This window comes from Caballeronia sp. LZ029, assembly GCF_031451275.1.
GTDB classification, from domain to species: Bacteria; Pseudomonadota; Gammaproteobacteria; order Burkholderiales; family Burkholderiaceae; genus Caballeronia; species Caballeronia jiangsuensis.
In genome coordinates this window covers 239377-294795 of record NZ_JARUXO010000001.1, presented here as the reverse complement: position 1 = coordinate 294795, position 55419 = coordinate 239377, and the positions used below count along the sequence as shown (strand labels likewise).

Here is a 55419-nt window from a genome sequence, read left to right as displayed (position 1 = left end):
CCTTGCCGAGATTTCGGAATGCGATGTCGATACCTTCGGCCTCCTGCTCGTTCAGGCACGCGGCACCGAGCGTTTCAGGCTGACGGATCATCGTGTGGAGCCGAGCAATCTGCTCGTCGGCACGGCGGAGTTGCTGGGCGACGATCAGCCGCTGCGCGGCGTGGAAGCGCTCGCAAAGTTCGGCGCGTGCGCGGAGGTGCTGGAGCGCATCATCGATACGATCAGGGAGCGCGAGCCGCAGAACCTGCCGTTCGTCGAGCCGTTTCTATTCGACGATCCCACCTGGGTATCCAACCGCCTCGCCGAAATCCTGCCGATTCCGATGCGCGCCCGCCAGAAGCTCATGGAACTGACGGACGCCGGCGCGCGTATCGACGTGGTGCATCACTACATGCAGCACCATCAATTGCTTTAGATGAGCGAGCCGCTCAGCGCATCGATCAGCTTGCGCACGGGCGCGGGCACGCCGTAGGCGTCGATCTTCGCGAGCGGCGCCCAGACGCTTTCCGCGCTCATCAACTCGCGCGGCGCCTTGCGCGCCTCGCCGAGACGCGGCTCGATATCCAGCTTGAAGTGCGTGAAGGCATGAGAGAGCGGCGCGAGACGCTGAAGATGTTCGTCGGCGCCGAGATCGCGCGCGACTTCCGCCAGCGCGGCTTCGTCGGCGGCCTCGGGCAGACTCCACAGCCCGCCCCAGATGCCCATCGACGGACGCTTTTGCAGAAGAATCGAATCGCCGTCCTGCAGGATCAGCATCCATGTCTTGCGCGTCGGCACGGCTTTCTTCGGGCGCGCGGCGGGCAGCTCGCGCTGGCGTCCCTCGACTTTCGCCACACAATCCGATGCGAACGGACAGCGCGCGCAATCCGGCTTGCCGCGCACGCACAGCGTTGCGCCGAGGTCCATCAGGCCCTGGGTGTAGGCGGTCACGTCGTCCTTGTTCGCCGCGTCCGGCAGCAGCGATTCTGCGAGCGCCCACATCGCATTCTCCACGCGCTTTTCGCCTGGAAATCCCTCGACGCCGAACACGCGCGCGAGTACGCGCTTCACGTTGCCGTCGAGAATCGTCGCGCGCGCGCCGAACGCGAACGACGCGATCGCCGCCGCCGTCGAGCGTCCGATGCCCGGCAGCATCGCGAGCGCATCGACCGTCTGCGGAAACGCGCTGCCGTGCTCGTGCGCGACGACCTGGGCGCAGCGATGGAGATTGCGCGCGCGCGAGTAGTAGCCGAGCCCGGCCCAGAGCGCCATGACGTCGTCGATGGGCGCGTCGGCGAGCGCCGTCACCGTCGGAAAGCGTTCGAGAAACCGCGCGTAATACGGGATGACCGTCGAAACCTGCGTCTGCTGCAGCATGATCTCCGACAGCCAGATGCGATACGCATCGCGCGTGTTCTGCCACGGCAGTTCGTGACGGCCGTGAATGCGTTGCCACGCGATGAGGCGCGACGAAAAATCGGTGAGAGCGAGCATCGGAAATTAGCGTTGGCAGCGCGGGCAGAAGTAGGTCGAGCGCTGTCCCTGGACAATTTGTTTGATCGCCGTTCCACAGACGTGGCACGGCAAGCCCGCGCGATCATAGACGAAATAGTCGAGCTGAAAGTAGCCAGACTCCCCGTTGCTGCCGACGAAATCGCGCAGCGTACTGCCGCCCTTCTCGATCGCGGCCGCGAGCGTCACGCGCACTGCATCCGCCAGCAGATCGTAGCGCACGAGCGAGATTCGGCCCGCCGCGGTCGTCGGCCGGATGCCCGCGCGAAAGAGGCTCTCCGACGCATAGATGTTCCCCACGCCCACGACGATCCCGCCCGCGAGCAGCGCCTGCTTCACCGACACCTTGCGCCCGCGCGTCGCGCGAAACAGCAGCGCGCCGGAGAATTCCGGCGAAAACGGCTCGACGCCGAGCGTCGCGAGCAGCGGATGATCGAGCACGTCGCCGTCCGCGCGCGGATTCCAGAGGATCGCGCCGAAGCGGCGCGGATCGCGAAAACGGAGGATGAAATCGTCGAACACGATATCGACGTGATCGTGCTTCGCCGCCTCCGGCGGCTTCGGCACGTGACGCAACACGCGCAATGTGCCCGTCATGCCGAGATGAACGATCAGCCATCCTTCGGCGGTTTCGAACAGCAGATACTTGCCGCGCCGCTCGACCTTCTCGATCTTCAGATGATCGAGCGTCTTCGGAAGATGCTGCGGGATCGGCCAGCGCAGCGCGGGCGTGCGTACATCGACGTGCTCGACGCGCCGTCCGGCGACATAGGGTTCGATTCCCCGGCGGGTGACTTCGACTTCCGGCAGTTCGGGCATTTTTCTGGAGAGAGACTTGCTGGGGCGAGTGTGCCGGTATTTTAGCCACCGCGTTACAATCGACTGAAACATCGTCTGGAATTCCATGAACTCGTTCGTCATGAAGCTGTTTGCGAAGCGTCAGGCCAGCTCGACGCACTCGCTCGCCGTGCCAATGTCACGAATCGCGGGCGCCATTGCGCTCGCGATGGCCGCGCTCGCGTGCGTCCCCGCGCACGCGCAGGATCCGAACGCGACGCCCGTTCCAAGCGCCGACGATCAATCCGACGCGCAAAACGCCGCGGATCTGCTGACCGCGCCGGTCAGCGGCGCGGAGACACAGGATTTGCCGAATGTGGCAATGTCCAGCCAGATCGTGTTCCAGGTGCTGGCGGCCGAGGTCGCGTTGCAGCGCGGCCAGCCGGCGCCTGCATTCCAGACCTATCTCTCGCTTGCCCGCGACACGCACGATCCGCGTTTCGCGCAGCGCGCGACCGAAATCGCGATCGCGGCGCAGAGCCCGAACGATGCGCTGACGTCGGCGCAACTCTGGCAGCAGTTCGCGCCGCATTCGGATCGCGCGGCGCAGTTGAGCGCATCGCTTCTGATCGTGAGCGGCAAGCCGGAAGACGCGAAGCCCACGCTCGAACGCGAGCTCGCGAAGGTTTCGCCCGATCAGCGCGGCGAAGCCATCATTTCGTTGCAGAGCCTGCTTGCGCGTGGACCGAATCGCATCGGCGGGCTTAACGTGCTGAAGGATCTGACGCAAAACGATCAGAACCGGCCGGAGGCGCAACTCGCGCTCGCGCGCCAGCAACTGATCGCGGACGATCAGCCCGGCGCGAAGGCATCGCTCGAAAAAGCCCTGCAACTCAAGCCGGACTATCTGCCCGCCGCGCTGACGCTCGCGCGCATGGGTCCGGAAGAACGCAAGGAAGGCATCGCTTCGTTCGAGAAATATCTCGACAAGAATCCGAAATCGCATGATGCACGGCTCGCGCTCGCGCAGTTATACCTGTCTTCCGACAGGCTCGACGACGCGCAAAAGCAGTTCGAGATCATGCGCAAGAACGATCCGAAGGACCTGACGCCGCTGATGGCGCTCGCGCTCATCAACATTCAGAAGAAACAGTTCGACAAGGCGCAGGACTTTCTGAATCTCTACGCGAAGACGGCGGAAAGCACGCCGGGCGCGGACCCCGGCCAGGCGTACATCTATCTCGCGCAACTGGCGCTCGAGCAGAAAGACGAAGCGGCGGCAAGCCAGTGGCTCGACAAGATTCCGCGTACGAGCCAGCAATATCTGCCCGCGCAGATCACGCGCGCACAACTGCTCGCGAAGCAGGGCAAGGTGGACGACGCGCGTGCGCTGCTCGGCAGCCTGCAAAGCTCCGATCCGCGTGATCTCGCGCTGCTCGCGCGCACCGATTCGGCGATTCTCTTCGAGGCGCATCGCTACAAGGAAGCGGAGGAAAATCTCGCGAAGGCGGTGGCCGCATTCCCCGACGATCCCGATCTCGTCTACGACTACGCAATGGCCGCCGAAAAGAACGGCCATTACGACGTGATGGAGACGCAGTTGCGCACGCTGATGCGCACGCAGCCGACCAATCCGCAGGCCTACAACGCGCTCGGCTATTCGCTCGTCGATCGCAATCAGCGGCTCGACGAAGCGGTGAAGCTGATCGAGAAGGCCGTTTCGCTCGCGCCGAACGACGCGTTCATCATGGACAGCCTCGGCTGGGCGCGTTTCCGTCAGGGCAACGCGGCCGAAGCGGAGAAGATTCTCAAGAACGCGTACAACCTGCAGCCGAATGCCGAAATCGGCGCGCATCTCGGCGAAGTCCAATGGAAATCCGGGCAGCAGGACCAGGCGCGCGCGACTTGGCGGCAGGCGCAAAAGCTCGAACCTGACAACGATACGCTCGTCAAAACGCTGAAACGACTCCAGGTAAACGACCTTTGATGGCATTCGATTTTCTCGCCGGCGCATCGCTTCGACGCGGCGCGCTCGGCATCGCGGCAGCCGCCGCGCTGGTGATGTCGGGTTGCGCGCTCCAGCCGCGCCTCCCCACGACAACAAACGCATCCACTTCGCTCGCGACGCAGACGAGCCGTGAATACCACGGACGCTTCGCCGTGCAGTACAACGATCAGAACGGCACGCAGCGCAACGCGTACGGAAATTTCGACTGGCAGGAAACGGGCGATACGGTCACGCTGCAATTGCGCAATCCGCTCGGCCAGACGATGGCCATCGTCACGTCTTCGCCCTCGCTCGCCACGCTCGAATTGCCCAACCGGCAGCCGGTGAGCGCTGACAACGTCTCCCTGCTGATGCAGAACACGCTCGGTTTCGCGCTGCCGGTCGAAGGCCTGCGCTACTGGCTGCAGCCGTCGGCCGCGCCGAGTTCGCGCGCGCAGACAACGCTCGATCCGGAATCGAACAACGGCCGTCCGAAGGAAATCAGGCAGGACGGATGGACGATCGACTATCTGGCCTACGCCGATGCGCCCGCGACGGGCGTGAAGCGCGTGAATCTCTCGCGCAACGAACCGCCGCTCGACATCAAGCTCGTGCTCGATCAATAACTTCGCAGTCGCATCACGCATGTCCTCATCCAACGATTCGCTCCGTGACTGCCTCGCGCCCGCGAAGCTGAACCTTTTCCTACACATCACGGGCCGCCGTCCGGATGGATATCACTCGCTGCAGACCGTCTTCCAGTTGCTCGACTGGGGCGACCGTCTGCATTTCAAGCGTCGCGACGACGGCGTGATCACGCGCAAGACCGACATATCGGGCGTGCCCGAAGCCGACGATCTCGTCGTGCGGGCGGCGCGGCTGCTGCAACAACACACGGGCACGAAGCTCGGCGTGGAGATCGAGATCGACAAGCGTCTGCCGATGGGCGCAGGTCTCGGCGGAGGCAGTTCCGACGCGGCCACAACTCTTTTGGCGTTAAATCGACTCTGGGGTGTTGATCTTTCGCGTGAGATTCTGCAGAATCTCGGCCTGCAACTCGGCGCGGACGTGCCGTTTTTTGTCTTCGGGCAAAATGCATTCGCAGAGGGTGTAGGTGAGGCGCTTCAGGCAGTCGATTTGCCCAAACGCTTCTTCCTGGTAGTCACACCCAATGTTCACGTCCCGACCGCGGCGATTTTTTCGGAAAAAGCCTTGACAAGGGATACGAAAGTCGCCAAAATGATGGACTTTCTTGCAGCGCAAAGGTCAGACGCAAACTGGCCAGACAGCTTCGGTCGAAATGACATGCAGGCTGTAGTTGCAGAAAAGTACGCGGAAGTTGCACAGGTGCTCGAGTGGTTTTCCAATCTCGCACCGGCGCGAATGACCGGATCTGGAGCAAGCGTGTTTGCCGCTTTCCCCAGCCGAGCCGAAGCAGAAATGGCGCAAGTCAAACTGCCGGCAAGCTGGAAGAGCGTGGTAACGGCAAGTCTGGATTCTCATCCTCTCTTCGCTTTCGCGTCATAGGTTTTGTTTTGTCGGGCATGTCCTACACTTCCCGGCAAGACTCAAAGTTAGTGTAGGGGAGTCGCCAAGTTGGTCAAGGCACCGGATTTTGATTCCGGCATGCGAGGGTTCGAGTCCTTCCTCCCCTGCCATTCTTTTTCTCGCGTTTTTCCTCTCGCCTCCAGCCGCAGACAGGTGCACGATGAGCAGTGACGGCCTGATGGTTTTTACTGGCAACGCAAATCCCGCGCTTGCTCAGGAAGTCGTCAAAATCCTTGGAATTCCTCTCGGTAAAGCGATGGTCAGCCGTTTCTCGGACGGCGAGATCATGGTCGAGATTCAGGAAAACGTTCGGGGCAAAGACGTATTCGTTCTGCAGTCCACCTGCGCTCCCACGAACGACAACCTGATGGAACTGATGATCATGGTCGATGCGCTCAAGCGCGCATCCGCTGGCCGGATCACCGCAGCCATCCCCTACTTCGGCTATGCGCGCCAGGACCGCCGTCCGCGTTCCGCGCGAGTGGCCATCTCGGCGAAGGTCGTCGCGAACATGCTGGAAATTGCCGGCGTCGATCGCGTGATCACCATGGACCTTCACGCCGACCAGATTCAAGGCTTCTTCGACATCCCCGTCGACAACATCTACGCTACGCCCGTCCTGCTTGGCGATCTGCGCAAGCAGAATCATGATCATCTGCTGGTCGTGTCGCCGGACGTCGGCGGCGTGGTGCGCGCGCGTGCGCTCGCCAAGCAGTTGAACACCGACCTCGCGATCATCGACAAGCGTCGTCCGAAAGCAAACGTCGCCGAAGTGATGAACATCATCGGTGAAGTGGAAGGACGCACCTGCGTGATCATGGACGACATGGTCGATACCGCCGGCACGCTGTGCAAGGCCGCGCAAGTGCTGAAAGACCGCGGCGCGAAGCAGGTGTTCGCGTATGCCACGCACCCGGTGCTGTCGGGCGGCGCGGGCGAACGCATCGCGGCGTCGCAGCTGGACGAGCTGGTCGTCACGGACACCATTCCGCTGTCGTCCGAATCGCTCGCGTGCCCGAAGATCCGTCTGCTGTCGAGCGCGGGTCTGCTCGCCGAGACATTCTCCAGAATCCGGCGCGGCGACTCGGTGATGTCGCTCTTCGCCGAAGGCTAAACAGAATTGAGCAAGGAACGCGAGGCGCATGCTTCGCGTTTTTGCATGATCGGCGCGAACGAACGAAGGTTCGCGTCGCTTGTTTTGGGATCACACATTTTCGATGATCCCGGTTTCCCTGCCTGGTCGCGGGCAGATATAGGAGTGAAACATGAAAGTCGTCGCTTTCGAGCGTAGCAAGCAAGGTACGGGTGCGAGCCGCCGCCTGCGTAACTCGGGCAAGACCCCGGGTATCGTGTACGGTGGTGAAACGGACGTTCAACTGGTCGAACTCGACCACAACGCCCTGTGGCACGCCCTGAAGAAAGAAGTTTTCCACTCGTCGATTCTCGATCTGGAAGTGGCCGGCAAGTCGCAACAGGTTCTGCTGCGCGACGTGCAATACCACCCGTTCAAGCAGCTCGTGCTGCACGTGGACTTCCAGCGCGTCGACGCGAAGAAGAAGCTGCACACCAAGGTGCCGCTGCACTTCATGAACCAGGAAACCAACCCGGCCGTGAAGCTGGCGGGCGCGGTGATCTCGCACGTCGTGACGGAATTGGAAGTGGAATGCCTGCCGGCAGACCTGCCTGAGTTCCTGGAAATCGATCTGGCGAAGATCGAAGCCGGTCAGACGATGCACGCGAAGGACATCCCGTTGCCGAAGGGCGTGAGCCTGACGGTTTCCGTCGAAGCGGAAAACCCGGTGGTGGCCTCGGCTACCGTTCCGGCCGCTGTCGTGTCGGAAGGGGCTGGCGAAGCTGCTGAAGGCGAAAAGCCGGCGGCCGAGTAAGCACGCGGAATACCGCTATCCTCTCGATCCGTTCGCAAGAACGGTCGACGTGACCCGCCGGCGCGCAAGCCCCGGCGGGTTTTTTTTCGTTCTACAAGATTCGACATGATCAAGCTGATCGTCGGCCTGGGCAATCCGGGCGCCGAATACACCGCGACGCGGCATAACGCGGGCTTCTGGTTCGTCGACCAGTTCGCACGCGATGCCGGCGCGACGCTGCGCGACGAGCGCCGCTTTCACGGTTTCTACGGCAAGGGGCGTCTGCACGGCCACGAAGTGCATCTGCTCGAACCGCAGACCTTCATGAACCGCTCGGGACAATCGGTGGTCGCGCTCGCGCAGTTCTTCAAGATTCTCCCGGACGAGATTCTCGTCGCGCACGATGAACTCGATCTGCCGCCCGGCACCGTCAAGATGAAACTCGGCGGCGGCAGCGGCGGACATAACGGACTGAAGGATATTTCCGCGCACCTTTCGTCGCAGCAATACTGGCGATTGCGCATCGGGATCGGGCATCCGCGCGATCTCATTCCCGAAGGCGCGCGCGCAGGCGCGAAGCCCGATGTCGCGAACTTCGTGCTCAAGCCGCCGCGCCGCGAGGAACAGGATGTGATCGATCAGTCGATCGAGCGCGCGCTCGCCGTGATGCCCTTCGTCGTCGCGGGCGAAACCGAGCGTGCGATGATGAACCTGCACCGCAACTCTTGATTTGGAGCCGACCTTGAGCCGTTTCTGGAGCGATATCGTCCATCGTCTGACGCCTTATGTGCCGGGCGAGCAACCCGCGCTGGCACATCCCGTCAAGCTCAACACGAACGAGAACCCGTATCCGCCGTCGCCGCGTGTCGTCGAAGCGATTCGGCGCGAGCTCGGCGAAGATGGCGCGTCGCTGCGCAAATATCCCGATCCGACCGCCCGTGCGTTGCGCGAAACGGTCGCGAAGCATCACGGTGTGCGTATCGAGCAGGTGTTCGCCGGCAACGGTTCCGACGAAGTGCTCGCGCATGCGTTCCAGGCGCTGCTGAAGCACGACAAGCCGATTTCTTTCCCCGACATCACCTACAGCTTCTATCCGGTCTACGCGCAGCTTTACGGCGTCGCCTACGAGACCGTGCCTTTGAATGCGGATTTCGCAATCGATGTCGATGATTACCGTGCGCCGAGCGGCGGCGTGCTGCTACCGAATCCGAATGCGCCGACAGGCCGCGCGCTGCCGCTTTCGGAAATCGAAATCCTGCTGAAAGCGAATCCGGACGCGCCTGTGATCATCGATGAAGCGTATGTCGATTTCGGCGCGGAATCGGCCGTGAATCTGATCGACGCGTATCCGAACCTGCTCGTCGTGCAGACGACTTCGAAAGCGCGTTCGCTGGCGGGTATGCGCGTAGGTTTCGCGTTCGGCGATCCGGCGCTCATCGAAGCGCTCACGCGCGTGAAGGACAGCTTCAACTCGTATCCGCTCGATCGCCTCGCGCAGGTCGCGGCGATTGCATCGTACGAGGATCAGGCGTGGTTCGAAGAAGGCTGCGCGAAGGTCGTCGCAAGCCGCGAGAAACTGACCGCGCAACTGCAGGCGCTCGGCTTCGACGTGGTGCCGTCCGCCGCCAACTTCGTGTTCGCGAAGCATCCCGCGCACGATGCCGCGGCACTCGCCGCCGCGCTCAAATCGAAAGAGATTTTCGTGCGCCACTTCAAGCTGCCGCGCATCGATCAGCATCTGCGCATCTCGATCGGCACGCCCGCCGAATGCGATGCGCTCGTCGCCGCCCTGACCGGGCTGATCGGATAAGACGCGAAGGGCTTACTGGCCCTTCGCCGCCATCAGCGCGTGGTACTTGGTCATCAACTGCTCAGGCGTCTCGACGTGCGCGGGGTCGCGCGGAATGCATTCCACGGGACACACTTGCTGGCACTGCGGTTCGTCGAAATGGCCGACGCATTCCGTGCATTTGTTCGGGTCGATCACGTAAATGTCGGGACCCATCGAAATGGCGTCGTTCGGGCACTCGGGCTCGCAAACGTCGCAGTTGATGCACTCGTCGGTAATGATCAAAGACATGCTTCACTCTCTTGCGCCGGTTTCGAGTCCGGCATGACGCCCGCGCGCGACGTTCAATGACGACGAAGCGCACGGGCCCGGCGCTCAGGGCGCCGCGGGGTCCTTCTGCGACAGAATACCGACTTTGTCGATCAGCCGCTTTTCCACCGACGGGAACACGAACTTGCTCACGTCGCCGCCGAGCTGCGCGATCTCGCGCACGATGGTGCCGGAGATGAATTGATACTGATCCGATGGCGTCATGAACATCGTCTCGACGTCGGGCAGCAGATAGCGGTTCATCCCGGCCATCTGGAACTCGTATTCGAAATCGGACACGGCGCGCAGTCCGCGCACGATCACGCGCGCGTTGTTCTTGCGGACGAAATCCTTCAGTAGCCCGGTGAAACTGCTCACCTGCACGTTCGGATAATGCCCGAGCACGTCGTGCGCGATATCCAGCCGCTCCTGCAGCGAGAAAAACGGCTTCTTTGCCTGGCTGTGCGCGACGCCCACGACGAGCTGATCAAAAATGCTCGATGCGCGCCGGACGATGTCTTCATGCCCACGAGTGAGCGGGTCGAACGTACCCGGATACACGGCGACAACCATGAGCTTCTCCTCTTCTATTTACATTGGGCCGCGTGGCTGCGACGACCAACTCTCCCTCATTCCCCGCGAGATTGGCTGTACCAAAATCGGGAACGCGCATTATTCCTCATTTTCGCGACGCAGCAAATGATAGCGGACCGCGCCCGCCTTGCCTTCACGCACGACGCTCCAGCCGGCGAGTGCATCGATGCCTGTCAGGTCGAGCGCATCGCCGCATTCGACGTAAATCGCCCCGTCGGGCGCGACGAGCGGCGCCGCCAGTTCCAGCGCGCGCAGGAGCAACGCCTGATCGCCGAACGGCGGGTCGAGAAAGATCACGTCGAACGAGCCACGCGCGAGGCTCGCGACGAGCCGCAGCGCATCCGCTTCCGCAACCTCGATGTTGCGCGCGCCGAGCTTCGCCTGATTCGCCCTGATCTGCGCGGCTGCCTTCCCGCTCCTTTCGACCATCACCACACGCGCCGCGCCGCGCGACGCCGCCTCGAAACCGAGCGCGCCGCTGCCCGCGAACATGTCGAGACAACGCTGGCCGCTCAGATCCTGTCCCAGCCAGTTGAAGAGCGTCTCGCGCACGCGATCCGGCGTGGGCCTAAGGCCATCGAGATCGAGCACGGGCAGCGGCGTGCGTTTCCACTCTCCGCCGATGATGCGGATCGTGTGCGGTTTGCCTCCGCGCGACGGCGTATGGCTCGGCAAGGTGGATCGGGTAGCGGACGTGCGGGGCATAAACAGATTGTTGGAGTGAAGCGCGCCGGGCATTTTTGCCTGAAGATCAGCCGGCCCGGGCGATGAAGGCAACGTTACCACACGCGCACGCCATGCCGGGAGCCGCACGGGCGCGGACGGCGGCGCCTGATAAAATATGCGGCTACTATCCCATCGCGCGGGCCTCGCGCGGAGCGACTCGAACGCGCGCAAGAGGCCATCGGTTCACGCGCGCATCATCGTCAAAATCCATGTTCAGCTTCTTCAAGAAATTCAAAAAGCCGGCTGACGCGCCGCCCGACGCTCCTCAGGACGATTTCGTCGAGGCGGCCGAGGACGAAGAAATCTCCGACGCCGAACTCGAACGGCAGGCGCTTGGCGTCGTCGATACGCCGTCGGAAGAAGCGCAACCGGAAGCGCCCCCGAAACCCGCTGCGCCTGTCGCGCCCACACCGCCCGTCGAGCCTCGGACGGAAGAATCGAAGGAATACTGGCAAGGCCGCACCCAGTCGCAATGGGCGCGCGGGCCGGAAACGGATCAGGCGAACGAGGAAATCGTGCCGCCGCCCGAGGCCGATCCGGCCGCGAAAAAATCGTGGATCTCGCGTCTGCGTCACGGTCTCTCCAAGACGAGCTCCAATCTGACCGGGATTTTCGTCAGCGCGAAGATCGACGAAGACCTGTACGAAGAACTCGAAACCGCGCTGCTGATGTCCGATGCCGGCGTCGATGCAACCGAGTTTCTGCTCGAATCGCTGCGTGAGAAGGTGCGCGCGGAGCGTCTGACCGACGCGTCGCAAGTGAAGGCCGCGCTGCGCGAATTGCTGGTCGACCTGCTGCGTCCGCTCGAAAAATCGTTGATGCTCGGACGTGCGCAGCCACTCGTGATGATGATCGCGGGCGTGAACGGCGTCGGCAAGACGACCAGCATCGGGAAGCTCGCGAAGCATCTGCAGCGCTTCAATCAGTCGGTGCTGCTCGCCGCTGGCGATACGTTCCGCGCCGCCGCGCGCGAACAACTGACGGTCTGGGGCGAGCGCAACAACGTGACGGTGATCGCGCAGGAAAGCGGCGACGCCGCCGCCGTGATCTACGACGCCGTCGGCGCGGCGCGTGCACGCAAGATCGACGTGATGATGGCCGACACCGCCGGCCGTCTGCCGACGCAACTTCATCTGATGGAGGAACTGCGCAAGGTGCGCCGCGTGATCGCCAAAGCAATGCCCGATGCGCCGCACGAAGTGCTGCTCGTGATCGACGCGAACACGGGCCAAAACGCGCTCGCGCAGGTCAAGGCATTCGACGATGCTTTGGGTCTGACCGGCCTCGTCGTGACCAAGCTCGATGGCACCGCGAAAGGCGGCATTCTCGCCGCGATCGCGCGTCAGCGGCCCGTTCCGGTGTATTTCATCGGCGTGGGCGAGAAAGTCGAGGATTTGCAGCCGTTCAGTGCGGAGGAGTTCGCGGACGCGTTGCTCGGTTGAACCTGAAAAGGGCGTCCAGTCGGACGCCTTTTTTTATCGCGCGAGTATCAGCGAGGCCGCGATCCACCACATCACGCAGCCGACGATCACATCGAGCACGCGCCACGACACGTCCTTCTCGAACCACGGCTCCAAAAGACGCGCCCCGTAACCGAGCGCCGTGAACCAGATGACCGACGCGCACATCGCGCCCGCCGCGAACCACGCATTGCCCGGCCAGCCGCGCTGCGCGCCGATGCCGCCGAGCAACACCACGGTATCGAGATAGACGTGCGGATTGAGCAGCGACAGCGCGAGCACGGTGGACGCCGCGCCGATCGCCGTCTGCGAATCGCTGTCCGATGCGTTCAGATGCCCCGGCCCGCGCCACGCCGCGAGAAACGCGCGCACGCCATACAGAAACACGAAGATCGCGCCTGCCCAGCGAATCACGTCGAGCAGAACAGGCGCACGCGCGATGAGCGCGCCCATTCCGCCGACGCCGAGCGCGATCAACAGCACGTCGATGAACGCGCAGATCGACACGACGATGCCCACGTGGCGGCGCTTCAATCCCTGCCGCAACACGAACGCGTTCTGCGCCCCGATCGCGACGATCAGGCTCGCTCCCAGACCCGCACCCGACAGATAACCCGACAGCGCTCCGGCAGAATCCGCCGCCGTCATTCGGCGTCCGGCTGCTGCGCCGGAGCGGCCCGTGCGAAGGCGTCGAGCGTGCAGGCGTGATCGGCGATGCGCGCGATCGTCGGATACGGACTCACGTCGATGCCGAAGCGCCGCGCGTTGAATACCTGCGGCACGATGCACAAATCGGCGACGGTCGGCGTGTCGCCGAAAGTCAGCGCGCCCACGCGCTTGTCGGCGGCGAGCCGCTTTTCGAGCGACTCGAAGCCGATCTCGACCCAATGCCGATACCACGCGTCCTTCGCCTCGTCCGGCACCTTGACCTGATGCTTCAGATACTTCAGCACGCGCAGATTGTCGAGCGGATGGATTTCACATGCGACCTGCATCGCGACGGAGCGCACGAACGCGCGATCGGACGGGCTCTTCGGCAGAAGCGCGGGCTCGGGATGCGTCTCTTCGAGATACTCGATGATCGCGAGGGACTGCGTGAGCACGTCGTCGCCATCGACGAGAGCGGGCACGATGCCGTCCGGATTCACCGCGCGATACTCGGGCTTGAGCTGCTGCCCGCCGTCGCGCAGCAAATGCACGCCGACGTAGTCGTAGTCGAGCCCTTTCAGATTCAGCGCGATGCGCACGCGATACGCCGCCGAGCTGCGGAAATAGCTGTAAAGCTTCATACGACGCGCACCGAAAATTCACCGATGCCGTCGACGCCGCCCTTCAGCAGATCGCCCTTCACGACCGCGCCGACGCCTTCGGGCGTGCCGGTGAAAATGAGATCGCCGGGAAAGAGCTCGAAGAGCGTCGACAGATACGCGACGGTTTCACCCACCGACCAGATCAGTTGCGAGATGTCCGAACGCTGCTTTTCCTCGCCGTTGACGGTCAGCCAGATCGCGCTCTTTTCCAGATGCCCGACCTTCGACACCGGATGAATCGGGCCGATCGGCGCCGAGCGGTCGAAGCCTTTCGCCGTGTCCCACGGACGGCCGAGCTTCTTCGCTTCGGCTTGCAGATCGCGGCGCGTCATGTCGAGGCCGAGCGCGTAGCCGTAGATGTAGTCGAGCCCGTTATCGGCGGGAATGTCCTTGCCCTGCTTGCCGATCGCGGCCACGAGCTCCATTTCGAAGTGCAGATTCTTCGTCTGCGACGGATACGGGAATTCGCCCGTCGAACCCGGCGCGACGTACAGCACGGCATCCGCGGGCTTGCTGAAGAAAAACGGCGGCTCGCGGTCCGGATCGTGGCCCATTTCGCGCGCGTGGGCTTCGTAGTTGCGGCCGACGCAGTAGATGCGGCGCACCGGAAACTGCTCATTCGAACCATCGACGGGCACCGCTGCGGCCGGTGCCGGAGGAAACACGTAACTCATCCCGCTCTCCTGTTGCTGTTTTGATGTGCAGATTCATGGACGAATGCGCCAGCGCGGACGGCCGGCGAGAAAAGGGAGTGTAACGTGCGCGCGCAAATCGTGGCGAAGCTTGTCGGGCGCGGCTTTGCGAGCTTTCGGCAAGCCATCGCCGGGTCGGCGGGCGCGGCGTTATTCGTAAGCATCGGAGGAAATACGGGCGAAACGCTCGCTCGGTGCAGCTTGCCAGCGCTCGTCAAATACGGTACTCAATAAGCTTCCTGCACCTTAAAACGCGCGACGGCATCGCTCACAGTACGGAATTGAGCACCCGATCCGCCACAACTATCCGATGACCGACTCCGCTCCCCCCGCTTTCAACTGCGCGCGCTATATCAAGGAAATCGGCCGCGGGCCGAACGGCGCGCGCGCGCTCTCGCACGAGGACACCTACGCGCTCTACGAAGCGATCCTCGAAGATCGCGTCTCCGAACTCGAACTGGGCGCGGTGCTGCTCGCCTATCGCGTCAAGGGCGAAACCGCCGCCGAGCTCGCTGCCATGCTTTCCGCCGCGCATCGCTCTTTCGAGCCGCTGCATGTTCAGGATGGCCGCGAGCACGCGCGGCCCGTGTCGATTCCGAGCTACAACGGCGCGCGCAAGACGCCGAATCTCGTGCCGCTGCTGTCGCTCTTGCTCGCGCGCGAAGGCGTGCCGGTGCTGGTGCACGGCGTCACCGACGATCCAGGCCGCGTGACGAGCGCCGAGATTTTCGCCGAGCTGGGTATCGCGCACGCGGCTTCGCACGATGAAATCGAGGACAGCCTCGCGTCGCGCCGACTCGCGTTCGCGCCGATCGCCGTGCTCGCGCCGAAGCTCGCCCGGCTGCTGGCGCTAAGACGCCGCATGGGCGTGCGCAATTCGACGCACACGCTTGTGAAGATCCTTCAGCCGTTCGCCGATCCGGGCCTGAGGCTCGTCAACTACACGCATCCGGAGTATCGCGAGAGTCTCACGGGACTCTTCACCGAGCATCCCGATGCGGCGGCGGGCGGCGCACTGCTCGCGCGCGGCACCGAAGGCGAAGCCGTCGCGGACACGCGCCGCCAGGTGCAGGTCGACTGGTTCCACGACGGCCACGTCGAAACGCTGATCTCGCCGGAGCACTCGCAGCCGCACGCGCCCCATATCGAACTGCCCGAAACGCTCGACGCCGCGACCACTGCGCGATGGATCGAATGCGTGCTGCGCGGCGACGTGCCGGTGCCCCCCGCGGTCGTGCGGCAGGTCGAAGTGATCGTCGAAGTGGTGCGCAAACCTGTCGTCGATCAGTCAAATCCCATTTGACACGGTATTCAACGCTGGTTTAAAGTCGTCGCATGAGCTTTACCCAGCCTTCCTCCCTCCGAATTATCCCGGGCCGCCTAGCGCGGCCCCTATCGCTACGTCTAGCGTAAGTCGCCAGACGTAGCGCCGTGCGTCGCAAGGCGCCCGGTCCTGCCAGCAGTCTCTGTAGTTCCCTTTCTTACCACCTGTAGTCGTCAGCTTTTCGTTCGCGCATCCCGCGAAACGGAAACGCGAGGGTCAAATGCACGTTGCTCCGCGCACGTTCACGTTGGTCACAGGCGTCACCATCGCTGGTGATTCCACGACACGCGCGCGCCGCACCGCCTCACGTGCATCCCGCCACGCCCGGCCAGCCGCCGGACACGGCCTCTCTCGCAGACGCTACGCAAACCGTCCGAAGAGAGATCGACGATCATGATGCCGAACCCCGCCGAGAAATACCGCCCGTTTCCGCAAGTCCGTCTGAATGGCCGCCGCTGGCCGAACCGCACGATCGAGAAGGCGCCGATTTGGATGAGCACCGATCTGCGCGACGGCAACCAGTCGCTCATCGAGCCGATGAGCATCGCCGCGAAGCTCGAGTTCTTCGAGATGCTGGTGAAAATCGGGTTCAAGGAAATCGAGGTGGGATTCCCGTCGGCATCGCAGACCGATTTCGACTTCGTGCGCAAGTTGATCGACGAAAAGCGCATCCCGGACGACGTGACCATCGAAGTGCTCGTGCAGTCGCGCCGCGAACTGATCGAGCGCACGTTCGAAGCGGTCGCGGGCGCGAGCAAGGTGATCGTGCACCTCTATAACGCGATCGCGCCGTCGTTCCGCAAGATCGTTTTCAATCAGTCGAAGGAAGAAGTGAAGGCGCTCGCCGTCGAAGGCACGCGCCTCATCAAGGAATGCGCGGCGGCACGGCCTGAAACGCACTGGACCTATCAGTACTCGCCCGAGACTTTCAGCATGACGGAGCTCTCGTTCGCGCGGGAAGTCTGCGACGCCGTCGCGCAAATGTGGCGTCCGACGCCCGATCACAAGATGATCGTGAATCTGCCCGCGACGGTCGAAGCCGCGATGCCCAACGTGTTCGCCGATCAGGTCGAGTGGATGGACCGCAACATGGGCTATCGCGACAGCATCGTGCTGTCGGTGCATCCGCATAACGATCGCGGAACGGCGGTAGCCGCGGCGGAAATGGCGGTGCTCGCGGGCGCGGACCGCATCGAAGGATGTCTCTTCGGCAACGGCGAGCGCACCGGCAATGTCGATCTCGTCACGCTCGCGATGAATCTCTATACGCAAGGCATCGATCCGGGGCTCGATTTCTCCGACATCGACGCCGTGCGCCGCGTCGTCGAGCGCTGCAACCAGATTCCGGTGCATCCGCGTCATCCGTATGCGGGCGACCTCGTGTTCACGGCGTTTTCGGGTTCGCATCAGGACGCGATCCGCAAAGGCTTCGCGCAGCGCGTGCCGGGCACGGCGTGGGAAGTGCCCTATTTGCCGATCGATCCCGCCGATCTCGGCCGCAGCTACGATGCCGTGATCCGCGTGAACAGCCAGTCCGGCAAGGGCGGCTCCACGTTCCTGCTGGAACGCGGCTTAGGCTTCACGCCGCCGCGCCGCGTGCAGATCGAGTTTAGCCACGCCGTGCAACGGATCACCGATGCATCCGGCGCGGAAATCGGCGGCGACGCCATTTGCGAACTCTTCAAGCGCGAGTATTTCGACGCGGGCGGGCCGGTTTCGCGCGTGGACGTATCGACGCTGTCGGTATTCGGGAAGCGCGTCGCGGTGGCGCCGCCAGCCGGCACGACGAGCGGCGACGCTTACGCGCAGACGGTCGCCGCGGCGCTCGGCGTGGACGCAATCGTGAACTGGTTCGAAACAGCGGTGACGGCGGGCGGCGATACGGCGGCGTTCGTCGGCTGCCGCGTCGGCGACGGGCAGACGCGCTTCGGCGTCGCTGTCCATGCGAATCCGGCGCTCGCTGTCGCCGATGCGGTCGTGAGCGCGGTGAACCGCTCCGGGCGCGTCGTGGACGACGTGCGGCAGGACGAAGCGGTCGAAGCCTGACGAACCGCGCGCGCGGCTATTCGAGCGCCACGCGCGTCGCCTGCAGCGCGAGGAGCTGCCATTGGCCCTCGGTCTGCACGTGAACGGCGGTGTAGGCGATCGGAAACAGCAGTGCGCCGTTCTTCGATTCCATCTCGATCAGCGCGCGGCCCGACACGAGGCACGTATCGCGGCCGGCGGGCAGCACATCCTGCGACTGGATCTCGATCTGACGATAGCGGCGGCGGCCTGCGGTAATCGCGTCGATGAACTGGCGCTTCGTCTCCCGCTTGCCGTTCGTGTGGACGTAGCTGACGTTTTCGGCCAGCAGCGCGTCCAGCGCCGGGCCGTCGCCCTCGACCATCGCACGGAAACGGTCACGCTCGAGGCCGCGGATCGCCTCAATGGTTTTTGCCGGCATCTGTCGCGTCCTCTTGCGTCGAGGAACCGATGCGCCGGCGCCTCGTCAGAAGTTGTATTGCAGATATAGCTGGCTGAAATTTATACCAGGATTGGGCTCTTTGATACCGCCGTTCGACAGATGCTGGAAACGAAAGCCCGCCTGATAGTTCTGCTGCGCGCCGAAGATCATGCCGACGCCCACCATGTCCGCGAACTGGAACGCCGACCCCACCGAGAAATTCTCCGTGATGCGCGTATGCGAAAGCAGCCGCACGCCGACGCCCGCCTCGATGAACGGCCGGAAGTAGCCGGAGCTCTTCACGAAGCGCACCACCGGCGTAATGCCGACCTCCCAGATGCTCGGGTGGACGGCGTTATCCTCGGTCGTGTGCCAGTAGGACACGTGCCCTTCGCCGATGAGCGTGAAGTGGAATCCGCCGATCTCCCACCAGTTGAGGCCCGGATCCCATGCGACGCCGAGGTCGGCTTTCTTGATGTCGCGATCGGCGACGCCGCCGGCGATCTGAAGGCCGAAACGATCGGCGTGAGCTGCCGCCGATGCAAGGCCGAATGCGGCAAGAACCGCCACGCGCGAGAGCGGACGTTGCCACGAACTCTTGTTTTTATGCATGAGCACCCCAATTACTCCGATGACGGGCGTGTTTCATTAAGAGCGTTGTCTCGCGATTCTAGAGACGTTTTTCAGAATTTGCAGGAATCGCAACCACCTTCTCCGTTTGTTGAATTTTCTTTCTCCGCAGCGCACAAAAGCGGTAACGGATTCGAAAGCAGCTTCATCACCGGTACTTTCTTCCGCTTATCATGCAACGGTCTGTCCTATTGACCTTGCTAATTCGATAGTTTTTGTGGGAACTCCCACACTCCCCTCCGCTCTAACACTTAGCACTCGATGAACCGGAGTGCTAATATCGTGTCTGACTGCCGCTGGTGTTAAGCGGCGAGTGAATTGTTGATAAGGAGCTTATGAGCGTGACCAATGCGATGACCCTTCCGAATGTCGTGAACTCGGCACCTGCCAAGGCATCTTCGGCAGGCGCGCTGACGTACGCACAGTCGTCGATGCTGACCGGCCAGATCGGCAACATCGATTCCTACATACAAGCAGTGAACCGTATTCCGATGCTTTCGCAGGCGGAGGAACGTCAGTACGCCACCGAGTTCCGCGAGCAGGGCAACCTGAACGCCGCGCGCCAGCTCGTGCTTTCGCACCTGCGGCTCGTCGTGTCGATCGCCCGTAACTATCTCGGTTACGGCCTGCCGCACGCGGACCTGATCCAGGAAGGCAACATCGGTCTGATGAAGGCCGTGAAGCGCTTCGACCCCGAGCAAAACGTGCGCCTGGTTTCGTACGCCATGCACTGGATCAAGGCCGAGATCCACGAGTACATCCTGCGCAACTGGCGCATGGTGAAGGTCGCGACGACCAAGGCGCAGCGCAAGCTGTTCTTCAACCTGCGCAGCCACAAGACCAGCCACTCGGCGTTTACGCCGGACGAGATCGACGGTCTCGCGAGCGAGCTGAATGTGAAGCGCGAGGAAGTCGCGGAAATGGAAACCCGCTTGTCGGGCGGCGATATCGCGCTCGAAGGCCAGGTTGATGACGGCGAGGAAGCGTTCGCGCCCATCGCCTATCTGGCGGACTCGCACAACGAGCCGACGAACGTGATTGCCGCGCGCCAGTTCGACAAGCTGCAGAGCGACGGCCTTGCCGAAGCGCTCGAATCGCTGGATGAACGCAGCCGCCGCATCATCAAGGCGCGCTGGCTCGACGTGCAGGACGACGGCTCGGGCGGCAAGACGCTGCATGAACTGGCCGACGAGTTCGGTGTATCGGCGGAACGCATTCGCCAGATCGAGGCGAGCGCAATGAAGAAGATGCGCTCGGCGCTGCACGAGTTCGCGTAACGCCTGACTGTGTCGTAGCAAAAATTGAAAAGCCCGCCGTCGATGAGACAGCGGGCTTTTTCTTTTGCCTGCGCTGGAAACACAAACGGCACCCGAAGGTGCCGTCTGCTTTCAACCATCGATCACCGCATCAGGCCGGCATCGGCGCTGCGCCGCCGCCACTGCCCGACAGGCGCGCGGACAGTTGCGTCGCATAACGTTGCGCCGCCGCGCCCACGACGATGTGGAACGTATCGGCCGACACCCACGCGACATCCAGCGTCGACAGACGCTGACGATCCACCGACGACGGATCGCGCACGACCACGCGCAGGCGCGTCTGGGCAACCGCGTCGAGCGATGCGACATTGGTCGCGCCGCCGAACACCGCGAGCCAGCGGAACGGGTCCGGATCGAGCGGGCCGGGCGTCTGATCGACGCTCGCCACCGCTGCCGCCGGTTGCGCCGGCGTCGATGAAGCGGGCGTTGCGCCGCGCGTCGACGAATGCTCCAGTTCGCTGCGGATTTCATCGGCGATCAGGTCCGCTTCCGGCCCGATGATCACCTGCACGTTGGTCGCGCCGCGCTTGAGCACGCCACGCGCGCCGACGGTCTTCAACTGCGGTTCCGACACCTTCTCCGTATCCACCACCGACAGACGCAGACGCGTCGTGCAGGCATCGACGAGCGTCAGGTTGGACGCGCCGCCCAGCGCCGCGATGTACTTCGCTGCGCGCGTGTTCGATGCCGCCACCGCCGCGCCCGGAACCGGCGGAATCAGGCCGCCCGCGACCGTGGTATCGACATCGGTTTGCGCATCGGTCGTGGCCGGCTCGCGACCCGGCGTCGCCATGTTGAACTTGCGGATGAAGAAGCGGAACAGACCGTAGTAGATGACGAAGTAGACGACACCGATCACGAGCGCCATCCAGCCGCGCTGCGACAGGCCGTAGTTCAGCACATAGTCGATCGCGCCCGCCGAGAACGTGAAGCCCAGATGGATGCCGAGCGCCGAGCAGATCGCGAGCGACAGACCCGTCAGCACCGCGTGGATCGCGTAGAGAACCGGTGCGAGGAACATGAAGCTGTACTCGATCGGCTCGGTCACGCCCGTCAGGAATGCGGTCAGCGCCATCGAGAACAGCAGGCCGCCGACGACCGCGCGGCGATCCTTCGGCGCTTCATGGAACATCGCGAGACACGCGGCCGGAAGGCCGAACATCATGATCGGGAAGAAGCCGGTCATGAAGCCGCCCGCGGTCGGATCGCCCGCGAAGAAGCGATGCAGGTCGCCGTGCACCACCGCGCCGCCGCCGGGCGGCGTGAACGAGCCGAACACGAACCACGCGAGCGAGTTGATGATGTGGTGAAGGCCCGTCACGAGCAGGATCCGGTTCAGCACGCCGAACACGAAGGTGCCGAGCGCGCCGGCCGTCGTCAGCCAGTTGCCCGCCGTGTCGATGGCCGCCTGCACCGGCTGCCAGATATAGCCCAGCGCGATGCCGAGTATCAGACACGCGACGCCTGTGACGATCGGCACGAAGCGCTTGCCGCCGAAGAACGCCAGATACTCGGGCAGCTTGATGTCCTTGTACCGGTTGTACATGTAGCCCGCCACCATACCGGCGATGATCCCCGACAGCACGCCCATGTTGAGCTTGTCGTTGATGTCCTTCATCACGGCCACTTCGATGAGATAGCCGATCGCGCCGGCGAGACCCGCCGTGCCGTTGTTGTCCTTCGCGAAGCCCACCGCCACGCCGATCGCGAACAGCAGCGGCAGATTGGTGAAGATCGCATCGCCGGCGTCGGCGATCATCTTGATGTTGAAGACGTCGGGCTGGCCGAGACGCAGAAGCAGGCCGGCCACCGGTAATACGGCGATTGGCAGCATCAGCGCGCGACCTAGTCGCTGCATCTTTGCAAACGGGTTGGCGTCCATCGGGTTCTCCAAAAATATAGGTCTTGTCGTTACTGCTTCGGGGATTGCTGAAAAGACATCCGCGAACTAGTCCTGCGGCCAGATTTCGCGGCTTGCCGCTCTTACTGCCTGCGCCGATTCGAGCGCGAGGCAGTCCTCGGCGCGCTGACGGCACAGTTGGTAATCGAGATTGCGCACGCGCGCCTTGATGCCGGGCACGGAACCCGGATCGACCGACAATTCGGTCACGCCCAGTCCGACGAGCAAAGGCGCAGCGACCGGATCGCCGCCGAGCGCGCCGCACACGCCGACCCATTTGCCGTGCTTTTCCGCGCCCTGCACCGCCGCCTTGATGAGGCGCAGCACGGCGGGATGCAGGCCGTCGGACTGCGCGGCGAGATCGGGCTGGCAACGGTCCATCGCGAGCGTGTACTGCGTGAGATCGTTGGTGCCGATCGAGAGGAAATCCGCGTACTTCGCGAGTTGATCCGCGAGCAGCGCCGCCGACGGCACTTCGATCATCACGCCCACTTCCACCGGCTCGGTGCGGCCGGCTTCGCGCGCCAGTTCGTCGATGCGCGCACGCAGGCGCTGCAGCTCGCCGGCATCCGTCACCATCGGCAGAAGGATGCGCACCGTGCCGAACGGCTTGACCGCCAGCAGGCCGCGCAACTGATCGTCGAGCAGATCCGGGCGCACCTGCGCGAGGCGGATGCCGCGCAGACCGAGCGCCGGGTTTTCTTCGGGCGGCAGCGTCAGATAGTCGACTTCCTTGTCCGCGCCGACATCGAGCGTGCGGATGATCGCGGTGCGGCCCTGCAGCGCATCGACGATGCCCTGATAGCTTTGTGCGTGCTCCGCGGCCGTCGGCGCCGACTGGCGATGGATGAACAGCAGTTCGGTGCGCAACAGGCCGACTGCATCCGCGCCGTTTTCGACTGCGGCCTTCGCGTCGTCGAGCGTCGCGATATTCGCGGCGACTTCGATGTGCCGGCCATCCTTCGTCGATGCGGTTTGCTGCGAGAGCTTGCGATTCGCCTCGCGCACGCCCGCGAGCCGTTCGCGTTCGTTGCGCGCACGCTCGACGTCGAGCGCGGTCGGCGCATGCTCGACGCGTCCCGCCGATGCATCGACGACCACTTGCGTGCCTTCGGGAATCGCGTGCAGCGCATCGCCGATGGCGACGAGCGCCGGAATGCCGATCTGCCGCGCGATGATCGCCGCGTGCGAGGTTGCACCGCCGCGCGCCATCACGAGCGCGGTGACGCGCGTGCGGTCGATGGAGGACAAATCGGACGGCGTGAATTCCGTGGCCGCGAGCACGGTTTCTTCGGGCAGCTCGCGCGCCGCCGTGTTGCTCAGGCCGAGCGCGCGCAGCACGCGCTTTTCGATATCCCGCAGATCGGCGGCGCGCTCGGCGAGCAAGTCGTCCTGCACGTTCGAGAGCAGCGCGATCTGCGCGCGGATCGCCTCGCGCCATGCGAAGCCCGCGCTCTTGCCGAGGCTGATCAGATCGCGCGCGGCATCGAGGAGTGTCGGATCTTCGAGCAGCACGCGATGCACCGCGAAAATGCCCGCTTCGCCGACGGCCCCACGCTGCGACGCCGTGCGCACGGTTTCGCCGAGTTCGGCATCGACCTGAGCGATGGCTTTGTCGAGCGCACGGCTTTCCGTCGCCGATGAACCGCTCGGCTGTTCGGGCGGCACGATTTCCTGATCGTCCCAGCGCACGAGCTTGCCGACCGCGATGCCCGGCGCCGCGCATACGCCGGCGAGCGTGTTGGGCGGCAGCGGCTCGCCCGATCCGGCCGGCTTGGCAACCGGCGCGGGCGACTTCGCGCGCGCGGGCGTCTCTTCGACTTCGCCCAGCGCCGCGCGCAGCAATTCGGCGGCGACGGCTTCGATCGCCTGTTGCGCCTGCCCGCCGATGGCCACCAGTTCGATCGTCGCGCCCTCGCCCGCACCGAGACCGAGCAGCCCGACCACGCTTTCCACGGGCGCCTTTCTGCCTTCGTAGCGCACTTCGACCTTCGCGTCGAAACCGCGCGCCGCTTCGCGCGCCCGCGCCGCCGGACGCGCATGCAGACCGCCCGCGTGCGCCAGCGTCAGGCTGCGGCGTGCTTCTTCCAGCACGTTGACGCCCGTGCGCGCCGTCTCGGCTTTCTCGCCTTGCTTCGCGCGCAGCACCAGCATGCGCGAGCCGGCCTTGAGCACGCCGCGGCCGGCGCGATCGATGACGTCGAAGGCATCGCCGTTCGCGACCGCGATCACCGAGACGAGGCTCGGCGCGTGTTGCGCGACGAAGTCCGCATCGAACTCAATGAGCGGATCGCCCGCGCGCACCGTCGCGCCCTGCCCGACTTTCGGCGTGAAGCCCTTGCCGCTCAGCTCGACCGTGTCGATGCCGATATGCACGAGAATCTCCGCGCCCTCCTTGGTGCGCAGCGTCACCGCGTGATGCGTGCGCGCGAGATGCGTGATCGTGCCGTCGCAGGGCGAGACGAGCACGTTATCGAGCGGATCGATGCCGATGCCGTCGCCGAACATGCCTTCGGCGAACACGGGGTCCGGCACATCGGCGAGCGGCACGACGGGACCGGTGAACGGCGAGAGCAGCACGACGTCGTTCGGGTTATCGATGGAATGGTTCAACAGTGACTCCTCGGCACGGCGCATCGGCTATCTCACTCAATGGGTTTCGGTGACCTTGTTCAGGTGGCGCGGCGCGTCGGGATTGCGCCCGCGCGCGGCGGCCAGTCCCGCGGCCATTACATAGAACGAAAGGATCGCGGCGATCGGATCGAGCGCCGGGTGATCGGTCGCGACGAGCGGCAGCTCCGCTTCCGCGACATCCTCCGGCGCGGCGAGCAGCACGCGCGCGCCGCGAGCGCGCATATCGGCGGCAAGCTGGATGAGACCCGCCTGCTCCGGCCCGCGCGGCGCGAACACGAGCAGCGGATAGTCGCGGTCGATGATTTCCATCGGACCGTGGCGCACTTCCGCGCTGGAGAACGCCTCGGCCTGGATGCCCGAGGTCTCCTTCAGCTTGAGCGCGGCTTCCTGCGCGATCGCGAGGCCGAGGCCACGGCCGATCACGATCATGCGATCGACGTTCGCAAGCTCGCTGACGGCGCGCGTCCAGTCGAGCTTGCCCGCGGCGCGCAGCGCGTCCGGCAGCGATTTCAGCGCGTTGAGCAATTCGACGTCGCGCTGAACGTGCGCGATGACGATGGCCGACAGCGACAGCATCGCGATATAGCTCTTGGTCGCGGCGACCGAAAGCTCGGGACCGGCGAGCAGCGGCAGGAAGTATTCGCACGCGCTTTCGAGCGGCGAACCGGTGACGTTGACCGCCGCGACGGTGAACGCGCCCGCGTCGCGCAGCGCCTGCATCGTCCCGACGAGATCGGGGCTCTTGCCCGACTGCGAGAACGCGACGGCAAGTTGTCCGGAGACACGCAACGGCGCCTGCTGGAGCGTGGCGACCGACATCGGCAGCGACGCGACCGGCACGCCGATGCGGCTCATCGTCAGGCTTGCGAAATAACTGGCGGCGTGGTCGGAACTGCCGCGCGCGACCGTCAGCGCGACATGGCGCGGCTGTTCGGCGAGCTTGACCGCGAGCTCTTCGATGCGCGAGGTATCGGCGAGCTGGGCCGCGACGACGTCGGCGGACTCCAGCGCCTCATTAAGCATATTCGACAATTGACTCTCCTTCGACATACGTGGCGGTCAGCGCGTGTTCCCGGTCGAGCACGACGAGATCGGCCCAGGCGCCGCGCGCGATGCGGCCGCGGTCTTCGAGTCCGAGATAGTCGGCGGGGAAACGCGACAGGCGATTCGAGACGTCCGCGAGCGGAATGCCCAGCGAGACGAGATTGCGCAGCGCCTGATCCATCGTCAGGGTGCTGCCGGCGAGCGTGCCGTCCGCGAGACGCACGCCGCCCATGCACTTGGTGACGTGCTGGCTGCCGAGACGATATTCGCCGTCGGGCATGCCGGCCGCCGACGTGCTGTCGGTCACGACATAGAGACGCGGGATCGCGCGCATCGCGGCGCGGATGGCGCCCGGATGCACGTGCAGCAAATCGGGGATGAGCTCGGCGTATTCGGCATGCGCGAGCGCCGCGCCGACCATGCCGGGATCGCGGTGATGCAGCGGCGACATCGCGTTGAACAGGTGCGTGAAGCCGCGCGCGCCGTGCTTGAGCGCGTTGACGGCGTCGTCGTACGTGCCGAGCGAATGGCCGAGCTGCACGCGCACGCCGCGCGCAGCCAGTTCGGAAATGATGTCGAGATGGCCCGCGATTTCCGGCGCGATCGTGACGACGCGGATCGGCGCGAGTTCGAGATATTTGAGCACTTCGTCGCGCACCGCGACGGCGGCGGCGTCCGGCTGCGCGCCGAGTTTGCCCGGATTGATATACGGGCCTTCCAGATGCACGCCCAACATGCGCGCGCCGCCCGCCGCGCGATGTTTCGCCTGTTCGCCTAGCCCCGCGACGACTTCCATCAGTTCGTCGCGCGGCGCCGTCATCGTGGTGGCGAGCAGGCTCGTCGTGCCGTGCTGCGCGTGCTGGCGCGCGACGGTGTCCGCCGCATCGCCGCCTTCCATGATGTCGCGCCCGCCGCCGCCATGCACGTGCAGATCGATGAAGCCGGGCAGGATGTACGGCGCGTCGTTGGCGAGCGGATCAGCGATATGGCCTTCGAGCGCCGTCACGCGGCCATTCTCGAAGCGGACCGAGCCGTGGATCCAGCCGTCGGTGGTGAGTATGTTTCCTTTCAGCATGAAGTTCTCTGGAAGTACGCGATGCATGAATGAGGTTCAGTGCCGTCCGCGCCATGCTGCGAGCAGGCTTTCGTCGCGAAAGAAGCGAACGGCTTCCTTGGGTCCTCTCGTTCTCTTGTTTGCTCTCTCGAAGCGTTTCGGGTCATGCGCGTCTGTGCCGACGCTTATCGATGCAGTTCCGCGACGAAGTCGTAGTAGTCGTCGCGACAGTAGGTGTCCGTCAATTCGATCGCGCGCTGATCCGCGCAATAGCCGATGCGCGTAATCACGAGCAACGCGGCGCGCGGTGCGACGCCCATCAGCCGCGCGATGTCCGCGCCCGCGTTCACCGCGCGGAAATGCTGCAATGCGCGCACCACCGACAAATTGCGCCCTTCCAGATACCGATACAGCGATGCGCCGATCGCGAGCGGGTCCGGCACCACGGCGACGGGCAAGGTCGAATGCTCGACCGCCATCACGATGCCGTCCGCGCGCCGCAGACGCCTGAGGCTCGCAACGGCCGCGCCTGGCGACAGACCCAGCCGCACGGTTTCGTCACGATTCGCTGCGCGCAGTCCGCGATCGAGCCAGACCGAGTCGGGCGTGAAGCCGCGCTGCTCCATCTTTCTGGTGAAACCGGTGAGCCGGGAAAGCGGGTCTTCGACGCGCGGCGTGATGAAACTGCCCGCCCCGCGCACGCGCCGGATCAAGCCTTGCTCGACGAGCAGCGCGATGGCTTTTCTCGCCGTGATGCGCGATACACCGACGCCTTCGGACAACGTGCGCTCCGAAGGCAGCGCCTCGCCGGCCGCCCAGTTACCCGCGTGGATTGCCTTGGCGAGACGAGAAGCCAACTGTAGATAAAGCGGCGTATCGATCTGCGCGTCCGGCGTCAGATCCTGCCAGCGGTGCTCCATCGAACGCTCTCACGTGCTGAAGTGGAGCCCATTATATAACCAACATAATACCAGTCAACGTTGAGGTCATGTCTTAGGCACATCGCAAAATATGCATATAAATCAATGATTTATGCAACGTTTAGTTGCTCGACTTGAAACAAGATTCCTATCGGGATTTTCCCCTACAGGCAGTCCAATTACTGAACTGGTCCCTTATCGTCAAACGAAGCGCTTTTCGGGCATTTTCGTATTCGCACGCTCGTGCTTCTTTGGCACAATGCTCTCATTAGTTCGGATTCAAAATTAATTCCAACAATATTGATGAGAGACTGACACGATGGGCAGTATTGATCCGATCCGGGCCGTCGAAGCCGTGCGCCGCTTCAACCGTTTCTATGCGCGCCATACCGGCGCCCTTCACGAGCGGCTGCATAAAAGCAGCTTTTCCCTGACCGAAGTACGCATCCTGCATGAACTCGCGCAAGCACGGGCCACCACGGCCGCCGACTTGTCGCGCAATCTCGGGCTGGACACGGGCTATCTGAGCAGGCTGATCAACAACTTTCAGAAGCTCGGCCTCGTGGTCCGGCGAAAGAACGAGCTGGATGGTCGCGCGCACTTGCTGCGCATCACGCCCGAGGCGAAAGCCAGGGTCGACGAGATCGACCTGCATGTGTCGGCGGAAACCGCCACGCTGCTCAAACGGCTGACCACCGCCGAGATCGATCAGCTATGCAATGCGATGGCGGACGTCGAGCGGCTGCTTTCGCCTGCGTGCGTCGAGGGAGAAACCCGGCTGCGCGTGCCGCGCGCCGGAGACTTCGGCTGGATGATCGAGCGGCAGGCTCATCTCTATTCGGGTGAGCGGCCAAAGCTTTTCAGCGAGGCGCGCACGGCGAAGACGGTGGCGCGCTTTCTCGCCGAGATGCAGGTGAGCACGCCGCGCATCGCCTGCTGGGTGGCCGAACAAGGCAGCGCCATGCGCGTCGGTGCTGCCCTGCTTACTGCGGAGTCCGAACGTCAGGCGCGCATCGAATTATTGTTCGTCGAGCCGGGGGCGCGGCGGCGCGGGCTCGGTGAGCGGCTCGTCGCGGCGTGCACGAACTTCGCGCACGGCGCTCGCTACGATCAGGTGATCTGCCGCCTGGATGAACCGCACGAAGAGCTTTGCGCGCTCCTGCTGCGAACCGGTTTCACAGCCTCGCAGGAAGGAGCCACAGGCATCGTGTGGCAACGGGAACTACAGCCTGTCTTCGTCGACTGAACCGCGGCACGAATGAAAACGGCGTCCCGCGGGACGCCGTTGCAGATCCGTGCGCGATCGTTCTCAGAATGACGGCACGACCGAGCCTTTGAACTCGCTCTTGAGGAACTGGCGCACGTCGTCGGACTGATACGCCGCGACCAGCTTCTTCACCCACGGCTGGTCCTTGTCTTTCGCGCGCACCGCGATCAGGTTCGCGTACGGGCTATGCACGTCCTCTAGCGCGATCGCATCCTTCGTCGGCTGCAAGCCTGCCGCGAGCGCGAAGTTCGTGTTGATCGCGGCGGCATCGACGTCGGCAAGCGTGCGCGGCAGTTGCGCGGCATCGAGTTCCACGAGCTTGATCTTCTTCGGATTCTCGGCCACGTCGAGCGCGGTCGCGTTGTTACCGTTCGTGCCGGCGCCCGCCTTGAGCTTGATCACGCCTTGCGATTGCAACAGCAGAAGCGCGCGATTCTCGTTCGACGGGTCGTTCGGCACCGCGACCTTCGCGCCCTGCGGCAAGTCCTTCATCGACTTCAGCTTCTTCGAATAAACGCCGAGCGGCGAGATATACGTCAGCCCCGCGTTCACGATCTTGTAGCCACGTTGTTTGACCTGGCTGTCGAGATACGGTTGATGCTGAAAGCTGTTCGCATCGAGATCGCCGGCGTCGAGCGCGGCGTTCGGCTGAATGTAGTCGTTGAACTCGATCACCTTCACGTTGAGTCCGTCGCGCTTCGCGACCTTCTGTACGACTTGCCAGATCTGCGCGTCCGGGCCGCTGATCGTGCCGACCTTGATCACCTTGTCATCGGCGTGAGCGGCGAGGCTCGTGAACAACGCGGCGGACGCCGCGGCGACGGTAATGGCTTTGAGCAAATTTCTGCGCTGCATGGTGTTCCTGTTTCGATAATGCGTTCTTGCTGGGATTGCCTGATTCGTTCCCGGCGAGCGATTCAAACCGGGTGACGGATGTTCGCACAGCATCCGTGCGACGTGAAATACAGAATGCTCATGTGAATATCACCTTCGGCAGCGGGCGGATAGAATCGCCACAAAGCATCACGAACTCTCTCGCTGGAGGCAAACATCATCATGTACGTGATCAATCTGCGATATACCGGCGCACTCGCCGAGATCGACGAAGCTCTCGACGCGCATCGCATTTATCTAGAACGCTATTTCGCGGCGGGCGTCTTCGTCATCGCAGGGCCGAAGGTGCCGCGTGACGGCGGCATCATTCTGGCCTCGGGCATCGAACGCGATCGGCTCGATGCGATCATCGCGGAAGATCCATTCGCGCAGCAGGGACTCGCGCATTATGAGATCACCGAATTCAAGGCGACGCGGGTTACGCCCGGCTTGAATCTGCCCGAACCATCTTCGGACGCTTGAAATGAAAAGTGGCCCGGGCGGGCCACTTTCGCAATCAGTCGACCAACAGCTTCAGGTCGTGAACCCACGGCTCGACGCCCTGCCCGTCGCGCGCGAAGAGACGGAGCTTGCCGTCCTTGTCGAACACGTAGCTCGCGGCGGTGTGATCCATCGTGTAATCGTCGGGGGTCTTGCCCTGCGACTTCGCGTAGTACACGCGGAAGTCCTTCGCGATTTGCGCGAGTTGCGCATCGTTCGCCGGACGCAAACCGACATACGACGAGTTGAACGCCGCCACATACTGGCCGAGCAGATCGGGCGTGTCGCGCGCCGGATCGACGGTGACCATCAGCACCTGCACGTCCTTCGATTTATCGCCGAGTTGCTGCATCGCCTGTGACAGTTCGGCGAGCGTTGTCGGGCACACGTCCGGGCAATGCGTGTAGCCGAAGAACAGTACGACAGCCTTGCCTTTGAAATCGGCGAGCGTGCGCGTTTTGCCGTGCGTGTCGGGCAAGGAGAAATCGCTGCCGAATTGCTTGTTGCCGGTGATATCGAGGTTCTTGAAATCAGGCGCTTTCTCGCACGCCGAAAGCAGCGCCGCGAAAAAGACCAGCGCGAGTAGACGACGAAGAACGACCATCATGCGCCGATCACCGTGCGCACGTAATGATCGACGAGCAGCGCGCCGAACAGCAGCGACAGATACACGATCGAGTAACGGAAGGTCTTGCGCGCGAGCATGTCCGAATAGCCGCGATACATCTTCCACGCATAGCCGATGAAACCCGCGCCGAGCGCAATCGCGCACGCCAGATACACGACGCCGCTCATGCCGGAGATATAGGGCATCAGCGTGACCGCGAACAGCACGAGCGTGTAGAGGAAGATGTTGAGCAGCGTGTATTTTTCGCCGTGCGTGATCGGGAGCATCGGCAGGCCGGCGTTCTCGTAGTCCTTGCGGCGATAGAGCGCGAGCGCCCAGAAATGCGGCGGCGTCCACACGAAGATGATCAGCACGAGAATCCACGCGTCGCCGGGCAGCGTGCCCGTCACCGCTGCCCAGCCGAGCGCGGGCGGCATTGCGCCGGACGCGCCGCCGATCACGATGTTCTGCGGCGTATAAGGCTTGAGCAACAGCGTGTAGATGACCGCATAACCGACGAACGTGGCGATGGTGAGCCACATCGTGAGCGGATTGGTGAACCTGTAGAGCGTCCACATGCCGATGCCGCCGAGCACTGCGGAGAAGGTCAGAATCTGCGTCGACGTGATCTGTCCGCGTGCCGAGGGACGCCATGCGGTGCGGCGCATCTTCGCATCGACTTTTTGCTCGACGAGACAATTGATGGCAAATGCCGCGCCGGCCAGCAACCAGATACCGACGGCGCCGCCGATCAGCTTGTCCCACGGCACCATGCCGGGCGTGGACAGGAACATGCCGATGACGGCGCAAAACACGGCGAGTTGCGTGACGCGCGGCTTTGTCAGCGCGAGATATTGCGAAGCGCGGCTGCCGAGGGGGGAATGTAGTGTCGTGCTATCCATGATGTGGAGTCACGCTGAAACGACGTCGCGCGCGGGAACTGCGGCGCGGCCGGGACGGCTGGAAGAGATTCGAAAGTTTAGCATAACGAGTAGCAGCAACAGGATGGCGGCCCCACCGTTGTGCGCCACCGCGACCGGCAACGGCCATTGCAGCACGATGTTCGACATGCCCGTGAGGAACTGGACGACGATCAGCAACAATACGCCGTTTGCGGGTTTTCGCAGAGACTCGAAACGTCGCAGTCTCGAAGCTAGCCAGAGCAGATACAGCACGACGACCACCGCGAACGTGCGATGCGTCCAGTGAATCGCGACGAGCGCATCCTGCGAGATCACGTCGCCGTCGCCGGTCATGCCGAGGGCGCGCCACAGGTGAAAGCCGTGCTCGAAGTTCATCGGCGGAACCCATTGGCCGTTGCACAGCGGGAAGTCCGTGCATGCCAGCACCGCGTAATTCGTGCTGACCCAGCCGCCGAGCGCGATCTGCACGACGAGCAGCAGCAGCCCGAATGCCGCGGCGGGCATCCAGCGCGCGGCGGCCGAATCGAGCGACGGAATCGGCGTCATGCGCGCCGCGAGCCAGCCGAGCACGCCGAGCAACGCGAGGCCGAGCAGCAAGTGCGTCGTGACGATCACCGGTTGCAGCTTGAGCGTGACGGTCCACGCGCCGAACGCGCCTTGCAGCAGGATGAGCAGCAGAATGCCGGTCGGCCACCACGGCGACACATGCAGCGGACGCTTCTTGATGCGCGCAGTCCACGCAATGATCACCTGCGCGATGATCAGCACGCCGATCGCCATCGCGAAGTAACGATGCAGCATCTCGATCCACGCCTTCACCATGCTGACGGGGCCGGTCGGCATCGCCTGATACGCGGCCGAAATCTGCGCATGCGCGATGAACGGCGACGATGTGCCGTAGCAGCCGGGCCAATCGGGGCAGCCGAGGCCGGAATCGGTCAGACGCGTGAAGCCGCCGAACATGATGAGATCGAGCGTCAGGAACGTCGTCAGCCAGACGAGCTTCCTGAACTTGTTGTCATCGGCCTTCACCCAGACAAACGAAAGCGGCAGCAGCGCGATGCACAAGCCGATCAGAGCGAGTTGCAATACGAACATGTGTTTCTACCTGACCTTCAACCGATACGCGACCACTTCAGAAGCTTTGCCAGATCCGCGTTGATCTTCTTCGGATCGGGATTCTTCGGGAAGCGCATCATCAGATTGCCATTCGGATCGACGAGAAAGATGTGATCCGTGAGTTTCGTGCCGTCGTCGACAGGCAGCCACGCGCCGATCGACTTTTCGTTAGCGACCAGCATGCGCGTGTCCGGCTGCGGATATGCGGTCTTGATGACGTCGGAGACCGGCTTGTCATCGGTACGCAACCAGACGTTCACGACGCGGTCGCGCTCGCCCGATTGCAGCGCGCGCACCTGACGCATGAAATAGAGGCGCGTCGCGCATTGCTCGTCGCAGTCGCTGCCGTTGACCGTGATCATCAGCCATTTGCCTTCGAGCGACTTGAACGGCACGCTCTGCCCTTTCTCGTCGGTGACGACGAGTTGCGCCGGTATCGGCCGCTGCGGATCGATCAGCGCGCCGTAGCTCGACGTGCCGCCCGCCGGCTTGAACACGTAGTACATCAGATACGACGCGATCACCGGCGCGGCGCACACCAGCGCGAGCAGCAGGAGCATCCAGCGGCCGCTGATCCAGGAGCCTTTCTTGGCGGTTCGTTGCTGCGCGACGGCAGTGTGACGTTGTGATTGCATCGGTGAAAGTGTGTCTCGGTTCGGTCGGTTGTCAGGCGTGGTGCTCGGCTTCGTCGTCGCGCTCGTCAGGCTCGTCGGATTGATCGCCTTTCCTCGCGGCACGGCGCGCGGCATACAGGCCGAACGCGATGGCCGCGGCCGCCATGCCCCACCACTGCAACATGTAGCCGTAATTGCGCTCGACGCCGAGCGTCGGCGCGGGCCAGTCGCGCACGAGCTTGTCGCCGGCATTGTTCGTCTGCTGTATCACGAACGGCTGGAAGGCAAGCCCGGTTTCGGCCGCGTACGACCTGATGTCGAGGTTCTGACGAATTTCCTTGTGCGCCGCCGATCCGCCGCTGCCCAGTTCGAACGCCTGCGACGCGTTCGCGCGCGCGATGCCCCGCACCTCGACGACGCCCTTCGGCGTTTCATACGACTCGATGCCCGTACGGTCCGCCATGTTGCGCGGCAGCCATCCGCGATTGACGAGCACATAGCCGCCGCCCTCGAGTTTAAGCGGCATCACGACATAAAAGCCTGGCTGGTCGTTATACGGACGATTGTCCAGATACACGACATGCTCCGGCATGAACTCGCCGCGCGCTTCCACGCGATGAAATTCGATCGACTTGAGCGGCATCGGCTCGACGCCGACTTCCTGCTCGGGCGCATTCTCGAACGCGACGATCTGCGCGTTGAGCGCTTCTTTCTGATGCGCGCGATCGCGCTGCCAGAAGCCGAGGCGCACGGTCACCGCGACGACGATCAGAATCACGAGCGCGGGCCAGAATCGAATCTTCATGCTGCGAGCCTTACCGCCGGAATCCGGTCGGGCGCTGCACGGCGAGATCGGTCGAGTGAGATAATGAGATGATCCAAATTCATACTGCTCGCTGTGGTTCCTGAGCAAAAACGCTAGCCGGTTTCATGCACATCATCGTTGCTATCGCATTCATCCTTATCATCGGCAGCCTGGGTTCGGCGCTCTACTTCATGATGACCGACCGGGGCAAGACGAAGCGGATGGTCTGGTCGCTCGCCGCTCGCGTCGGGCTGTCCATCTCGCTCTTCCTCTTCATCCTGTTCGCGCACTGGATGGGCTGGATTCAATCGTCGGGCATTCCCATCGGACGATAACCCACCGCGCCGGCACTGCCCTACGGGACGTATTGTCGCGCCGCGCCGCCCGATTCGACGCTCCCCGAAACGACAACGCCGCCCCTTGAGACATCGAGGGCGGCGTGTTGATCACTGCTTCTTTGCTCTCGGACCGGCGTCGCCGCCGGCCTTGCATAGCGGACGGCGCATCGCGCGCCCGCTTCGATAATCGCTTACAGCCAGTAGACGACGATGTACAGCCCCAGCCACACAACGTCGACGAAGTGCCAGTACCACGCGGCGCCCTCGAATGCGAAGTGGTGCTCCGCCGTGAAGTGGCCACGGATCAGCCGGAACATCACCACGGCCAGCATCGTGCCGCCGAGGAACACATGGAAACCGTGGAAGCCGGTCAGCAGGAAAAACGTCGAGCCATACACGCCGGAATTGAGCGTCAGGTTCAATTCGTTGTACGCGTGGAAATACTCGTAGCCCTGGCAGAACAGGAAGATCAGGCCGAGCAGGACGGTCGCGCCCAGCCAGATGATCGCTTTCTTGCGATGGTCTTCACGCAGCGCGTGGTGAGCCACCGTCAGCGTCGCGCCGGAGGACAGCAGCAGCGCCGTGTTGATGGTCGGCAAGGGCCACGGCACCATCGCGCGGAAATGCGGCACGAGCGCGGCGGGGCCGTTGTTCGGCCACACGGCGGTGAAGTCGGGCCAAATGAGCTTGTAGTCGAGGCTGCCGAGCTGATGCATCGCGATTGCGCGCGCATAGAACAGCGCGCCGAAGAACGCCGCGAAGAACATCACTTCGGAGAAGATGAACCAGCTCATGCTCCAGCGGTACGAAACATCGACACGCTTTCCGTACATGCCGCCTTCGGATTCGGAGATCGCGTCGCCGAACCAGTGCCACAGCACGAACAACACGAACAGCAGGCCGATGAACGTGCCGATCGGCCCGAAGCTATGGCCGTTCACCCACGACGCCAGCGAGGCCAGCATGATCAGCAAGCCGCTTGCAGCCATCACCGGATGCCGCGACGGATGCGGCACGAAATAGTACGGGCTCTCGTTTTGACCGCTCATTATTGATTCTCCACTTCGATCCAGTTGCTTGAATTTTCTTTTGCCGCCGGCTGCCCGACGTTGTCCGTCTATCCCACTACCGCGCGCACGATCAGCAGCAACACGACGATGAACAGCACCGCTCCGATGACGCCCGCCGCGATCAGATGCAGCGGATTCAACTGCGCGGCGTCGCTTTCCAGGTCTGCCCGGCGGCGCACGCCGAAGAACGACCAGAACACCGCCTTCAAGAGCTTCAGGAAACCGGCCTTTTTCGGCGTGTCCGCGCTCATGGCTGTCATGAACCCTTCGTGACCGACTTCGGCGCGTTCAACTCGAAGAACGTGTACGACAGCGTGATCGTCTTCACATCCTTGGGCAGCTTCGGATCGACGACGAACACGACCGGCATGCGCTTGGTCTCGTTCGGCGCGAGCGTCTGCTGCGTGAAACAGAAGCATTCGATCTTCTTGAAGTACTCGGTGGCCTGCTTCGGCGCGTAGCTCGGGATCGCCTGCGCGTTCACCGTGCGACCCTGCTCGTTGGTCACGTCGTACATCACCGTCATCACTTCGCCGGGGTGAATATCCAGCGAGTTCTGCTCGGGCTTGAACCGCAGCGGGCCGCGCGCGTTCGCGTCGAACTCGATCGAGATCGTGCGCGTCATGTCGACCTGCGTATTCTTCGCCTCGCGCGCGCCCACGTCCTTCTGCACGAGGTTGTTGATGCCCGTGATCTGGCAAATCGCGCGGTACATCGGCACGAGCGCGAAGCCAAAGCCGAACATCAGCGCCGCCACGACGAAGAGCTTCACCAGCATCGACCGGTTGAAGGACCGGTCGACATGCGAATTTTCCTGCTGAGTGGACACGTTGCTTTCCTACCCTCGCGACAACAGGTATTGCCTGACGACGATACCCAGAAAGAAGACGGCGGCAATCAACATCATGATGATTCCGAGCCGCTTGTTGCCCGCGCGAATTTCCTCGGGCGTGCGTCTTTTTTGTGGATTCGGGGACATGCTTTCCTGATTTTTCATTCGCGGGGCACACTCGACGCGGCCCCGCGAACCAGACAACAAACTGTTTATTCGACCGTCGGCGGATGCTCGAACGTATGGAACGGCGCCGGGCTCGGCACGGTCCATTCGAGGCCTTCCGCGCCATCCCACGGCTTGTCGGACGCCTTTTCGAGTTCGCCGCCGCCACGATACGTCGGCAGCGCGACCGCGAACAGGAAGTACACCTGCGCGAGGCCGAAGCCGAATGCGCCGATCGTCGCGACCTGGTTGAAGTCCGTGAACTGCGCCGGGTAATCCGCATAGCGGCGCGGCATGCCCGCGAGACCCAGGAAGTGCATCGGGAAGAACGTGATGTTGAAGAAGATCATCGACGCCCAGAAGTGGATCTTCCCGCGCATTTCGTTGTACATCCAGCCGGTCCACTTCGGCGCCCAGTAGTACCAGCCCGAGAACAGCGCGAAGAGCGAACCCGCCACCAGCACGTAGTGGAAGTGCGCCACCACGTAGTAAGTGCCGTGCATCTGGATATCGAGCGGCGCCATCGACAGGATCAGGCCCGTGAAGCCGCCCATCGTGAACACGAACAGGAAGCCGATCGCGAAGAGCATCGGCGTTTCGAAGCTGAGCGCGCCGCGCCACATCGTCGCCACCCAGTTGAACACCTTCACGCCCGTCGGGACCGCGATCAGCATCGTCGCGTACATGAAGAACAACTGGCCCGTCACCGGCATGCCGGTCGCGAACATGTGGTGCGCCCACACCATGAACGACAGAATCGCGATCGATGCAGTTGCGTACACCATCGAGCTGTAGCCGAACAGCGGCTTGCGCGAGAACGCCGGGATCACCTGCGACACGATCCCGAACGCCGGCAAGATCATGATGTACACCTCGGGGTGACCGAAGAACCAGAAGATGTGCTGGTACATGACCGGATCGCCGCCGCCCGCCGCGTTGAAGAACGACGTGCCGAAGTGGCGATCGAACAGCACCATCGTGATCGCGCCGGCCAGAACCGGCATCACTGCGATCAGCAGGTACGCGGTGATGAGCCACGTCCACGCGAACATCGGCATCTTCATGAGCGTCATGCCGGGCGCGCGCATGTTCAGGATCGTCACGACGATGTTGATGCCGCCCATGATCGACGACGCACCCATGATGTGGACCGCGAAAATCGCGAAGTCCATGCCCGGGCCCATCTGCGTGGAGAGCGGCGCGTACAGCGTCCAGCCCGCGGCAGTCGCGCCGCCCGGCACGAAGAACGAGCCGACGAGCAGCACCGCAGCGGCCGGCAGCAGCCAGAAGCTGAAGTTGTTCATCCGCGCGAACGCCATGTCCGATGCGCCGATCTGCAGCGGCACCATCCAGTTCGCGAAACCGACGAACGCCGGCATGATCGCGCCGAACACCATGATGAGGCCGTGCATGGTGGTCAGCTGATTGAAGAACTCGGGGCGCATGATCTGCAGGCCCGGCTCGAACAGCTCGGCACGGATGCCGAGCGCCATCACGCCCCCCGAAAGGAACATGATGAAAGAGAACAGCAGGTACAGCGTACCGATGTCCTTGTGGTTGGTAGCGAAGAGCCACCGGCGCCAGCCATGCGGCGTCTCGTGCGCATGGTCGTGCGCGTGGTCGTGACCTGCGCCTACATCGTGTCCGATGCTAGACATGACAATCATCTCCTAAAGCGAATACTCGGGGCACTTGGCAATGACGCGTGGCTTTCCGTTGCTGTTGGGCGAAGGAAAGCTGCACGCTCGGCACGTCAAGCAGCCGGACTGATTTCCACGCGGCGGGCTTCCTTGTTATCGGCGCCGCCGGTGATGGTTTCCGGTTTCTTCAACACGATACGGTCTTCCGACACGCCCGCGGCCTTCAGCGCGTCGCGCACGGCTTGCGCGCGGCGCTTGGCGAGATCGGCGTTCAGATCGGCGTTGCCGGTCGCATCCGTGAAGCCGGACAGCGCGATCTTCGCGTCAGGATGCGCCTTGGCGTAGGCCGCCGCGGCGTCCACCGCGTTTTTCGCGTCGGCGGGCAGCGCATCCTTGCCCGTCTCGAAGTAAATGCTCGCGGGCAGGCCGGCGGCTTGCGCAGCTTCCGCGCCCGATGCCGCCGGCGCGCTCGCCTCGGCTGCGGCAGGCGCGGCGCTCGCCGCTTCAGGCGCCGATGCCGCCGCCGCATTGCCGCCGCCTTGCGGCATCTTGCCCGCCTTGGCGTCGATCACCTGCTTCGGCTGGAGAAGGTCGCCGGTGTGGTTGCTCCAGCTGTTGCGCTCGAACGTGACGACCGACGCGATCTCGACATCGTTCAGCACGCCTTGCCACGGCGGCATCGCGCCCTTGCCGTGCAGCACGATATTCAGATGGTCAGCGATCGAACCGTTCGCGATCTTCGAGCCGTCGAGCGCCGGGAACTGGCCCGCGCCCTTGCCGGTCGGCTGGTGGCAGACCGCGCAGTTCGACGTGTAGACCTGCTGGCCGCGCGCCATCAGTTCATCTTTAGTGTAGGTCTTGAGGGGATCGTCGGTGCCAGCGGCCATTTTCTTCTTTTGCGCATCGACCCACTTCGCGTAGTCGTCAGCCGACAGCACTTCGACCACCACCGGCATGTACGCGTGCTCCTTGCCGCACAGTTCCGTACAGAAGCCGCGGTACGTGCCCACCTTCTCGGCCTTGAACCACGTATCGCGCACGAAGCCCGGAATGGCATCCTGCTTCACGCCGAACGCCGGCACGTACCACGAGTGCACGACGTCGTTCGCCGTGGTGATGATGCGGATCTTCTTGTCGACCGGCACCACGAGCGGGTTGTCGACTTCCTGCAGATACAGCGTCGAAATGGGCTTCTGGCCATTCGTTTCGCTGCGCGGCGTGGAGAGCGTCGAGAGGAAATTGATGCCCTCGCCCGGCCCCTTCACGTAGTCGTAGCCCCACTTCCACTGGTAGCCAGTGACTTTCACCGTGAGGTCGGCGTTGGAGGTGTCCTTCATCGCGACGACGGCCTTCGTTGCCGGCAGCGCCATCAGGATGACGATGACGAACGGCACGATCGTCCAGATGATTTCGACGGTGGTGCTTTCGTGGAAATTGGCCGGCTTGAACCCCTTCGACTTGCGATGGACGATCAGCGAATAGAACATCACCCCGAACACGCCCAAGAAAATGACGGTACAGATGATGAGCATGAAGATATGGAGGCCGTAGAGCTCCTCGGCGATCTTCGTCACAGGCTGCTGGAAGTTGATCTCGTTGACAGCAGGACCGCCTGGACTGTTTTCGACCGCCAGGGCCGCGCCGGCGGTGAGCAGTGTGCCTGCCGCCAGCACGCCCGAGAGGGCTCGCTTGATTGTTTTCATAGCATCCTTACCCAAATTTTCCATTCAAACCCTCGACCCCCGTGACATCGCGCGCCTGCCGGCTCCTCTCAAAGGCGTCTCAGCGACGCCTGCAACTCGGCAGCAAATTGTTTGCGACGATGCTGTGCAAGGTGTTGTCCGATTTTCACCGATTGACCGCGCGATACGATCGTGAGCGGCTCCCTCGGTGTCGCGCCCGTTTCCACCCGCACCCAGCGCGGGTTGAACTCGAACTGCGTCAGCTCTTCGGCGTTCATCTGTTCGATCAACAACCGGTTTTGATACAACCGGATCCGTTCGTAGTCGACCGCATGGCGCGCGTAAATCAGGAACGCGATGCCCACGACCGTCAACTCGACTCCGGTGAACGGCAGCACCAGCCAGGCGCCATTCAGGAACAGCGGCGTTGCGATTGCCAGCGAAAACAGCGCAAGCGACAAATAGAAGCCCACGAACTGGCGCGGCGACACCGAGCAGTTTCGCTTCATCAGCCAGTCTTTGATGACCGGCTCGGACTCCGTCAGCGTCTGGCTGGCTTGCATCGCTGCCTCCATCAATCCGCACGCAATCGCATACTTTCGCTCGGATTTCGCCCAAATTTGTGACAGACCAGGCGACAAACTGACGCATTATAGGCGTCTTAAGTGGCATCCACAAGCAAGGGTCGTAACCTCGCAGAGCCAAGCGCCACAAGCTTCTGCGCCTTTTTGACGCACCTTTTTGCGCGCTTTTTTTGCGCAAATTTCAGACATAACAACCGCGCTCTTTACCGATTCAGCGTTTCGGTTTCGAGCCTCGTCCAATATCTTCCAGACGCACGATGCCGTGTCCTTCCGCCGTCGTGCGCGGCACTGCTTTCCATGCGTGACCGTAGATCACTTCGAATGTGAGCGGGATCGTGCCGTCGTCGTGGCGCAGCGCTTCGAGCGCCTGATGCATCGCGCCGCGCACGACCTTCGCATCCGCGCGGCCTGCGCCGGACGCGCGCGCGAACGGATACGCGCCCCAGCGCGTCACGTCGGCGAAGAGCGATTCGGGCGACTTGTACGTGATGGTCAGCACTTCCTGATCCATCACCGGAATTTCGAAGCCGCTTTCCACGAGCATGTCGCCGAGATCGTGCATGTCGACGAAATCGATCGTGTGCGGTTCGGGTTCGAGTCCGAGCGTGCGTTCGGCTTCGCGATACGCGGCTCTGAGCTCGCGCAGCGTGTCCGGGCCGAACGTGCTGAACATCAGCAGGCCATTCACCTTGAGCACGCGTTGCCATTCAGGGAAAACGAGGTCCGGACGCGGATGCCAGTGCAATGCGAGGTTCGACCACAGCAACTCGAACGCGCCCGCAGCGAACGGCAACTCGGAAAAATCGGCCTGCGCGAGTTGCGGGCCGCGTGCGCCGAACGCCTTCGCGAGCGTCGATGGGAGAAAGCGACGCCAGCCCGCGCCATTGTCGAGGTCCGCGGCTTCGGCGACGCGGGCGCGCGCGAGCATCGCGGACGAAATATCGACGCCGGTCACCGACGCCTCTGCAAAACGTTCCCGCAGACCGCCCAGGTCCGCCCCGACGCCGCACGCCGCATCGAGGACGCGCATCGGCGCAACCTTGATGTATTCGAGCCGTTCGCGCATGCGCTCCGCGATTTCGCGTGGCAGGAACGCGACCTCGTCGAAGGTGGCGGCGCGACCATCGAAGATCGCGCGCAAACGACGCGGATCATAGGCCGAACGGCTGGTTTCAGGGGATGTCGGGGACATGTCGATCTTTTTGCGGAGAGTGCGAAGTATACTCGGTCGTCTCGAAAACAACCCATGCGAAGTGCTGATACGAAGCATAAACGCATCATGAAGCGCAAAGAATGCGCGTGTTTAGCGCTTCGAGCCGTCATTTTTCCGATCTCGCCGTCATGAAAGCCGACAGCATCCGCCTTCCATTCCAGACGCCCGTGGCAGCGCGCGTTCGCGAACTCGCGTCTGCCGCGCTTCGGCTCGCCGCCCGCGCGCTGCCGAGCCAATGCGCGTTATGCGGCAATTTGTCGCAAAGCCTGCTGTGCGACGGTTGCGATGCACAGTACTGGAACGAGCCGCGTCTGCGCTGCGCGACATGCGCGTTGCCGATGGCGGCGTCGGCCATTCGGCGTGAACGCGAGAACGCGCGCCTGCACTGCGGCGCGTGCCTCGAATCGCCGCCCGCGTTCAACGACACGCTCGCGCTGGCCGACTATCGCGCGCCGCTCGATACACTCGCCGTCGAACTGAAGTTTCGTGCGCGTCTTGCGGCGGGCGAAACATTCGCGCGGCATTTGCGTGCGGTCTTCGAGGACAGCGATCTGCCCGCGCCGGACCTGATCGTGCCGGTGCCGCTGTCGCATACGCGGCTCGTCGCGCGCGGTTATAACCAGGCGTGGGCCATCGCGCGTCCGCTTGCGCGCATGATGAGCGTGCGAGCCGATGCGTCGATCGTCACGCGTGTCCGGCATACGTCGGCACAATCGCGGCTGGATCAGGAAACGCGCCGCCGCAACGTCGCGAGCGCGTTCGCCGTTTCGGGCGATGTGCGCGGCAGGCACATTGGCGTCGTCGATGACGTGATGACTTCCGGCGCAACGCTCGACGCCCTCGCCCGCACGCTCAAGCTTGCCGGCGCGCGGCGCGTGACCAATTTCGTGGCGCTCCGTACGCCAAAAGATTAACTACCTTCATCCACAGCAATCCATGTTCAACGTCGTACTCGTCGAACCCGAAATTCCGCCGAACACCGGCAACGTGATCCGCCTGTGCGCGAACACGGGCGCGCGCCTGCATCTGATCGAGCCGCTCGGCTTTCCGCTCGACGATGCGAAGATGCGCCGTGCCGGCCTCGACTATCACGAGTACGCCGAAATGAACGTCCATGCGAACTGGGACGCCTTCATCGCCAAGGAAGCACCGGATCTCACGCGCATGTTCGCTTTCACGACGCGCGGCTCGACGCCGTTCTTCGATCACGCGTTCAAAACGGGCGACTGGTTCGTGTTCGGCGCAGAGACGCGCGGCCTCGCGCCCGCATTGCTGGAGCGCTTTCCGACCGAGCAGCGCGTGCGCCTGCCGATGCGGCCCGGCAATCGCAGCCTGAATCTGTCGAATACGGTGGCGATCGTGACGTTCGAAGCGTGGCGTCAGGCGGGTTTCGAAGGCGGCGCCTGAGCGGCCAGCTCGGCTCGATAGAGCGCGAGCATGTCGTCCTGAAAACACGCGAAGATCACGTGCTGCACGGCCGGCGTGGAAGGCAGGGTCTCGATGACCGTGCGCACCGCGATCTGCACGGCCTGCTCCGGCGGGAAGTGATAGATGCCGCAGCTGATCGCAGGAAACGCGATCGACGTGCAGCCGGCTTCCTGAGCGAGTTCGAGCGAGCGCCGGTAGCAGCTCGCGAGCAATCCCGGCTCATTTTTGTGGCCGCCGCTCCAGCGTGGACCGACCGCGTGAATCACGTGCTTCGCGGGGAGATCGTGGCCGCCGGTGATTTTCGCGTCGCCGGTTTCGCAGCCGCCGAGCGTCTCGCACTCAAGCAGCAGCCCTTTCCCCGCCTTTCGATGGATCGCGCCGTCGACGCCTCCGCCACCCAGCAACGACTTGTTCGCCGCGTTGACGATGGCGTCGACTTCCAGCGTGGTGATGTCGACGACCTGTGCTTCCAGCTTGACCATCGCAACCTCCGCGCGGATGAACGCGGCGCTACTCGGCCTTCGCGTCCCGGCTGAGCAACGCCTGCACCGCATCGCGCGGCGCCACGTTATCGAAGAGCACGCGGCATACCGCCTGCGTGATCGGCATGTCGATGCCACGCGATTGCGCGAGCCCAAGCACGGCGCGCGCGCATCGCACGCCTTCCGCGACGTGGCCGAGCGCCGCGAGGATCTCATCGAGCGTGCGTCCGCTCGCGAGTTGCTTGCCGACCGTCCGATTGCGCGACAGATCGCCCGTGGCGGTGAGAATGAGATCGCCCAGCCCGGTGAGACCGTTGAACGTCTCCGCGCGGCCGCCGAGCGCGACGCCCAGACGCGACATCTCCGCGAGCCCGCGCGTGATGAGCGCCGCGCGCGCATTCAGGCCGAGGCCGAGGCCATCCGAAATGCCTGTCGCGATAGCCAGCACGTTCTTCACCGCGCCGCCCACTTCGACGCCGATCACGTCGTCGCCGGTATAGATGCGCATCGCGCCGTGATGGAACGCCGCGACCGTGCGCGCGCCCAGTTGCTCCGATGCGCTCGCGACCGTCAGCGCGACCGGCAGACCCTGCCCCACTTCGCGCGCGAAGCTCGGGCCGGACAGCGTGCCGTTGCTGCGATGCCCGGGCAGTTCGGCTGCGACGACTTCATTGGGCAGACACTGCGTCTCCGCCTCGAAACCTTTGCACAGCCAGACGATATGCGCCGGCACGACGCCCGCCTGCCGCATCGCGCGGCACAGCGCGCGCAAGCCGGCGACGGGCGTCGCGACGACACACAGCGCGTCGTCCGCCGACGCATGCGCGAGCGCCGCGTTGAAGTCCGCCTCGAAATCGAGCGCGTGCGGCAACGCCACGCCTTCGAGATAGCGCGTGTTTTCGTGCGTGCGGGAGAGTGATTCGATGAGCGCGGCGTCGCGCGCCCAGAGCTTCGTGTCGTGCCGGGTTGCGAGGTGGCCCGCAAGAGCGGTGCCCCACGCGCCGGCGCCGAGAACGGCTACTTTCATGCTCGGCTCCGGTTCGGCAGAGTTGACGTCAATGCGTCGCGCCGTTCGCCGCGCCTTCCTGCGCGCTCGCGAGCTGGGCGATACGTTGCTCGTACAAGGCCTGGAAGTTGATTTCCGCGAGGTGGATCGGCGGGAAACCGGCGCGCGTGATCGCATCGGCGATGTTCGAGCGCAGGTACGGGAACAGGATGGTCGGGCATGCGATGCCGACGAGCGGATCGATCTGATCGGCCGGAATGTTGCGGATATCGAAGATGCCTGCCTGCTTCGCCTCGATCAGGAACGCGACCTTGCCCGCGACCTTCGCCGTCACGGTGCCCGTGACCAGCACTTCGAAGACGCTTTCGGCGAGGCGGTCGGCCTTGACGTCGACTTCGACTTCGACCGACGGCATTTCCTGCTCGAGGAAAATGGCCGGCGAATTCGGCTGCTCGAGCGACATGTCCTTCAGATAGATGCGCTGGATGTTGAAAAACGGCTGATTGTTCTCGTCGGACATAGTGATTTCCTAGGTAAATCGGTATGCGGCGCGCGTTTTCACGTAGAAGCGCGCCGCGAGTGTGTCTTCACGCGGATTCGAGCAGCGGCACGAGACCGCCTTTGCGGTCGAGCGCGGACAGATCGTCGTAGCCGCCGACATGCGTTTCGCCGATATAAACCTGCGGCACGGTGCGCCGGCCCGTGCGCGTCATCATTTCCTCGCGCCGGCCCGGTTCACGGTCGATCAGGATCTTCTCGATTGTTTCGACCCCGCGGGACTTTAAAAGACGTTCGGCCATCTGGCAATACGGGCACACGACCGTGCTGTACATCACCACTTTCTTCACTTGACTGCTCCTTGTTTCACCACCGGCATGCCGGCCTTTTGCCAGGCGTCGACTCCGCCTTGCAAAACGTGGACCTCGGCGTAACCTGCCTCAGACACGGCGCGGCTCGCGCGCTGCGATTCCTGACCGGTTTGGCAAACGAGCACGACCGGATTGCTCTTATTCTTCGCGATCTGGCCGATTTTTGCTTGAAGCTCCGTCAATTCGACGTTACGCGCCTGCGGCAGATGTCCCTTCGCGAATTCGGCCGCGGGCCGCAGATCGACGATCACGGCGTTGCGCCGGTTGATGAGCGTGGTGGCTTCAGCGGGGGAAATGCCGCCGCGCCCGCGCCGCATGATGGCGGGCCAGAGGAGCAGCGCGCCTGAAACGAGCGCGACGACGATGAGTGCGATATTCGTGTAATTGGTGAAAAACTTCACGTCAGGGCCGCCGAAATTTAGTAGGAAAGGAAGAAAGGGAAATAGGCGCAATCGGAGCATTATAAAATAACCGTTTCCCGCGATGGCCTCCGCCGTCCGGCCGATGGCGACACCCCGTCCGCACGCGCAGAATGGCGGGGTGCGATCGGCGCACCCGCTTTTTCAACTGACCGACCGAAATCATGTACAAGCTAGTGCTCATCCGCCACGGCGAATCGACGTGGAACAAGGAAAACCGCTTCACCGGCTGGGTCGACGTCGACCTGACCGAACAGGGCAACCGGGAAGCGCGCCAGGCCGGCGTGCTGTTGAAGGAAGCTGGCTACACGTTCGATATCGCCTACACGTCGGTGCTCAAGCGCGCGATCCGCACGCTGTGGCACGTGCAGGACGAGATGGACCAGATGTATATCCCGGTCGTGCATTCGTGGCGTCTGAACGAGCGGCACTACGGCGCGCTCGCGGGCCTCAACAAGGCCGAAACGGCGAAGAAGTACGGCGACGATCAGGTGCTCGTATGGCGCCGCAGCTACGACACGCCGCCGCCCGCGCTCGAACCGGGCGACGAGCGCGCGTCGTTCAACGATCCGCGCTACGCCAAGGTACCGCGCGAGCAGCTTCCGCTCACCGAGTGCCTGAAAGACACCGTCGCGCGCGTGCTGCCGGTCTGGAACGAGTCGATCGCGCCGGCCATCAAGTCGGGCAAGCAGGTCGTGATCTCGGCGCACGGCAACTCGATCCGTGCGCTGGTCAAGTATCTGGACAATATCTCCGATGACGACATCGTCGGGCTGAACATCCCGAACGGCGTGCCGCTCGTCTATGAACTCGACGAAAACCTGAAGCCCATCAAGCATTACTATCTGGGCGATCCGGAAGCCATCGCGGCCGCGCAGGCCGCTGTCGCCAAGCAGGGCAAGGCAGGCTGACGTCGTATCGCGGGCCGCAGTGTCCTGATCCCGCGATGCAATCCGCGCGTCGAGCGTGCTGTAAAAAGCGCCCTCGACGCATATGACGCGCGGCTGACGGCCTGCCGGCGGCATCGACATATTCGCGTTGAAACGTGCGCAACCCTACGCTGCGAGGCGTCGAAGCCTCGGGCATTTAAGTTGCGTTTAAGTCGTTAATTGAGACGACCGGGTATACTGGCCCGTCACCTACGATGCTGCTCATTCGAGTCCGACCGCACTCTCTATGCGAATGAACCTGAAAAATTTCGGCCTGATCGCCGCAGGCATTGCTGCCGGCGCACTCGCGACGCTGCAGATTTCCGCATCCGCACAGCAATCCGCCTCCTCGCCGCTGCCGCTCGAACAATTGCGGCTTTTCGCCGAAGTTTTCGGGCAAATCAAACACGAATACGTCGAACCGGTCGACGATAAAAAGCTCCTCACCGCCGCCATCAAGGGCATGGTGTCGAGCCTCGACCCGCACTCGTCCTATCTCGACAAGACCGATTACGAAGAACTGCAGGAGCAGACCAAGGGTCGCTTCGCGGGCCTCGGCATCGAGATTTCTTCGGAAGACGGGCTCATCAAGGTGATCTCGCCGATCGAGGACACGCCCGCGTTCCGCGCCGGCATTCGTCCGGGCGACCTCATCACGCGCATCAACGACAAGCCGGTGCGCGGCATGACGCTGGATAAAGCCGTGAAGCAGATGCGCGGCGAACCGGGCACGAAGGTCACGCTCACGATCTTCCGCAAGAGCGACGACCGCACCTTCCCGCTCACCGTGACGCGCGCCGTGATCCGCGTGCAGTCGGTGAAGATGAAAGTGCCGGAGCCGGGCTACGGCTATATCCGCATCACGAGCTTCCAGGAGCGCACGGTGCCTGATCTCGCCGCGAAGCTGCAGGATCTCGCGCGTCAGCAGCCGAATCTGAAGGGCCTCGTGCTCGATCTGCGCAACAACGGCGGTGGACTGCTGCAAAGCGCGGTCGGTGTTGCGGGCGCGTTCCTGCCGGACAACGCGGTGGTCGTGTCGACCAATGGACAAATCGCGGACGCGAAGCAGACTTTCCGCGACACCTACGACAACTACCGTCTGCCCTCCTTCGATTCCGATCCGCTGAAGAGCGTGCCGGAAATCTTCAAGAAGGTGCCGATGGTCGTGCTGACCAACGCCTACTCGGCGTCGGCTTCGGAGATCGTCGCGGGCGCGCTGCAGGATCATCACCGCGCGCTGATCGTGGGCAAGACGACCTTCGGCAAGGGTTCCGTGCAAACGGTTCGCCCGATGACCGCCGACTCCGCGCTGCGCCTGACGACTGCCTACTACTACACGCCGAGCGGCAAGTCGATTCAGAACCAGGGCGTGCGCCCGGACGTTCCGGTCGACCAATACGCGGACGGCGATCCGGATGACGCGCTCGTCACGCGCGAAGTCGATTACTCGAACCACCTCGCCAACACGCAGGATCCGAACGAGAAGAAGGAGCAGGAACAGCGCGAGGCGGATCGCCTGGAGCAACTGCGCATTCTCGAAGAGCAGAACGACAAGAAGACGCCCGAGCAGCGCCGCAAGGATCGCGAGCGCAAGCCGGTCGAGTTCGGCAGTTCGGACGACTTCATGCTCCAGCAGGGGCTGAACAAGCTCGAAGGCAAGCAGGTCGTGGAGTCGAAGTCGTACAGCGAACGCAAGCTCGCGCAGAACAAGCCGCCGCGTTCGGCTTCCGCGCCTGTCGTGGCACCTCCGGCGCTGCCGGCCACGCCGGGCTCCGCGCCGGCGTCGGGCGCGCAACCGGCTTCGTCGCCGACCGCGCAGCAATCGAAGTAATTTTCCTGTAGTCCTGCAAAAGGCTTCGCAGCATGACGTTGCGAAGCCTTTTCTCTTTTGCGCGCTTAGAATGCTTCGTTCGAGCAAGCCGATTCTTCCCGCAATGAACGACGATCAACTCCTTCGCTACTCCCGCCATATCCTCGTCGATGAAATCGGTATCGAGGCGCAGGAGCGTTTTCTCGACGCGCACGCGATCATCATCGGCGCTGGCGGCCTGGGCGCGCCCGCGGCGATGTATCTCGCAGCTGCGGGTGTCGGAAAGATCACGCTGGTCGATGCCGATACCGTCGATCTCACGAATCTGCAGCGGCAGATCGTGCACATGACGCGATCGGTCGGAACGCTCAAGGTGGAATCGGCGCGCGAGACGCTGAACGCACTGAATCCCGGCGTCGAAGTCATCGCGGTCGCCGCGCGCGCGGATGCTGCATGGCTCGACGCCAACGTGCCTGGCGCTTCGGTCGTGCTCGATTGCAGCGACAACTTCGCGACGCGCCACGCGATCAACGCGGCCTGCGTCGCGCATCGCGTGCCGCTCGTGTCGGGCGCGGCGTTGCGTTTCGACGGGCAGATCAGCACCTTCGACTTCCGCTCGCCGGATTCGCCGTGCTACGCGTGCGTGTTTCCGCCGGATCAGCCGTTCGAGGAAGTCGCGTGCTCGACGATGGGCGTGTTCGCGCCGACGGTCGGCATTATCGGCGCGATGCAGGCGGCCGAGGCGCTGCGCGTGATCGGCGGCTTCGGCGAGACGCTCGCGGGACGCCTCATGATGCTCGACTCGCTGCGCATGGAATGGAACACGATGAAGATCGCGCGGCAGCCGGATTGCGCAGTCTGCGGAAACACGACGATGCGGGAAGCGGCGCGCTGATTAGGTCAAGTCCTAAGCCGCCTTTTGGACGATCCACTTAAGCTGTCCGATCCGTCACAGACCGGATCGTCACTTGAGCATCGTCACTTCAGCGCCAAGCACGCAGCGCGGACTCACGCACAGCGCGTTCGTCCGGCCATCGCCCCCTGAACTCGTCGGACCGGAAGGCATCCTTTACGATTTCAATTACGGTTGCCGGGTGCAGGTTCCGGTCGACGGCTGGCGAGTCCGCATGGTCGATCTGGACACCTTCAGCCAGGTTTTCGACGAGCCCGTCGAAGCGAATTCGATCATCACGAGCCGGCGCAAGTATTTTGTGCGCTTCGAACTCCAGGTGTTCGACGGCGAACGCCTCGTTTTTCACCACGCCTACGACGCACGCGGCCGCCGCGTCCTGATCCGTCCTTCCGGCACGGCGCTCGGCGACACGCTCGCGTGGATGCCGGCCGTGGAAGCCTTCCGGCTACAGGAGCAGTGCGAAGTTCACGTCGTGCTGCCCGCGCATCTGCAAGGGCTATTCGTTAGGGGCTACCCGGCGGTCCGGTTCGTGTCGTCTGAATCCGCCGATTCGCTCGACGAACCGTTCTACGCCACCTACCATCTCGGCTTTTTCTCTCCGTACACCGATCGCGATCACCAGCCGACCGACCCGCGGATGAGCAGCCTGCAGGACGCGGCCGCTTATATGCTCGGCGTGCCGTGCGAGGAGCGGCGGCCGAACATCGTCGTTGCGGAGTCGGCGCGGCGCGTGGCCGAGCGCTACGTCTGCATCGCGACGCAATCGACGGCACAGTGCAAGTACTGGAACAACCCGCGCGGCTGGCCGGTGCTGATCGCTCATCTGAAATCGCGGGAATATCGCGTGCTCTGCATCGATCAGCATCGCGAATACGGTGTCGATGGCGTCATCAACACGATGCCGGAAGGCTGCGAGGACTTCACGGGGAATCATCCGCTCGAGGAGCGCGCGAGTCTGCTCAAGCACGCGGATTTTTTCGTGGGACTGGGCAGTGGCCTGTCGTGGCTTGCGTGGGCGATGGCCACGCCGGTGGTGATGATCAGCGGCTTCAGTCATCCGCATACCGAATTCCGCACGCCGTATCGTGTGATCAACTTTCACGCGTGCAACAGTTGCTTCAACGATACGGCCTGTGATTACGATAACCGGGACTTTTTGTGGTGTCCGCGCCGTCGCGACACGCTCGCGCGCTTTCAATGCAGCACGGCGATATCTCCTGAGCAGGTCATCGCTCAGGTGGGACGGGTGATCGTTGATCACGGGTTGGTTTAGAGCGGGTTTGGCGCTTTCGCCGGATCCCGATTTCGTGGTGGTCTATTGGCGTTGCCCCTCCCCGGGGCGGGGGTCACTTTCTTTGCTGCTGCAAAGAAAGTAACCAAAGAAACAGCTATCCCCAGCCTAAGCACTTCACACCGGCCGCGGCACAGACGATTGGCCTAATGGCCCGGCTGTAGCGAGTGCTCCCACAAGCAGACAAGGGCTTGGACCGCGCACGGTCTGACATATCGCACCACTCAACAAACTGGTACAGCACCAAATAGCTCCGGCCCGCTACGCGGCCGACCGGTTAATCGGGTCCGCGAGCGCCTCTTCTCGATGGTTTCCCTTGCATACCCAACGGCAGCGCGTAGCGCTGTGCCGAAGCTGTTTCGTGCTGAACCAGCACGCCAAAACATTTGGTGTGGCAGACCGTGCGCGAGCCAAGCCCGAGTGGGCCTTCGAGGGCGACACTTAGGCGAGGGCCACGGCGGGCTGGCAAGCATGGCCAACGTGCGTGTGACCGCGGGCCTGAACGAGCTGCTTTCTTTGGTTACTTTCTTTGCAGCAGCAAAGAAAGTGACCCCCGCCCCGGGGAGGGGCAGTGCCAATAGACCGACACGCCAACGGGATCCGGCGAGACCCTAAATCTTCTGCAACGCGGTGAGTGCCGCCTGCAACTCAGCAGGCTCATAAGCCGCCATCACATCCGCGACGGGCTTTTCGAAAGCCTTCAGATTCGAGCGCAAGATTTCCTGCTTCACGACAAGCAACTGGCTCGGATGCATCGAGAACTCGGTCAGCCCAAGCCCGAGCAGCAAGCGCGTGACAGCGGGATCACCCGCCATTTCCCCGCACACCGACACCGGCACGCCCGCTCGCTTCGCCTCGCGCAACGTGAACGCGATCAGATTCAGCACCGCCGGATGCAGCGGATCGTAGAGATGCGCGACCGAATTGTCGGCGCGATCGATCGCGAGCGTGTACTGGATCAGGTCGTTCGTGCCAATCGACAGGAAATCGAGCCGGCTCAGAAACAGCCTCACCGCGATAGCCGCAGCGGGAATCTCGATCATCGCGCCGACCTGTACCTGGCGGTCATACGCCACGCCTTCCTCATCGAGCTGACGCTTCGCCTCGCGGATCAGATCGAGCGTCTGGTCGATTTCCTGCGCATGCGCAAGCATCGGAATCAGGATCTTGGTCGGACCGAACGCCGACGCGCGCAGGATCGCCCGCAACTGCGTGATGAACATCTGCGGCTCCGACAAGCTCCAGCGGATCGCGCGCAGGCCGAGCGCGGGATTGGGCGCGGTCTCGTAACCGTCGCCGCCGCTCATCGAATCCAGCGGCTTGTCCGCGCCGACGTCGATCGTGCGGATCGTCACCGGCTTGCCGTTCATCAGCTCGACCGCGCGCTTGTAGGCCTCGAACTGCTCCTCTTCCTCCGGCAACTGATCCTTATGATTCATGAAGAGGAATTCGGTGCGGAACAGGCCCACGCCCATCGCGCCCGCTTCGACCGCAACCTGCGCATCTTCCGGCAGTTCGATGTTCGCGCACAGCTCGATCTTCGTGCCGCAAAGCGTTTGCGTCGGCGAGAACTTCAGGCGCTGCAGCTTGCGCTGCTCCAGCACCTTCTCACTTTGCCGGTACGAATATTCTTCGAGGACGATCGGCGCAGGATCGACGATGACAATGCCATGATCGCCGTCGACGATGATGAGATCGTTCTGGCGAATCAGCGCGCTCGCCTGCTGCACGCCGACCGACGCCGGAATGCCAAGGCTGCGCGCGACGATCGCCGTGTGCGACGTGCGTCCGCCCAGATCGGTGACGAAACCCTTGAACGCCTGCGTCTTGAACTGAAGCATGTCTGCCGGCGCGATATCGTGCGCGACGACGATCATCTCGTTATGGCCGTTGCTCGCGGCGGTATGCACGACGAGCGACGCGGCCGTCGGCGCGCCCGCGAGCGCCTTCAGCAGACGTTCGACGACCTGCTCGACGTCCGCCTTGCGCTCGCGCAGGTATTCGTCCTCGATTTCGTCGAAATAGCCGCCGAGGATTTCCAGTTGCTCGGTGAGCGCCCACTCGACGTTATAACGGCGCGTGCGGATTAGATCGATGGTTTCCTGCACGAGCATGGCGTCGTTCAGGATCATCGTGTGAACATTGATGAACGCGCTCATTTCACTGGGCGCGTCGGCGGAAAGATCTTCGCGTAGTGTTTCGAGTTCAGCGAGCACGCCCGCCTGCGCCGTGTAAAAACGCGCGATTTCAGCGTCGATCTGATCCGGTTCGATCAGATAATGGTCTACGTCGAGCGCTGCGGGCGCGATCAGGTACGCGCGCCCAATGGCGATGCCGCGCGAGACGGGAATTCCATGCAGCGTGAAGGACACGCGCACCTCCTCTAATTTTGATTGTCGCGGTCTGCCAAGGAGCCCCCTCGGCGGGCGCAAACCGCGCGTCCATTATAAGTTCGATTGACGTGGTAAGTCCCTGAACACACTGCGGCATCAGGGCCGCAACGGTTGCACGGAATTACGCGAACGCGTGATGCGGATACGAAAAAGCCGCGTCGATGCGCGGCTTTTCATTGATTCGATTCGACGACAAGCGCTTACTGGCCTTCCCCGAATTTGTCGGCGATCAGCGCGAGAATCGCCTGCATCGCTTCGGCTTCGTCGGCGCCTTCGGTTTCGATCGTCACCGTGCTGCCGATACCAGCCGCCAGCATCATCACGCCCATGATGCTCTTCGCGTTGATCCGGCGGCCGTTGCGGCTCATCCAGATTTCGCATTGAAAGTTGCCCGCCAGTTGTGTGAGCTTGGCCGAAGCGCGTGCGTGGAGCCCCAGCTTGTTCACGATTGTTGTTTCTTGTTGCAGCATGATGCTCCGAGCGCTAGATGGATGAATTGAGCGGCGTCAGTGGCTCGCGGCCTTCGCGCTGACGAGATCCGCGCTCGCCGAGCAGGCCGGATCGGGCGAGCCGGCTGCTTTCGTGGCAAGGGCGCAGGGATTGAGCGGCGTGGACGAATCCAGTTCCTGGATGCCCTTCGAGCCGCCCTGCAGGATTTTTTCGGTCAGCGTGTCGAGCGGCGTCGCGCGATAGCAGACGGCGCGCACCAGCATCGGCAGGTTGCAGCCGGCAAGCACGCGCACGTCGGTATCGTGCAGGCTCGCCGCGATGTTCGCGGGCGTCGCGCCAAACACGTCGGTCAGCACGATCGCGCCGTTGTCTTCCTTCAGACGATCGATTTCGGAGCGCGCGAACGCGCGGACTTCGACAGGATCGCAGTCCGGCGATACATCGATGACGCCGATGCGCGCCGGCAGGCCGCCGTAGATATGAGCCACGCACTCGCGTAGCGCGGTGGCGAAAGGTGCATGCGCGATGATCAGAATGCCAGCCATGTCAGGATATTGCCCCAGCGACAATTTATCGACAAAAGTCAGACGATAACGTCAGATTTCGCTCGAAAACGCGCGAGCGACGCGAAACACAACACGTACGTGGGCGCCGGTCAGGCATAAATCAACAGCGTCCCACTCGATTACCCATCCTGCGCCTCGATGCTTAACCACGCTTTAAGACGCGATGGCGCCCCAAACAGCGGGCGCCGGTCAATCAATTGTAACAGTGTCGCCGGGATGAGTTTGACGCGGTGTCCGCACGCGTTCCGTGCGTCGCCGGACTCAGTGGACCGCGCGCTCCAGCGCGTCGATGAACATGCCGGCGACGTCGAAGCCGGTCTGATCCATGATCTCTCGGAAGCACGTCGGGCTCGTGACGTTGACTTCGGTGAGGTAGTCGCCGATCGCGTCCAGCCCGGCCAGCAGCAAGCCGCGCGCTTGCAGCACCGGCCCGAGCGTTTCGGCGATTTCACGATCGCGCGCCGACAGCGGCTGCGCGCGGCCGAGTCCGCCCGCCGCGAGATTGCCGCGCACTTCGCTGCCCTGCGGAATGCGCGCGAGCGAGTAAGGCACGGGCTGGCCGCCGATCACGAGAATGCGCTTGTCGCCGTCCGTGATTTCGGGGATGAACCGCTGCGCCATCACCGTGCGCGCGCCGTCTTCCGACAACATCTCGACGATCGACCCGAGATTCATGCCATCCGCCTTCACACGGAACACGCCCATGCCGCCCATGCCGTCGAGCGGCTTGAGGATCACGTCGCCATGCTCGGCGTGAAATGCGCGCAGACGCGCCGCATCGCGCGTGACGAGCGTCGGCGTGACGAACTGCGGC

The 55419-nt window shown here is 63.3% G+C and carries 59 protein-coding genes and 1 tRNA gene (2 of these 60 cut by a window edge); 22 read left to right on the top strand and 38 right to left on the bottom strand.

The window, feature by feature from the left end; genetic code table 11:
* On the top strand, window positions 1–415 hold the 3' portion of the coding sequence (locus tag QCE73_RS01460; protein WP_035497589.1) for an LON peptidase substrate-binding domain-containing protein. Its footprint begins 218 nt before the window's first position; only the last 415 of its 633 coding nucleotides appear in the window; its start codon lies off the left edge, out of view; the stop codon is at window positions 413–415.
* On the opposite strand, the gene mutY is transcribed toward QCE73_RS01460, so the two are convergent.
* Window positions 412–1473, bottom strand: a complete 1062-nt coding sequence (mutY, locus tag QCE73_RS01455) for an A/G-specific adenine glycosylase (RefSeq protein ID WP_309879498.1) — start codon at window positions 1471–1473, stop codon at window positions 412–414. The two genes, QCE73_RS01460 and mutY, sit on opposite strands and share 4 nt — an antisense overlap.
* Window positions 1474–1479: 6 nt before the next feature.
* Complete coding sequence (mutM, locus tag QCE73_RS01450) at window positions 1480–2310, bottom strand: bifunctional DNA-formamidopyrimidine glycosylase/DNA-(apurinic or apyrimidinic site) lyase (RefSeq protein ID WP_309879497.1); 831 nt, start codon at window positions 2308–2310, stop codon at window positions 1480–1482.
* Between the two features lie 85 nt (window positions 2311–2395).
* On the opposite strand from mutM, the gene QCE73_RS01445 reads away from it, so the two are divergent.
* The 8 genes from QCE73_RS01445 (at window position 2396) to hisC (ending at window position 9478) form a co-directional block, all read left to right on the top strand.
* Window positions 2396–4255: a tetratricopeptide repeat protein gene (locus QCE73_RS01445; RefSeq protein WP_309879496.1), complete on the top strand. Its 1860-nt coding sequence runs from the start codon at window positions 2396–2398 to the stop codon at window positions 4253–4255.
* Window positions 4255–4881, top strand: coding sequence for a lipoprotein insertase outer membrane protein LolB (lolB, locus tag QCE73_RS01440; RefSeq protein ID WP_035497584.1), 627 nt, complete (start codon window positions 4255–4257; stop codon window positions 4879–4881). Before QCE73_RS01445 ends, lolB begins: the two co-directional genes overlap by 1 nt.
* Before the next feature lie 19 nt (window positions 4882–4900).
* Window positions 4901–5782 (top strand): 4-(cytidine 5'-diphospho)-2-C-methyl-D-erythritol kinase, encoded by an 882-nt coding sequence (gene ispE, locus QCE73_RS01435; RefSeq protein ID WP_309879495.1) that lies wholly within the window; start codon window positions 4901–4903, stop codon window positions 5780–5782.
* Between the two features lie 54 nt (window positions 5783–5836).
* Window positions 5837–5913 (top strand) — tRNA-Gln (locus tag QCE73_RS01430).
* Window positions 5914–5963: 50 nt separating this feature from the next.
* A complete protein-coding gene (locus tag QCE73_RS01425) occupies window positions 5964–6917 on the top strand; it encodes a ribose-phosphate pyrophosphokinase (RefSeq protein ID WP_035497580.1) in 954 nt (317 codons plus the stop codon).
* Window positions 6918–7068: 151 nt separating this feature from the next.
* Window positions 7069–7689 (top strand): 50S ribosomal protein L25/general stress protein Ctc, encoded by a 621-nt coding sequence (locus QCE73_RS01420; protein WP_035497579.1) that lies wholly within the window; start codon window positions 7069–7071, stop codon window positions 7687–7689.
* A 105-nt stretch (window positions 7690–7794) separates the two neighbouring features.
* Window positions 7795–8397: an aminoacyl-tRNA hydrolase gene (gene pth / locus QCE73_RS01415; RefSeq protein ID WP_035497577.1), complete on the top strand. Its 603-nt coding sequence runs from the start codon at window positions 7795–7797 to the stop codon at window positions 8395–8397.
* 13 nt (window positions 8398–8410) lie between these two features.
* Entirely contained in the window at window positions 8411–9478 is a 1068-nt protein-coding gene (gene hisC / locus QCE73_RS01410; RefSeq protein WP_309879493.1) for a histidinol-phosphate transaminase, read from the top strand.
* A gap of 12 nt (window positions 9479–9490) precedes the next feature.
* Here the strand turns inward: hisC and QCE73_RS01405 are convergent, their stop codons facing one another.
* From QCE73_RS01405 to rsmD, 3 genes are all read right to left on the bottom strand, one after another.
* Window positions 9491–9748, bottom strand: coding sequence for a YfhL family 4Fe-4S dicluster ferredoxin (locus QCE73_RS01405; protein ID WP_035497576.1), 258 nt, complete (start codon window positions 9746–9748; stop codon window positions 9491–9493).
* Window positions 9749–9832: 84 nt separating this feature from the next.
* Window positions 9833–10339: a pantetheine-phosphate adenylyltransferase gene (gene coaD, locus QCE73_RS01400; RefSeq protein WP_035497575.1), complete on the bottom strand. Its 507-nt coding sequence runs from the start codon at window positions 10337–10339 to the stop codon at window positions 9833–9835.
* 99 nt (window positions 10340–10438) lie between these two features.
* Window positions 10439–11065, bottom strand: coding sequence for a 16S rRNA (guanine(966)-N(2))-methyltransferase RsmD (gene rsmD, locus QCE73_RS01395; RefSeq protein WP_309879492.1), 627 nt, complete (start codon window positions 11063–11065; stop codon window positions 10439–10441).
* 230 nt (window positions 11066–11295) lie between these two features.
* On the opposite strand from rsmD, the gene ftsY reads away from it, so the two are divergent.
* Window positions 11296–12528: a signal recognition particle-docking protein FtsY gene (gene ftsY, locus QCE73_RS01390; protein WP_309879491.1), complete on the top strand. Its 1233-nt coding sequence runs from the start codon at window positions 11296–11298 to the stop codon at window positions 12526–12528.
* 33 nt (window positions 12529–12561) lie between these two features.
* Here ftsY and QCE73_RS01385 read toward each other — a convergent pair whose 3' ends face one another.
* From QCE73_RS01385 to QCE73_RS01375, 3 genes are read right to left on the bottom strand one after another with little or no spacing between them, the layout of a single operon-like run.
* Complete coding sequence (locus QCE73_RS01385; protein WP_309879490.1) at window positions 12562–13194, bottom strand: LysE/ArgO family amino acid transporter; 633 nt, start codon at window positions 13192–13194, stop codon at window positions 12562–12564.
* Window positions 13191–13835 carry a maleylacetoacetate isomerase gene (maiA, locus tag QCE73_RS01380; RefSeq protein ID WP_309879489.1) on the bottom strand — a complete coding sequence of 215 codons (645 nt, stop codon included), beginning with the start codon at window positions 13833–13835 and terminating at the stop codon, window positions 13191–13193. Before maiA ends, QCE73_RS01385 begins: the two co-directional genes overlap by 4 nt.
* Window positions 13832–14530, bottom strand: coding sequence for a fumarylacetoacetate hydrolase family protein (locus tag QCE73_RS01375; protein WP_309879488.1), 699 nt, complete (start codon window positions 14528–14530; stop codon window positions 13832–13834). The genes maiA and QCE73_RS01375 overlap by 4 nt, the downstream gene beginning before the upstream one ends.
* A 328-nt stretch (window positions 14531–14858) precedes the next feature.
* Here QCE73_RS01375 and ybiB point away from each other — a divergent pair, with 328 nt between their 5' ends.
* Entirely contained in the window at window positions 14859–15851 is a 993-nt protein-coding gene (gene ybiB / locus QCE73_RS01370; RefSeq protein ID WP_309879487.1) for a DNA-binding protein YbiB, read from the top strand.
* A 414-nt stretch (window positions 15852–16265) separates the two neighbouring features.
* A complete protein-coding gene (leuA, locus tag QCE73_RS01365; RefSeq protein WP_309879486.1) occupies window positions 16266–17918 on the top strand; it encodes a 2-isopropylmalate synthase in 1653 nt (550 codons plus the stop codon).
* A gap of 16 nt (window positions 17919–17934) precedes the next feature.
* Here leuA and QCE73_RS01360 read toward each other — a convergent pair whose 3' ends face one another.
* Together QCE73_RS01360 and QCE73_RS01355 are read right to left on the bottom strand one after the other, a co-directional pair.
* The gene (locus QCE73_RS01360) at window positions 17935–18318 is read right to left on the bottom strand and encodes a nuclear transport factor 2 family protein (RefSeq protein ID WP_008351729.1); all 384 of its coding nucleotides are present in this window, start codon (window positions 18316–18318) and stop codon (window positions 17935–17937) included.
* A 45-nt stretch (window positions 18319–18363) separates the two neighbouring features.
* Entirely contained in the window at window positions 18364–18930 is a 567-nt protein-coding gene (locus QCE73_RS01355; RefSeq protein WP_035497566.1) for an acyloxyacyl hydrolase, read from the bottom strand.
* A gap of 359 nt (window positions 18931–19289) precedes the next feature.
* Between QCE73_RS01355 and rpoH the strand changes: the two genes are divergently transcribed.
* A complete protein-coding gene (gene rpoH / locus QCE73_RS01350) occupies window positions 19290–20225 on the top strand; it encodes an RNA polymerase sigma factor RpoH (RefSeq protein ID WP_035497935.1) in 936 nt (311 codons plus the stop codon).
* Between the two features lie 130 nt (window positions 20226–20355).
* On the opposite strand, the gene nagE is transcribed toward rpoH, so the two are convergent.
* The 5 genes from nagE to QCE73_RS01325 all read right to left on the bottom strand — a co-directional run bounded on the left by nagE (window position 20356) and on the right by QCE73_RS01325 (window position 27816).
* Complete coding sequence (gene nagE / locus QCE73_RS01345) at window positions 20356–22146, bottom strand: N-acetylglucosamine-specific PTS transporter subunit IIBC (protein ID WP_035497564.1); 1791 nt, start codon at window positions 22144–22146, stop codon at window positions 20356–20358.
* A gap of 66 nt (window positions 22147–22212) precedes the next feature.
* Window positions 22213–24801, bottom strand: a complete 2589-nt coding sequence (ptsP, locus tag QCE73_RS01340; protein WP_309879485.1) for a phosphoenolpyruvate--protein phosphotransferase — start codon at window positions 24799–24801, stop codon at window positions 22213–22215.
* Window positions 24802–24813: 12 nt separating this feature from the next.
* Window positions 24814–25821: an SIS domain-containing protein gene (locus QCE73_RS01335; protein ID WP_187607612.1), complete on the bottom strand. Its 1008-nt coding sequence runs from the start codon at window positions 25819–25821 to the stop codon at window positions 24814–24816.
* On the bottom strand, window positions 25814–26917 hold the full coding sequence (nagA, locus tag QCE73_RS01330; protein WP_309879484.1) for an N-acetylglucosamine-6-phosphate deacetylase: 1104 nt from the start codon (window positions 26915–26917) through the stop codon (window positions 25814–25816). The genes QCE73_RS01335 and nagA overlap by 8 nt, the downstream gene beginning before the upstream one ends.
* Before the next feature lie 164 nt (window positions 26918–27081).
* Window positions 27082–27816: a GntR family transcriptional regulator gene (locus QCE73_RS01325; protein ID WP_309879483.1), complete on the bottom strand. Its 735-nt coding sequence runs from the start codon at window positions 27814–27816 to the stop codon at window positions 27082–27084.
* 355 nt (window positions 27817–28171) lie between these two features.
* Here QCE73_RS01325 and QCE73_RS01320 point away from each other — a divergent pair, with 355 nt between their 5' ends.
* Window positions 28172–29062 (top strand): bifunctional helix-turn-helix transcriptional regulator/GNAT family N-acetyltransferase, encoded by an 891-nt coding sequence (locus QCE73_RS01320; protein WP_309879482.1) that lies wholly within the window; start codon window positions 28172–28174, stop codon window positions 29060–29062.
* A gap of 63 nt (window positions 29063–29125) precedes the next feature.
* Here QCE73_RS01320 and QCE73_RS01315 read toward each other — a convergent pair whose 3' ends face one another.
* Window positions 29126–29938 (bottom strand): MetQ/NlpA family ABC transporter substrate-binding protein, encoded by an 813-nt coding sequence (locus tag QCE73_RS01315; protein ID WP_309879481.1) that lies wholly within the window; start codon window positions 29936–29938, stop codon window positions 29126–29128.
* Between the two features lie 201 nt (window positions 29939–30139).
* Between QCE73_RS01315 and QCE73_RS01310 the strand changes: the two genes are divergently transcribed.
* Window positions 30140–30439: a YciI family protein gene (locus QCE73_RS01310; RefSeq protein ID WP_309879480.1), complete on the top strand. Its 300-nt coding sequence runs from the start codon at window positions 30140–30142 to the stop codon at window positions 30437–30439.
* A gap of 34 nt (window positions 30440–30473) precedes the next feature.
* Here the strand turns inward: QCE73_RS01310 and QCE73_RS01305 are convergent, their stop codons facing one another.
* Genes QCE73_RS01305 through QCE73_RS01285 form a run of 5 tightly spaced genes read right to left on the bottom strand, consistent with a single transcriptional unit; the run spans window position 30474 to window position 34525 of the window.
* Window positions 30474–31064, bottom strand: coding sequence for an SCO family protein (locus tag QCE73_RS01305; RefSeq protein WP_309879479.1), 591 nt, complete (start codon window positions 31062–31064; stop codon window positions 30474–30476).
* Window positions 31061–31966, bottom strand: a complete 906-nt coding sequence (gene cyoE, locus QCE73_RS01300; RefSeq protein WP_309879478.1) for a heme o synthase — start codon at window positions 31964–31966, stop codon at window positions 31061–31063. The genes QCE73_RS01305 and cyoE overlap by 4 nt, the downstream gene beginning before the upstream one ends.
* Window positions 31967–31975: 9 nt before the next feature.
* Window positions 31976–33085 (bottom strand): heme A synthase, encoded by a 1110-nt coding sequence (locus QCE73_RS01295; RefSeq protein ID WP_238209640.1) that lies wholly within the window; start codon window positions 33083–33085, stop codon window positions 31976–31978.
* Between the two features lie 17 nt (window positions 33086–33102).
* The gene (locus tag QCE73_RS01290) at window positions 33103–33741 is read right to left on the bottom strand and encodes a cytochrome C oxidase subunit I (protein ID WP_309879476.1); all 639 of its coding nucleotides are present in this window, start codon (window positions 33739–33741) and stop codon (window positions 33103–33105) included.
* Window positions 33742–33772: 31 nt separating this feature from the next.
* Entirely contained in the window at window positions 33773–34525 is a 753-nt protein-coding gene (locus QCE73_RS01285; RefSeq protein WP_035497550.1) for an SURF1 family protein, read from the bottom strand.
* Window positions 34526–34650: 125 nt separating this feature from the next.
* Here QCE73_RS01285 and QCE73_RS01280 point away from each other — a divergent pair, with 125 nt between their 5' ends.
* Complete coding sequence (locus tag QCE73_RS01280) at window positions 34651–34860, top strand: twin transmembrane helix small protein (RefSeq protein ID WP_035497548.1); 210 nt, start codon at window positions 34651–34653, stop codon at window positions 34858–34860.
* A 194-nt stretch (window positions 34861–35054) separates the two neighbouring features.
* Here the strand turns inward: QCE73_RS01280 and QCE73_RS01275 are convergent, their stop codons facing one another.
* The 8 genes from QCE73_RS01275 to QCE73_RS01240 form a co-directional block, all read right to left on the bottom strand.
* Window positions 35055–35912, bottom strand: coding sequence for a cytochrome c oxidase subunit 3 (locus tag QCE73_RS01275; protein ID WP_309879475.1), 858 nt, complete (start codon window positions 35910–35912; stop codon window positions 35055–35057).
* A gap of 68 nt (window positions 35913–35980) precedes the next feature.
* A complete protein-coding gene (locus QCE73_RS01270) occupies window positions 35981–36193 on the bottom strand; it encodes a DUF2970 domain-containing protein (protein ID WP_035497546.1) in 213 nt (70 codons plus the stop codon).
* Entirely contained in the window at window positions 36190–36762 is a 573-nt protein-coding gene (locus QCE73_RS01265) for a cytochrome c oxidase assembly protein (protein ID WP_187607408.1), read from the bottom strand. Before QCE73_RS01265 ends, QCE73_RS01270 begins: the two co-directional genes overlap by 4 nt.
* A gap of 9 nt (window positions 36763–36771) precedes the next feature.
* A complete protein-coding gene (locus QCE73_RS01260) occupies window positions 36772–36912 on the bottom strand; it encodes a cytochrome oxidase small assembly protein (protein WP_035497933.1) in 141 nt (46 codons plus the stop codon).
* A 65-nt stretch (window positions 36913–36977) separates the two neighbouring features.
* Window positions 36978–38588 carry a cytochrome c oxidase subunit I gene (gene ctaD / locus QCE73_RS01255; RefSeq protein ID WP_035497932.1) on the bottom strand — a complete coding sequence of 537 codons (1611 nt, stop codon included), beginning with the start codon at window positions 38586–38588 and terminating at the stop codon, window positions 36978–36980.
* Window positions 38589–38683: 95 nt separating this feature from the next.
* Window positions 38684–40297: a cytochrome c oxidase subunit II gene (gene coxB, locus QCE73_RS01250; RefSeq protein WP_309879474.1), complete on the bottom strand. Its 1614-nt coding sequence runs from the start codon at window positions 40295–40297 to the stop codon at window positions 38684–38686.
* Between the two features lie 44 nt (window positions 40298–40341).
* A complete protein-coding gene (locus QCE73_RS01245; RefSeq protein ID WP_035497931.1) occupies window positions 40342–40815 on the bottom strand; it encodes a DUF2244 domain-containing protein in 474 nt (157 codons plus the stop codon).
* A 232-nt stretch (window positions 40816–41047) separates the two neighbouring features.
* Window positions 41048–42028: a methyltransferase domain-containing protein gene (locus QCE73_RS01240; protein ID WP_309879473.1), complete on the bottom strand. Its 981-nt coding sequence runs from the start codon at window positions 42026–42028 to the stop codon at window positions 41048–41050.
* Window positions 42029–42177: 149 nt separating this feature from the next.
* On the opposite strand from QCE73_RS01240, the gene QCE73_RS01235 reads away from it, so the two are divergent.
* Both QCE73_RS01235 and trmL read left to right on the top strand, forming a co-directional pair.
* Window positions 42178–42963: a ComF family protein gene (locus QCE73_RS01235; protein WP_309879472.1), complete on the top strand. Its 786-nt coding sequence runs from the start codon at window positions 42178–42180 to the stop codon at window positions 42961–42963.
* A gap of 22 nt (window positions 42964–42985) precedes the next feature.
* Window positions 42986–43456, top strand: a complete 471-nt coding sequence (gene trmL, locus QCE73_RS01230) for a tRNA (uridine(34)/cytosine(34)/5-carboxymethylaminomethyluridine(34)-2'-O)-methyltransferase TrmL (RefSeq protein WP_309879471.1) — start codon at window positions 42986–42988, stop codon at window positions 43454–43456.
* Here the strand turns inward: trmL and QCE73_RS01225 are convergent.
* The 5 genes from QCE73_RS01225 to QCE73_RS01205 all read right to left on the bottom strand — a co-directional run bounded on the left by QCE73_RS01225 (window position 43429) and on the right by QCE73_RS01205 (window position 46235).
* Window positions 43429–43959 carry an O-acetyl-ADP-ribose deacetylase gene (locus QCE73_RS01225; RefSeq protein ID WP_309879470.1) on the bottom strand — a complete coding sequence of 177 codons (531 nt, stop codon included), beginning with the start codon at window positions 43957–43959 and terminating at the stop codon, window positions 43429–43431. The two genes, trmL and QCE73_RS01225, sit on opposite strands and share 28 nt — an antisense overlap.
* A 28-nt stretch (window positions 43960–43987) precedes the next feature.
* Window positions 43988–44986, bottom strand: a complete 999-nt coding sequence (locus QCE73_RS01220) for an NAD(P)H-dependent glycerol-3-phosphate dehydrogenase (protein ID WP_309879469.1) — start codon at window positions 44984–44986, stop codon at window positions 43988–43990.
* 28 nt (window positions 44987–45014) lie between these two features.
* On the bottom strand, window positions 45015–45485 hold the full coding sequence (gene secB, locus QCE73_RS01215) for a protein-export chaperone SecB (protein WP_035497535.1): 471 nt from the start codon (window positions 45483–45485) through the stop codon (window positions 45015–45017).
* Window positions 45486–45552: 67 nt separating this feature from the next.
* Window positions 45553–45813: a glutaredoxin 3 gene (gene grxC, locus QCE73_RS01210; RefSeq protein WP_008351780.1), complete on the bottom strand. Its 261-nt coding sequence runs from the start codon at window positions 45811–45813 to the stop codon at window positions 45553–45555.
* Complete coding sequence (locus QCE73_RS01205; protein ID WP_035497534.1) at window positions 45810–46235, bottom strand: rhodanese-like domain-containing protein; 426 nt, start codon at window positions 46233–46235, stop codon at window positions 45810–45812. The genes grxC and QCE73_RS01205 overlap by 4 nt, the downstream gene beginning before the upstream one ends.
* A 182-nt stretch (window positions 46236–46417) precedes the next feature.
* On the opposite strand from QCE73_RS01205, the gene gpmA reads away from it, so the two are divergent.
* The 4 genes from gpmA (at window position 46418) to QCE73_RS01185 (ending at window position 51178) form a co-directional block, all read left to right on the top strand.
* On the top strand, window positions 46418–47164 hold the full coding sequence (gene gpmA, locus QCE73_RS01200) for a 2,3-diphosphoglycerate-dependent phosphoglycerate mutase (RefSeq protein WP_035497532.1): 747 nt from the start codon (window positions 46418–46420) through the stop codon (window positions 47162–47164).
* 265 nt (window positions 47165–47429) lie between these two features.
* Complete coding sequence (locus tag QCE73_RS01195; RefSeq protein ID WP_035497529.1) at window positions 47430–49013, top strand: S41 family peptidase; 1584 nt, start codon at window positions 47430–47432, stop codon at window positions 49011–49013.
* Window positions 49014–49116: 103 nt separating this feature from the next.
* Window positions 49117–49887 carry a molybdopterin-synthase adenylyltransferase MoeB gene (locus QCE73_RS01190; RefSeq protein ID WP_309879468.1) on the top strand — a complete coding sequence of 257 codons (771 nt, stop codon included), beginning with the start codon at window positions 49117–49119 and terminating at the stop codon, window positions 49885–49887.
* A gap of 73 nt (window positions 49888–49960) precedes the next feature.
* Complete coding sequence (locus QCE73_RS01185; RefSeq protein ID WP_309879467.1) at window positions 49961–51178, top strand: autotransporter strand-loop-strand O-heptosyltransferase; 1218 nt, start codon at window positions 49961–49963, stop codon at window positions 51176–51178.
* 629 nt (window positions 51179–51807) lie between these two features.
* On the opposite strand, the gene ptsP (QCE73_RS01180) is transcribed toward QCE73_RS01185, so the two are convergent.
* From ptsP (QCE73_RS01180) to gshB, 4 genes are all read right to left on the bottom strand, one after another.
* A complete protein-coding gene (gene ptsP / locus QCE73_RS01180; protein WP_309879466.1) occupies window positions 51808–53568 on the bottom strand; it encodes a phosphoenolpyruvate--protein phosphotransferase in 1761 nt (586 codons plus the stop codon).
* A gap of 221 nt (window positions 53569–53789) precedes the next feature.
* The gene (locus tag QCE73_RS01175; RefSeq protein WP_008351787.1) at window positions 53790–54059 is read right to left on the bottom strand and encodes an HPr family phosphocarrier protein; all 270 of its coding nucleotides are present in this window, start codon (window positions 54057–54059) and stop codon (window positions 53790–53792) included.
* Window positions 54060–54095: 36 nt separating this feature from the next.
* Window positions 54096–54584: a PTS sugar transporter subunit IIA gene (locus QCE73_RS01170; RefSeq protein WP_035497527.1), complete on the bottom strand. Its 489-nt coding sequence runs from the start codon at window positions 54582–54584 to the stop codon at window positions 54096–54098.
* A 282-nt stretch (window positions 54585–54866) separates the two neighbouring features.
* Window positions 54867–55419 carry the 3' portion of a glutathione synthase gene (gene gshB, locus QCE73_RS01165; protein ID WP_238209625.1) on the bottom strand. Its footprint extends 404 nt past the window's final position, so the window shows 553 of its 957 coding nt (coding positions 405–957); its start codon lies off the right edge, out of view — the gene reads right to left on this strand; its stop codon occupies window positions 54867–54869.

Bases quoted from the DNA above. Each gene is read 5' to 3' on its own strand.
- mutY (WP_309879498.1), bottom strand. From the start codon at position 1,473: ATGCTCGCTCTCACCGATTTTTCGTCGCGCCTCATCGCGTGGCAACGC.
- mutM (WP_309879497.1), bottom strand. From the start codon at position 2,310: ATGCCCGAACTGCCGGAAGTCGAAGTCACCCGCCGGGGAATCGAACCC.
- QCE73_RS01445 (WP_309879496.1), top strand. From the start codon at position 2,396: ATGAACTCGTTCGTCATGAAGCTGTTTGCGAAGCGTCAGGCCAGCTCG.
- lolB (WP_035497584.1), top strand. From the start codon at position 4,255: ATGGCATTCGATTTTCTCGCCGGCGCATCGCTTCGACGCGGCGCGCTC.
- ispE (WP_309879495.1), top strand. From the start codon at position 4,901: ATGTCCTCATCCAACGATTCGCTCCGTGACTGCCTCGCGCCCGCGAAG.
- QCE73_RS01425 (WP_035497580.1), top strand. From the start codon at position 5,964: ATGAGCAGTGACGGCCTGATGGTTTTTACTGGCAACGCAAATCCCGCG.
- QCE73_RS01420 (WP_035497579.1), top strand. From the start codon at position 7,069: ATGAAAGTCGTCGCTTTCGAGCGTAGCAAGCAAGGTACGGGTGCGAGC.
- pth (WP_035497577.1), top strand. From the start codon at position 7,795: ATGATCAAGCTGATCGTCGGCCTGGGCAATCCGGGCGCCGAATACACC.
- QCE73_RS01405 (WP_035497576.1), bottom strand. From the start codon at position 9,748: ATGTCTTTGATCATTACCGACGAGTGCATCAACTGCGACGTTTGCGAG.
- coaD (WP_035497575.1), bottom strand. From the start codon at position 10,339: ATGGTTGTCGCCGTGTATCCGGGTACGTTCGACCCGCTCACTCGTGGG.
- rsmD (WP_309879492.1), bottom strand. From the start codon at position 11,065: ATGCCCCGCACGTCCGCTACCCGATCCACCTTGCCGAGCCATACGCCG.
- ftsY (WP_309879491.1), top strand. From the start codon at position 11,296: ATGTTCAGCTTCTTCAAGAAATTCAAAAAGCCGGCTGACGCGCCGCCC.
- QCE73_RS01385 (WP_309879490.1), bottom strand. From the start codon at position 13,194: ATGACGGCGGCGGATTCTGCCGGAGCGCTGTCGGGTTATCTGTCGGGT.
- maiA (WP_309879489.1), bottom strand. From the start codon at position 13,835: ATGAAGCTTTACAGCTATTTCCGCAGCTCGGCGGCGTATCGCGTGCGC.
- QCE73_RS01375 (WP_309879488.1), bottom strand. From the start codon at position 14,530: ATGAGTTACGTGTTTCCTCCGGCACCGGCCGCAGCGGTGCCCGTCGAT.
- ybiB (WP_309879487.1), top strand. From the start codon at position 14,859: ATGACCGACTCCGCTCCCCCCGCTTTCAACTGCGCGCGCTATATCAAG.
- leuA (WP_309879486.1), top strand. From the start codon at position 16,266: ATGATGCCGAACCCCGCCGAGAAATACCGCCCGTTTCCGCAAGTCCGT.
- QCE73_RS01360 (WP_008351729.1), bottom strand. From the start codon at position 18,318: ATGCCGGCAAAAACCATTGAGGCGATCCGCGGCCTCGAGCGTGACCGT.
- QCE73_RS01355 (WP_035497566.1), bottom strand. From the start codon at position 18,930: ATGCATAAAAACAAGAGTTCGTGGCAACGTCCGCTCTCGCGCGTGGCG.
- nagE (WP_035497564.1), bottom strand. From the start codon at position 22,146: ATGGACGCCAACCCGTTTGCAAAGATGCAGCGACTAGGTCGCGCGCTG.
- ptsP (WP_309879485.1), bottom strand. From the start codon at position 24,801: ATGCGCCGTGCCGAGGAGTCACTGTTGAACCATTCCATCGATAACCCG.
- QCE73_RS01335 (WP_187607612.1), bottom strand. From the start codon at position 25,821: ATGCTTAATGAGGCGCTGGAGTCCGCCGACGTCGTCGCGGCCCAGCTC.
- nagA (WP_309879484.1), bottom strand. From the start codon at position 26,917: ATGCTGAAAGGAAACATACTCACCACCGACGGCTGGATCCACGGCTCG.
- QCE73_RS01325 (WP_309879483.1), bottom strand. From the start codon at position 27,816: ATGGAGCACCGCTGGCAGGATCTGACGCCGGACGCGCAGATCGATACG.
- QCE73_RS01315 (WP_309879481.1), bottom strand. From the start codon at position 29,938: ATGCAGCGCAGAAATTTGCTCAAAGCCATTACCGTCGCCGCGGCGTCC.
- QCE73_RS01310 (WP_309879480.1), top strand. From the start codon at position 30,140: ATGTACGTGATCAATCTGCGATATACCGGCGCACTCGCCGAGATCGAC.
- QCE73_RS01305 (WP_309879479.1), bottom strand. From the start codon at position 31,064: ATGATGGTCGTTCTTCGTCGTCTACTCGCGCTGGTCTTTTTCGCGGCG.
- cyoE (WP_309879478.1), bottom strand. From the start codon at position 31,966: ATGGATAGCACGACACTACATTCCCCCCTCGGCAGCCGCGCTTCGCAA.
- QCE73_RS01295 (WP_238209640.1), bottom strand. From the start codon at position 33,085: ATGTTCGTATTGCAACTCGCTCTGATCGGCTTGTGCATCGCGCTGCTG.
- QCE73_RS01290 (WP_309879476.1), bottom strand. From the start codon at position 33,741: ATGCAATCACAACGTCACACTGCCGTCGCGCAGCAACGAACCGCCAAG.
- QCE73_RS01285 (WP_035497550.1), bottom strand. From the start codon at position 34,525: ATGAAGATTCGATTCTGGCCCGCGCTCGTGATTCTGATCGTCGTCGCG.
- QCE73_RS01280 (WP_035497548.1), top strand. From the start codon at position 34,651: ATGCACATCATCGTTGCTATCGCATTCATCCTTATCATCGGCAGCCTG.
- QCE73_RS01275 (WP_309879475.1), bottom strand. From the start codon at position 35,912: ATGAGCGGTCAAAACGAGAGCCCGTACTATTTCGTGCCGCATCCGTCG.
- QCE73_RS01270 (WP_035497546.1), bottom strand. From the start codon at position 36,193: ATGACAGCCATGAGCGCGGACACGCCGAAAAAGGCCGGTTTCCTGAAG.
- QCE73_RS01260 (WP_035497933.1), bottom strand. From the start codon at position 36,912: ATGTCCCCGAATCCACAAAAAAGACGCACGCCCGAGGAAATTCGCGCG.
- ctaD (WP_035497932.1), bottom strand. From the start codon at position 38,588: ATGTCTAGCATCGGACACGATGTAGGCGCAGGTCACGACCACGCGCAC.
- coxB (WP_309879474.1), bottom strand. From the start codon at position 40,297: ATGGAAAATTTGGGTAAGGATGCTATGAAAACAATCAAGCGAGCCCTC.
- QCE73_RS01245 (WP_035497931.1), bottom strand. From the start codon at position 40,815: ATGCAAGCCAGCCAGACGCTGACGGAGTCCGAGCCGGTCATCAAAGAC.
- QCE73_RS01240 (WP_309879473.1), bottom strand. From the start codon at position 42,028: ATGTCCCCGACATCCCCTGAAACCAGCCGTTCGGCCTATGATCCGCGT.
- QCE73_RS01235 (WP_309879472.1), top strand. From the start codon at position 42,178: ATGAAAGCCGACAGCATCCGCCTTCCATTCCAGACGCCCGTGGCAGCG.
- trmL (WP_309879471.1), top strand. From the start codon at position 42,986: ATGTTCAACGTCGTACTCGTCGAACCCGAAATTCCGCCGAACACCGGC.
- QCE73_RS01225 (WP_309879470.1), bottom strand. From the start codon at position 43,959: ATGGTCAAGCTGGAAGCACAGGTCGTCGACATCACCACGCTGGAAGTC.
- QCE73_RS01220 (WP_309879469.1), bottom strand. From the start codon at position 44,986: ATGAAAGTAGCCGTTCTCGGCGCCGGCGCGTGGGGCACCGCTCTTGCG.
- secB (WP_035497535.1), bottom strand. From the start codon at position 45,485: ATGTCCGACGAGAACAATCAGCCGTTTTTCAACATCCAGCGCATCTAT.
- gpmA (WP_035497532.1), top strand. From the start codon at position 46,418: ATGTACAAGCTAGTGCTCATCCGCCACGGCGAATCGACGTGGAACAAG.
- QCE73_RS01195 (WP_035497529.1), top strand. From the start codon at position 47,430: ATGCGAATGAACCTGAAAAATTTCGGCCTGATCGCCGCAGGCATTGCT.
- QCE73_RS01190 (WP_309879468.1), top strand. From the start codon at position 49,117: ATGAACGACGATCAACTCCTTCGCTACTCCCGCCATATCCTCGTCGAT.
- QCE73_RS01175 (WP_008351787.1), bottom strand. From the start codon at position 54,059: ATGCTGCAACAAGAAACAACAATCGTGAACAAGCTGGGGCTCCACGCA.
- QCE73_RS01170 (WP_035497527.1), bottom strand. From the start codon at position 54,584: ATGGCTGGCATTCTGATCATCGCGCATGCACCTTTCGCCACCGCGCTA.